General features: G+C 71.9%; 52 protein-coding genes, 1 rRNA gene and 1 pseudogene (1 of these 54 cut by a window edge). 37 read left to right on the forward strand and 17 right to left on the reverse strand.

Annotation, left to right across the window (positions count from 1 at the left end; all coding sequences use genetic code 11):
• Nucleotides 1-130 precede the first annotated feature (130 nt).
• The 3 genes from rrf (at nt 131) to B072_RS48755 (ending at nt 2,587) form a co-directional block, all read left to right on the forward strand.
• Nucleotides 131-247: ribosomal RNA gene (gene rrf / locus B072_RS0122935) — 5S ribosomal RNA — on the forward strand.
• Nucleotides 248-443: 196 nt separating this feature from the next.
• Entirely contained in the window at nt 444-1,901 is a 1,458-nt protein-coding gene (locus B072_RS48750; protein WP_018532322.1) for a hypothetical protein, read from the forward strand.
• Nucleotides 1,793-2,587 carry a hypothetical protein gene (locus B072_RS48755; RefSeq protein WP_199791085.1) on the forward strand — a complete coding sequence of 265 codons (795 nt, stop codon included), beginning with the start codon at nt 1,793-1,795 and terminating at the stop codon, nt 2,585-2,587. Before B072_RS48750 ends, B072_RS48755 begins: the two co-directional genes overlap by 109 nt.
• A 47-nt stretch (nt 2,588-2,634) precedes the next feature.
• Here B072_RS48755 and B072_RS0122950 read toward each other — a convergent pair whose 3' ends face one another.
• A complete protein-coding gene (locus B072_RS0122950) occupies nt 2,635-3,942 on the reverse strand; it encodes a DUF1015 family protein (RefSeq protein WP_018532324.1) in 1,308 nt (435 codons plus the stop codon).
• A gap of 72 nt (nt 3,943-4,014) precedes the next feature.
• On the opposite strand from B072_RS0122950, the gene B072_RS0122955 reads away from it, so the two are divergent.
• On the forward strand, nt 4,015-5,067 hold the full coding sequence (locus B072_RS0122955; RefSeq protein WP_018532325.1) for an HAD-IIA family hydrolase: 1,053 nt from the start codon (nt 4,015-4,017) through the stop codon (nt 5,065-5,067).
• Nucleotides 5,068-5,158: 91 nt separating this feature from the next.
• Here B072_RS0122955 and B072_RS0122960 read toward each other — a convergent pair whose 3' ends face one another.
• Complete coding sequence (locus B072_RS0122960; RefSeq protein WP_018532326.1) at nt 5,159-5,992, reverse strand: siderophore-interacting protein; 834 nt, start codon at nt 5,990-5,992, stop codon at nt 5,159-5,161.
• Complete coding sequence (locus B072_RS48310; protein ID WP_018532327.1) at nt 5,989-6,150, reverse strand: hypothetical protein; 162 nt, start codon at nt 6,148-6,150, stop codon at nt 5,989-5,991. The genes B072_RS0122960 and B072_RS48310 overlap by 4 nt, the downstream gene beginning before the upstream one ends.
• Nucleotides 6,151-6,213: 63 nt before the next feature.
• Between B072_RS48310 and B072_RS0122970 the strand changes: the two genes are divergently transcribed.
• The 3 genes from B072_RS0122970 to B072_RS0122980 are packed head-to-tail and all read left to right on the forward strand — an operon-like array spanning nt 6,214 to nt 9,169.
• Complete coding sequence (locus tag B072_RS0122970; protein WP_026246189.1) at nt 6,214-7,260, forward strand: FecCD family ABC transporter permease; 1,047 nt, start codon at nt 6,214-6,216, stop codon at nt 7,258-7,260.
• Nucleotides 7,257-8,294 (forward strand): FecCD family ABC transporter permease, encoded by a 1,038-nt coding sequence (locus tag B072_RS0122975; protein ID WP_018532329.1) that lies wholly within the window; start codon nt 7,257-7,259, stop codon nt 8,292-8,294. Before B072_RS0122970 ends, B072_RS0122975 begins: the two co-directional genes overlap by 4 nt.
• Nucleotides 8,291-9,169, forward strand: coding sequence for an ABC transporter ATP-binding protein (locus tag B072_RS0122980; RefSeq protein WP_078506550.1), 879 nt, complete (start codon nt 8,291-8,293; stop codon nt 9,167-9,169). The genes B072_RS0122975 and B072_RS0122980 overlap by 4 nt, the downstream gene beginning before the upstream one ends.
• Here B072_RS0122980 and B072_RS0122985 read toward each other — a convergent pair.
• On the reverse strand, nt 9,153-9,500 hold the full coding sequence (locus B072_RS0122985) for an SCP2 sterol-binding domain-containing protein (RefSeq protein WP_026246190.1): 348 nt from the start codon (nt 9,498-9,500) through the stop codon (nt 9,153-9,155). The genes B072_RS0122980 and B072_RS0122985 overlap by 17 nt on opposite strands.
• 42 nt (nt 9,501-9,542) lie before the next feature.
• Here B072_RS0122985 and B072_RS0122990 point away from each other — a divergent pair, with 42 nt between their 5' ends.
• Genes B072_RS0122990 through B072_RS0123005 form a run of 4 tightly spaced genes read left to right on the forward strand, consistent with a single transcriptional unit; the run spans nt 9,543 to nt 12,515 of the window.
• Nucleotides 9,543-9,815 carry a hypothetical protein gene (locus B072_RS0122990; RefSeq protein ID WP_018532332.1) on the forward strand — a complete coding sequence of 91 codons (273 nt, stop codon included), beginning with the start codon at nt 9,543-9,545 and terminating at the stop codon, nt 9,813-9,815.
• Between the two features lie 7 nt (nt 9,816-9,822).
• Nucleotides 9,823-10,638 (forward strand): TlyA family RNA methyltransferase, encoded by an 816-nt coding sequence (locus B072_RS0122995; protein WP_026246191.1) that lies wholly within the window; start codon nt 9,823-9,825, stop codon nt 10,636-10,638.
• Nucleotides 10,635-11,540, forward strand: coding sequence for an NAD kinase (locus tag B072_RS0123000; protein WP_018532334.1), 906 nt, complete (start codon nt 10,635-10,637; stop codon nt 11,538-11,540). The genes B072_RS0122995 and B072_RS0123000 overlap by 4 nt, the downstream gene beginning before the upstream one ends.
• A gap of 57 nt (nt 11,541-11,597) precedes the next feature.
• Nucleotides 11,598-12,515: a DUF6891 domain-containing protein gene (locus tag B072_RS0123005; RefSeq protein WP_018532335.1), complete on the forward strand. Its 918-nt coding sequence runs from the start codon at nt 11,598-11,600 to the stop codon at nt 12,513-12,515.
• Between the two features lie 36 nt (nt 12,516-12,551).
• Here the strand turns inward: B072_RS0123005 and B072_RS0123010 are convergent, their stop codons facing one another.
• A complete protein-coding gene (locus B072_RS0123010; RefSeq protein WP_063746466.1) occupies nt 12,552-13,901 on the reverse strand; it encodes an FtsX-like permease family protein in 1,350 nt (449 codons plus the stop codon).
• A gap of 192 nt (nt 13,902-14,093) precedes the next feature.
• Here B072_RS0123010 and recN point away from each other — a divergent pair, with 192 nt between their 5' ends.
• The 3 genes from recN (at nt 14,094) to B072_RS0123025 (ending at nt 18,031) form a co-directional block, all read left to right on the forward strand.
• Entirely contained in the window at nt 14,094-15,818 is a 1,725-nt protein-coding gene (recN, locus tag B072_RS0123015; RefSeq protein WP_018532337.1) for a DNA repair protein RecN, read from the forward strand.
• Nucleotides 15,819-15,893: 75 nt separating this feature from the next.
• Complete coding sequence (locus tag B072_RS0123020; RefSeq protein ID WP_018532338.1) at nt 15,894-16,673, forward strand: hypothetical protein; 780 nt, start codon at nt 15,894-15,896, stop codon at nt 16,671-16,673.
• Nucleotides 16,674-16,900: 227 nt separating this feature from the next.
• Complete coding sequence (locus tag B072_RS0123025; RefSeq protein WP_018532339.1) at nt 16,901-18,031, forward strand: glycosyltransferase family 4 protein; 1,131 nt, start codon at nt 16,901-16,903, stop codon at nt 18,029-18,031.
• 12 nt (nt 18,032-18,043) lie between these two features.
• Here B072_RS0123025 and B072_RS0123030 read toward each other — a convergent pair whose 3' ends face one another.
• Nucleotides 18,044-19,711, reverse strand: a complete 1,668-nt coding sequence (locus B072_RS0123030) for a PucR family transcriptional regulator (RefSeq protein WP_018532340.1) — start codon at nt 19,709-19,711, stop codon at nt 18,044-18,046.
• Between the two features lie 223 nt (nt 19,712-19,934).
• Between B072_RS0123030 and B072_RS43885 the strand changes: the two genes are divergently transcribed.
• Nucleotides 19,935-21,461, forward strand: coding sequence for an APC family permease (locus tag B072_RS43885; protein WP_051127274.1), 1,527 nt, complete (start codon nt 19,935-19,937; stop codon nt 21,459-21,461).
• Here the strand turns inward: B072_RS43885 and B072_RS0123040 are convergent.
• Both B072_RS0123040 and B072_RS0123045 read right to left on the reverse strand, forming a co-directional pair.
• Nucleotides 21,385-22,167, reverse strand: a complete 783-nt coding sequence (locus B072_RS0123040; protein WP_018532342.1) for a hypothetical protein — start codon at nt 22,165-22,167, stop codon at nt 21,385-21,387. The genes B072_RS43885 and B072_RS0123040 overlap by 77 nt on opposite strands.
• Entirely contained in the window at nt 22,167-23,969 is a 1,803-nt protein-coding gene (locus B072_RS0123045) for a glycoside hydrolase family 15 protein (protein ID WP_026246192.1), read from the reverse strand. Before B072_RS0123045 ends, B072_RS0123040 begins: the two co-directional genes overlap by 1 nt.
• Before the next feature lie 588 nt (nt 23,970-24,557).
• On the opposite strand from B072_RS0123045, the gene B072_RS0123050 reads away from it, so the two are divergent.
• The 11 genes from B072_RS0123050 (at nt 24,558) to B072_RS0123100 (ending at nt 37,655) form a co-directional block, all read left to right on the forward strand.
• The gene (locus B072_RS0123050) at nt 24,558-26,240 is read left to right on the forward strand and encodes a CTP synthase (RefSeq protein WP_018532344.1); all 1,683 of its coding nucleotides are present in this window, start codon (nt 24,558-24,560) and stop codon (nt 26,238-26,240) included.
• 103 nt (nt 26,241-26,343) lie between these two features.
• Nucleotides 26,344-26,973, forward strand: coding sequence for an NUDIX domain-containing protein (locus B072_RS0123055; RefSeq protein WP_018532345.1), 630 nt, complete (start codon nt 26,344-26,346; stop codon nt 26,971-26,973).
• A gap of 262 nt (nt 26,974-27,235) precedes the next feature.
• A complete protein-coding gene (locus B072_RS0123060) occupies nt 27,236-29,335 on the forward strand; it encodes a tetratricopeptide repeat protein (RefSeq protein ID WP_078506551.1) in 2,100 nt (699 codons plus the stop codon).
• Nucleotides 29,336-29,480: 145 nt separating this feature from the next.
• A complete protein-coding gene (gene ald / locus B072_RS0123065) occupies nt 29,481-30,596 on the forward strand; it encodes an alanine dehydrogenase (RefSeq protein WP_018532347.1) in 1,116 nt (371 codons plus the stop codon).
• A 351-nt stretch (nt 30,597-30,947) separates the two neighbouring features.
• Nucleotides 30,948-32,138 (forward strand): ParA family protein, encoded by a 1,191-nt coding sequence (locus B072_RS0123070; protein WP_078506552.1) that lies wholly within the window; start codon nt 30,948-30,950, stop codon nt 32,136-32,138.
• Entirely contained in the window at nt 32,123-32,716 is a 594-nt protein-coding gene (locus tag B072_RS0123075; RefSeq protein WP_078506553.1) for a hypothetical protein, read from the forward strand. The genes B072_RS0123070 and B072_RS0123075 overlap by 16 nt, the downstream gene beginning before the upstream one ends.
• 254 nt (nt 32,717-32,970) lie before the next feature.
• Nucleotides 32,971-33,945: a segregation/condensation protein A gene (locus B072_RS0123080; RefSeq protein ID WP_018532350.1), complete on the forward strand. Its 975-nt coding sequence runs from the start codon at nt 32,971-32,973 to the stop codon at nt 33,943-33,945.
• Complete coding sequence (gene scpB, locus B072_RS0123085; protein ID WP_018532351.1) at nt 33,942-34,583, forward strand: SMC-Scp complex subunit ScpB; 642 nt, start codon at nt 33,942-33,944, stop codon at nt 34,581-34,583. The genes B072_RS0123080 and scpB overlap by 4 nt, the downstream gene beginning before the upstream one ends.
• Before the next feature lie 10 nt (nt 34,584-34,593).
• Nucleotides 34,594-35,784 carry a pseudouridine synthase gene (locus B072_RS0123090; RefSeq protein ID WP_018532352.1) on the forward strand — a complete coding sequence of 397 codons (1,191 nt, stop codon included), beginning with the start codon at nt 34,594-34,596 and terminating at the stop codon, nt 35,782-35,784.
• A 114-nt stretch (nt 35,785-35,898) separates the two neighbouring features.
• Nucleotides 35,899-36,660 (forward strand): NUDIX hydrolase, encoded by a 762-nt coding sequence (locus B072_RS0123095; protein ID WP_018532353.1) that lies wholly within the window; start codon nt 35,899-35,901, stop codon nt 36,658-36,660.
• A complete protein-coding gene (locus B072_RS0123100) occupies nt 36,657-37,655 on the forward strand; it encodes an ADP-ribosylglycohydrolase family protein (RefSeq protein ID WP_018532354.1) in 999 nt (332 codons plus the stop codon). The genes B072_RS0123095 and B072_RS0123100 overlap by 4 nt, the downstream gene beginning before the upstream one ends.
• Nucleotides 37,656-37,761: 106 nt before the next feature.
• Here B072_RS0123100 and B072_RS0123105 read toward each other — a convergent pair whose 3' ends face one another.
• The 4 genes from B072_RS0123105 to B072_RS0123120 are packed head-to-tail and all read right to left on the reverse strand — an operon-like array spanning nt 37,762 to nt 40,273.
• Complete coding sequence (locus B072_RS0123105) at nt 37,762-38,451, reverse strand: DNA polymerase beta superfamily protein (RefSeq protein WP_018532355.1); 690 nt, start codon at nt 38,449-38,451, stop codon at nt 37,762-37,764.
• Between the two features lie 21 nt (nt 38,452-38,472).
• Entirely contained in the window at nt 38,473-38,979 is a 507-nt protein-coding gene (locus tag B072_RS0123110; protein ID WP_018532356.1) for a Rieske (2Fe-2S) protein, read from the reverse strand.
• Nucleotides 38,976-39,554 carry a DUF6529 family protein gene (locus B072_RS0123115; protein WP_018532357.1) on the reverse strand — a complete coding sequence of 193 codons (579 nt, stop codon included), beginning with the start codon at nt 39,552-39,554 and terminating at the stop codon, nt 38,976-38,978. Before B072_RS0123115 ends, B072_RS0123110 begins: the two co-directional genes overlap by 4 nt.
• Nucleotides 39,555-39,583: 29 nt before the next feature.
• A complete protein-coding gene (locus B072_RS0123120) occupies nt 39,584-40,273 on the reverse strand; it encodes a hypothetical protein (protein WP_018532358.1) in 690 nt (229 codons plus the stop codon).
• 219 nt (nt 40,274-40,492) lie between these two features.
• On the opposite strand from B072_RS0123120, the gene B072_RS0123125 reads away from it, so the two are divergent.
• The 6 genes from B072_RS0123125 to der all read left to right on the forward strand — a co-directional run bounded on the left by B072_RS0123125 (nt 40,493) and on the right by der (nt 45,511).
• Nucleotides 40,493-40,933, forward strand: coding sequence for a YidB family protein (locus B072_RS0123125; RefSeq protein ID WP_106432927.1), 441 nt, complete (start codon nt 40,493-40,495; stop codon nt 40,931-40,933).
• A 133-nt stretch (nt 40,934-41,066) separates the two neighbouring features.
• Nucleotides 41,067-41,438, forward strand: coding sequence for a chorismate mutase (aroH, locus tag B072_RS0123130; protein WP_018532360.1), 372 nt, complete (start codon nt 41,067-41,069; stop codon nt 41,436-41,438).
• Entirely contained in the window at nt 41,435-42,520 is a 1,086-nt protein-coding gene (locus B072_RS0123135; RefSeq protein ID WP_018532361.1) for a prephenate dehydrogenase, read from the forward strand. Before aroH ends, B072_RS0123135 begins: the two co-directional genes overlap by 4 nt.
• 113 nt (nt 42,521-42,633) lie before the next feature.
• Nucleotides 42,634-43,314 (forward strand): (d)CMP kinase, encoded by a 681-nt coding sequence (gene cmk / locus B072_RS0123140; protein WP_018532362.1) that lies wholly within the window; start codon nt 42,634-42,636, stop codon nt 43,312-43,314.
• Complete coding sequence (locus B072_RS0123145; RefSeq protein ID WP_018532363.1) at nt 43,311-43,958, forward strand: lysophospholipid acyltransferase family protein; 648 nt, start codon at nt 43,311-43,313, stop codon at nt 43,956-43,958. Before cmk ends, B072_RS0123145 begins: the two co-directional genes overlap by 4 nt.
• Before the next feature lie 80 nt (nt 43,959-44,038).
• Entirely contained in the window at nt 44,039-45,511 is a 1,473-nt protein-coding gene (gene der / locus B072_RS0123150) for a ribosome biogenesis GTPase Der (protein WP_018532364.1), read from the forward strand.
• A gap of 51 nt (nt 45,512-45,562) precedes the next feature.
• On the opposite strand, the gene B072_RS0123155 is transcribed toward der, so the two are convergent.
• Together B072_RS0123155 and B072_RS0123160 are read right to left on the reverse strand one after the other, a co-directional pair.
• Entirely contained in the window at nt 45,563-45,868 is a 306-nt protein-coding gene (locus B072_RS0123155; protein WP_086020391.1) for a hypothetical protein, read from the reverse strand.
• Between the two features lie 188 nt (nt 45,869-46,056).
• Nucleotides 46,057-46,857, reverse strand: coding sequence for a hypothetical protein (locus tag B072_RS0123160; protein ID WP_018532366.1), 801 nt, complete (start codon nt 46,855-46,857; stop codon nt 46,057-46,059).
• Between the two features lie 430 nt (nt 46,858-47,287).
• Here B072_RS0123160 and B072_RS0123165 point away from each other — a divergent pair, with 430 nt between their 5' ends.
• Together B072_RS0123165 and B072_RS49835 are read left to right on the forward strand one after the other, a co-directional pair.
• Nucleotides 47,288-47,860 (forward strand): transglycosylase family protein, encoded by a 573-nt coding sequence (locus B072_RS0123165; RefSeq protein ID WP_018532367.1) that lies wholly within the window; start codon nt 47,288-47,290, stop codon nt 47,858-47,860.
• Nucleotides 47,861-47,982: 122 nt separating this feature from the next.
• A complete protein-coding gene (locus B072_RS49835) occupies nt 47,983-48,825 on the forward strand; it encodes a transglycosylase family protein (RefSeq protein WP_018532368.1) in 843 nt (280 codons plus the stop codon).
• On the opposite strand, the pseudogene B072_RS46735 reads toward B072_RS49835, so the two are convergent.
• The 3 genes and pseudogenes from B072_RS46735 to B072_RS0123180 form a co-directional block, all read right to left on the reverse strand.
• A pseudogene (locus B072_RS46735) lies at nt 48,800-49,459 on the reverse strand (ATP-binding cassette domain-containing protein); the annotation flags it as partial. The gene B072_RS49835 and the pseudogene B072_RS46735 overlap by 26 nt on opposite strands.
• On the reverse strand, nt 49,456-52,596 hold the full coding sequence (locus B072_RS46740) for an ABC transporter permease subunit (RefSeq protein ID WP_018532369.1): 3,141 nt from the start codon (nt 52,594-52,596) through the stop codon (nt 49,456-49,458). The pseudogene B072_RS46735 and the gene B072_RS46740, both read right to left, overlap by 4 nt.
• A 3-nt stretch (nt 52,597-52,599) precedes the next feature.
• On the reverse strand, nt 52,600-53,067 hold the full coding sequence (locus B072_RS0123180) for a hypothetical protein (protein ID WP_018532370.1): 468 nt from the start codon (nt 53,065-53,067) through the stop codon (nt 52,600-52,602).
• Nucleotides 53,068-53,224: 157 nt separating this feature from the next.
• Here B072_RS0123180 and B072_RS0123185 point away from each other — a divergent pair, with 157 nt between their 5' ends.
• The 3 genes from B072_RS0123185 to B072_RS0123195 all read left to right on the forward strand — a co-directional run.
• On the forward strand, nt 53,225-53,776 hold the full coding sequence (locus tag B072_RS0123185) for a hypothetical protein (RefSeq protein WP_018532371.1): 552 nt from the start codon (nt 53,225-53,227) through the stop codon (nt 53,774-53,776).
• On the forward strand, nt 53,751-55,046 hold the full coding sequence (locus tag B072_RS0123190; protein WP_018532372.1) for an ABC transporter substrate-binding protein: 1,296 nt from the start codon (nt 53,751-53,753) through the stop codon (nt 55,044-55,046). Before B072_RS0123185 ends, B072_RS0123190 begins: the two co-directional genes overlap by 26 nt.
• Before the next feature lie 204 nt (nt 55,047-55,250).
• Nucleotides 55,251-56,488, forward strand: partial view of a glycosyltransferase family 4 protein gene (locus B072_RS0123195; protein ID WP_018532373.1) — the 5' portion only. The gene runs 22 nt beyond the window's last position; the window shows 1,238 of its 1,260 coding nt (coding positions 1-1,238); its start codon is at nt 55,251-55,253; its stop codon lies off the right edge, out of view.

Genomic DNA, 56,488 nt, shown 5'->3' on the forward strand with positions numbered 1-56,488 from the left:
TCGCGTCCACTGTGTTGTTCCCAGACAACGAACAGGTTGTGCTGGCAGAACAGTTTCACTTATCAATTGAAGAGTGTGCTAGTTCGCCGCCCTGTTCATACGTCTCTCTTTGAGAGATGTCTGAAAGGGTTTCGGTGGTCATAGCGTGAGGGAAACGCCCGGTTACATTCCGAACCCGGAAGCTAAGCCTTACAGCGCCGATGGTACTGCAGGGGGGACCCTGTGGGAGAGTAGGACGCCGCCGAACTATTATTGAGAGGACCCTTGGTCCCGGCACACATGCTGGGACCAAGGGTCCTTTTTGTATTTCCAGAGCTCTTCTCGGAGCGCGCCGGCACCCCGGCTGCGCGAGAATGACTGCGGTACCGAAGACAGGAGTCACCCGATGCCCACCAACTCTCCCGACGAGCGACCCGAGCGCGACCAGCGCCGCCGGGACAGTGGTGACCGCGGCGGATACCGCGGCAGTGACGGTCCGCGCCGCGACCGGCGCGATGATCGTCCGTCCTACGGCGACCGTGACCGGGACCGTGGACCGCGTCGTGACGGTGACCGTCCCCCCTTCCGCCGCGACGACCGCCGCGACGACCGGCGTGACGACCGCCGTGACGACAACCGTGGCGGTGGCGGTGGCTTCCGCCGTGACGACAACCGTGGTGGCAACAGTGGCTTCCGTCGTGACGACAACCGTGGTGGTGGCGGGTATCGCGGTGATCGTCGTGATGACAACCGTGGTGGCGGTGGTGGTTTCCGTGGGCGTGATGATCGTCCGTCCTACGGCGACCGTGACCGGGACCGTGGACCGCGTCGCGATGGTGACCGTCCCCCCTTCCGCCGCGACGACCGCCGCGACGACCGCCGTGATGACAATCGCGGTGGCGGCGGTGGCTTCCGCCGTGACGACAACCGTGGTGGCGGCGGTGGCTTCCGTCGCGATGACAACCGTGGTGGCAACAGTGGTTTCCGTGGGCGTGATGATCGTCCGTCCTACGGCGACCGTGACCGGGACCGTGGACCGCGTCGCGATGGAGACCGTCCCCCCTTCCGCCGCGACGACCGCCGCGACGACCGCCGTGATGACAATCGCGGTGGCGGCGGTGGCTTCCGCCGTGACGACAACCGTGGTGGCGGCGGTGGCTTCCGTCGCGATGACAACCGTGGTGGCAACAGTGGTTTCCGTGGGCGTGATGATCGTCCGTCCTACGGCGACCGTGACCGGGACCGTGGACCGCGTCGCGATGGAGACCGTCCCCCCTTCCGCCGCGACGACCGCCGCGACGACCGCCGTGATGACAATCGCGGTGGCGGCGGTGGCTTCCGCCGTGACGACAACCGTGGTGGCGGCGGTGGCTTCCGTCGCGATGACAACCGTGGTGGCAACAGTGGCATCCGTCGCGATGACAATCGCGGTGGTGGCGGTGGTGGTTTCCGTGGGCGTGATGATCGTCCGTCCTACGGCGACCGTGACCGGGACCGTGGACCGCGTCGTGACGGTGACCGTCCCCCCTTCCGCCGCGACGACCGCCGGGACGACCGCCGCGACGACCGCCGTGATGACAACCGCGGTGGCGGCGGTGGCTTCCGCCGTGACGACAACCGTGGTGGTGGCGGGTACCGCGGTGATCGTCGTGATGACAACCGTGGCGGTGGCGGCGGTGGCTACCGCGGGCGTGATGACCGTGGTGGGCGGCCCGGGGGTTTCCGTGGGCGTGATGACCGACGTGGTGACGACCGGCGCGGTGGTGGCCGGTTCCGCGACGAGCGGGATCGGGACCGTGAGCCGATCAAGCGGCTGCCGATTCCCGAGGACGTTTCCGGGTTCGAGATCGACAAGGACGTACAGCAGGAGCTGCAGTCCCTGCCGAAGGGGCTTGCTGAGGACGTCGCCAAGAACCTGGTGATGGTCGCCCGGCTGATCGACGAGGACCCCGAGGGTGCCTACGGGTACTCGAGGGTCGCTCTGCGGCTGGCCTCGCGCGTCGCTGCCGTGCGGGAGGCCGCAGGCTTTGCCGCGTACGCGAATCAGAAGTACAGCGAGGCGCTGGCCGAGTTCCGGGCCGCGCGGCGCATGACCGGCAACGTCGAGCTGTGGCCCGTGATGGCCGACTGCGAGCGTGGGCTCGGGCGGCCGGAGAAGGCGCTCGACATGGCCGGGGCGCCCGAGGTGCAGAAGCTGGACAAGGCCGGGCAGGTCGAGATGCGGCTCGTCGCGGCCGGGGCGCGGCGGGACATGGGGCAGCTGGACGCCGCCATCGTCACGCTGCAGAGCCCTGAGCTCGCCTCGAACTCCGTACAGCCGTGGACCGCTCGACTGCGGTACGCGTACGCCGACGCCCTGCTCGCCGCCGAGCGCGAGGGCGAGGCGCGGGAGTGGTTCGCCAAGGCCGTCGAGTCCGACAAGGACGGCAGCACGGACGCGTCGGACCGGCTGGCCGAGCTGGACGGTGTCGAGTTCGTGGACGCCTTCGACGAGGACGAGGACGAGACCGCGGAGGACGCTGCCGCGCCGGTCGCCGAGGCCGCCCCCGAGGCCGCCCCCGAGGCCGAGGCTGAGGCCGCGGACGAGGTGCAGCGCGACGAGCAGTAGTCGAGCCGGTGAGTAGTGGCGGGCGGGTTCCCTCGGGGGCCCGCCCGTCAGTCGTCGGTGAGCGTGCGCAGGACCAGGCCCGTCGCCGGCTTCGGGCCGAACGAGGTCGACTTGCGGGGCATCGTCACGCCCTGTTGCGCCAGCTCGCGGACGACGTCCTCGCGCACCGGGTGCATCAGGACCGCCGTGCCGTCGTCGCGGCGCGCTTTGTCGACCGTGGCCTCCGTGTCGTGGATGTACGCGACGTCGGCCGGGGAGTCCTCCGGAATCCGCCAGACGTGACCGAGCAGCGTCGCGTGCAGGACCGTCGCGTCCAGGGTGCGCCAGGGCTCGGGGCGGTCGGTGCGGATCGTGCGGGCGAGAAGGGCCGGATCCGGGCGGTCCAGCAGGTGGTACGTGTCGCTGGAGCCGGCACCGGCCAGCAGGAAGGCGTTGCCCCGGGCCGCCGCCTCCGCGAGGGCGTCCATGGCGTGCGGGAGGGGTCCTGCGATCTCCCGTACCCGGAAGGAGCCGTCGATCATCGCCAGGGCCCGATCGAGCGGGAGGCGGTTGAGGAGGCGGTGGATGGCACGGACCCGGAGGGGATAGCGGGCCGTGTCGACCAGGAGGACCAGGCCGTAGTCCCAGGGGGAAGGCGTGGGTGCGGTGTGTTCCGTGCGCAGGCGCAGGTAGGTCGCCCAGCGGTGGTGGCCGTCGGCGATCAGGGCCTGGCGTGCGGCCAGGTCGTCATGGATCCGGCCGACGTCCGACGGGTCCGTGAGGGCCCACAGACGGTGGCTGTAGCCGTCCTCCGTGGTCGTGGAGAGGAGCGGCGGGCTCTGCACGGTGCGTTCGATGACGGCCGTGGCGCCGGTCGCCTCGCCGTTGCCCCGGTAGGTGAGCAGGAGCGGTTCGAGGTTCGCTTCCGTGGCGCGCATGACGCCGGCGCGGTCCTCGACGACGTGCGGCATGACGCCCTCGTGGGGGAGGACGATTCCCTCGGCGGCCTCGGAGAGGTGGAGGGCGCCGATGATGCCGCGCTGCAGCATGTCGCCGTTGCGCTGCTCGTAGACGTAGAGCGCCGGTTCCGGGTCCGGGGCGAGGACGCCCTCGGTCAGCCAGCGGTGGAGCGTCGAGGCCGCCTGGGCGTTGCGGGCGTCCGGCTCGGTCGCCTGCGGAAGGATCAGCCGGACGATGTTGTACGGGTCCGCGCTCTCCAGGTGGAGCAGGCCGTCGGGGCGGACGACGACGTCGTACGGGGGTGACGTCACGGCGGCGAGGCTGCCGATCCGCTCGGGGACGTAGCGCACGCCCCTGAAGGGGATCAGGTCCAGGCCGTGGTTTCCCGTCTGCGCCGTGCGACCTGCAGTGTTCATTCGTGCATCGTACGAGTGTCGGTGGCGTGGGGGATGATCGGGGGAGTCGGATCGAACGAGGAGCGATACGTAATGAGCCAGAGTGAGCACGGGGTGCCCGACGGCGGGCTTCGGGTGCGGCCCGCGGGCAGTGCGCGAGCGTTGAGCGAGGCGTATGACACCGCTCTGCTCGATCTGGACGGGGTCGTGTACGCGGGCGGGCGGGCCATCGATCACGCGGTGGAGTCGCTGGCCGTCGCGCGGGACGGGGGGATGGGGCTCGCGTACGTCACCAACAACGCGTTGCGGACGCCCGACGCGGTCGCCGCGCACCTGAGCGAGCTGGGGATTCCGACGGTGGCCGACGACGTCATCACCTCCGCCCAGGCCGTCGCCCGGCTCATCAGTGAGCAAGTGCCCGCAGGGGCGCGGGTGTTGGTGATCGGGGGCGAAGGGCTGCGGGTCGCGCTGCGGGAGCGGGGGCTCGAGCCGGTGGAGTCCGCCGATGACGACCCCGCCGCCGTGGTGCAGGGGTTCGGCGGGCCCGATCTGCCGTGGGGACGGTTCGCCGAGGCGAGTTACGCGGTGGCCCGGGGCGTGCCGTGGTTCGCGTCCAACACGGACCTGACCATTCCGAGCGGACGGGGCATCGCGCCGGGGAACGGCGCGGCGGTCGAGGTCGTCCGGATCGCGACGGGGGCCGAGCCGCAGGTCGCGGGGAAGCCGCTGCCGCCGATGCACCGGGAGACCATTCTGCGGACCGGGGCCGAGACGCCGCTGGTGGTCGGCGACCGGCTCGACACGGACATCGAGGGGGCGTTCAACGGGGGAGTGGATTCGCTGCTCGTCCTGACCGGGGTGACCGACGGCGCGCAGCTGCTGGCCGCGCCGCCGCAGCACCGGCCGACCTATGTGGACCGGGACCTCCGGGGGATGTTGCGGGAGCAGCCGGAGGTCGTGGAGGCGGACGGGGGCGTTCGCTGCGGTGAGTGGGTCGCGTCGGTGAAGGACGGGCGGTTGGAGCTTTCGGGGGACGGGGACGTCATCGACGGGCTGCGGGCGTTGTGCGGGGCCGCGTGGGGCTCCGCCGGGGACGGGGTCTGTGAGCTGGACTCGGGGAAGGCGCTGGACCGGCTGGGGCTGTAGGCGCGGGTGAGGACTGTGTGGGGTGGGGGGCTGGGGTTTGTAGGAGCGCCCCTCCTCCTCGTCCCGTTCCTGGGGCTTCGCCGCGCCTCCTTCAGGCCGCTTCCTCTGTCTGCATGAGGTGGTCCTCCGATGTGCCGTTGCGCCAGTAGCCCGAGAACTGGACCCGGGTGCGCGGGATGCCCCGGTCCCGGACCAGATGGCGGCGGACCGACTTCACCGTCGAGGATTCACCGGCCACCCAGGCGTAGGGGACGCCCGCGGGGAGCGCGGCGGCCCGGATCGCCTCGGTGGTGGTGGCCGGCGTCGTGAGCCAGGTGATGGCCGAGTCCAGGCCGGCGGGGAGCGGCTGGTGGTCGGCCGGGGTGGGGACCTCGATCCAGGCGCGCACCGGCATCGTCGGGGGCAGGTGGCCCAGGATGCCCGCCACGGCCGGGAGCGCCGACGCGTCGGCGGTGAGCAGCACCCAGTCGGTGTCGACGGGCGGGCGGAACTCGTACGCCACGTTGTCCTCGACCACCGGGGCCAGGACGCCCACCCGGTCGCCGACGGTCGCGCGCAGGGCCCAGCGGGAGGCGGGGCCCTCGTCGCCGTGCACCGCGAAGTCGACGGTCAACTCGGCCGGAGAGGTGCGCAGTTCACGGATCGTGTAGGTGCGCATCACACCGCGGGTCGACGGGTCCAGGGACCGCCAGGCCGTGTACCGGTCGGGGTCGGCGACGTCGCGCGGGACGGCCGGCGCGTCGTGGCCCGGCGACGGCAGGAACAGCTTGATGCGCTGGTCGCGGCCGGCCGAAGCCATCCGGGACACGTCGTCGCCGCCGAAGACCACCCGGATCATGGAGGGCGTGAGCGCGGTGGCACGTACGACGTGGAGGTCGAAGAAGCGGAACGGGGAGGTGGCGGGGGAGGCGGCAGGGGTGGTCATGGGGCCTTCTTCGTGTCGCTGCCGTCCCCGGATGTGGACACCGTGGGTTTGTCGCCGCCGCAGGTGGTCAGCAGTGTGGTGAGGCCGGGTGCTCCGCCGGTCGCGAGCAGGGTGCGGCGGGTCGGGGCGGGGGCCGTGGGAAGGGCTGGGGAAGGCATACGAGATCCTTCTCTCGGCACAGCGGGATGTGGCTGAATTGGAGGGTAGGCTAACCTAACCTCGTGTTGGTCGACAGTCCCCCAGAAACAAGCGCGGAGACCGCTCCCGCGCCCCCCGGCCGTCGTGCGGCGATACGCACCGCCGGGCTGCTCGCGTCGCTCCTCGTGCTGGTGGTCGTCGTCGTGGCGAGCATCGCGGTGGGAGCCAAGTCGCTCTCGCTCGACCAGGTCTGGCACGGGCTGTTCCACGACACCGGGACCTACGCGGACGTGGTCGTCGGGGAGCGAATATCGCGCACCGTCCTCGGTCTTCTCGCCGGGCTCGCGCTCGGCCTCGCCGGCGCCGTCCTCCAGGCGCTGACCCGCAATCCGCTGGCCGACCCCGGAATCCTCGGCATCAACATGGGCGCGTCGGCCGCCGTCGTCACCGGCATCAGCTTCTTCGGGGTGACCTCGCTCAGCGGGTACGTGTGGTTCGCCTTCGTGGGCGCGGCCGTCGTGGGCGTGCTCGTGTACGTGCTCGGGGGGACCCGGAACGCGACGCCGGTGCGGCTCGCCCTCGCCGGGACGGCCATCAGCGCCGCCCTCTCCGGCTATCTCTACGCGGTGATGATCACCGACGACATGGCGCTCAACCGGATGCGGTTCTGGCAGGTCGGCTCGCTGGCCACCGCCACCATGCACACCGTTCAGCAGGTGTGGCCGTTCATCGCCGTCGGCGCCGTGCTCGCGCTCGGGCTCGCCCGGCCGCTCAACGCCATGGCCATGGGCGACGACACCGCCCGCGCGCTCGGCGCCCACCTCGGGCGGACCCGCGCGCTCGGCATGCTCTCCGCCACCCTGCTGTGCGGCGCGGCCACCGCGGCCTGCGGGCCCATCGCCTTCGTCGGCCTGATGGTGCCGCACATGGTGCGCTCCTTCACCGGGCCCGACCAGCGCTGGATCCTGCCGTACTCGGCGGTCCTGTCGCCGGTGCTGCTGCTCGGCGCCGACGTGATAGGCCGCGTCGTGGCCCGGCCCTCCGAACTTCAGGTCGGCATCGTCACCGCCGTCATCGGTGCGCCCGTCTTCATTGTTCTCGTACGACGCCGGAGGATGGCCCAGCTGTGAAGACGACCAAGGCGGTCCGCACTCCGGGCGGACTCTCCGTACGGCTCGACATACGAGCGGCCGTCGTCGTGGCGGTCCTCGTCGTCGTCGTGCTCGCCGCGAGCGTCGTGCTCATCGGCACCGGCGACTTCCCGATCCCGGCCATGGACGTCCTGCGCACCCTCGCGGGCAACGGGAACGCCGGGCAGGAGTTCATCATCAACGACCTGCGGCTTCCGCGGGTTCTCGTCGGACTGCTCGTGGGCGGCGCGCTCGGCCTCTCCGGCGCGCTGTTCCAGTCCATCTCGCGCAACCCGCTGGGCAGCCCGGACGTGCTCGGTCTCGGCCAGGGAGCGACCGCCGGCGCCCTCGTGATGATCGTGATCTTCGGCGGCAGCGCGGCGCAGGTCGCCTTCGGTGCGCTGGTGGGCGGCCTCGTCACCGGTCTCGCCATCTACGTACTGGCCTGGAAACGGGGTGTGCACGGCTACCGGCTCGTGCTGGTCGGCATCGGCGTCTCCGCGTTCGTCACCGCCATCAACGGCTATCTGCTCACCAAGGCCGACTTCGTCGACGCCGCCCGCGCCACCGTCTGGATGACCGGCTCGCTCAACGGCCGCGACTGGACCCAGGTCTGGCCGCTGCTGCTCCTGTTCGTCGTCGTCGTGCCGCTCGTCGCCTGGTACGGCCGGGCGCTGCGGATGCTGGAGATGGGCGACGACGCGGCCGGTGCCCTGGGCGTGCCGGTCGAGCGGACGCGGCTGCTGCTGCTCGCCGCCTCCGTGGTCCTGACCGCGGCCGCGACCGCCGCCGCGGGCCCCGTGACCTTCGTGGCGCTCACCGCCCCGCAGATCGCGCGCCGCCTGACCAGGTCCCCCGGGCCCAACCTGCTGGCGTCCACGGTCCTCGGCGCGACCCTGCTGATCGTCGCCGACCTGGTCTCGCAGCGGGCGTTCGGCGCCGACCAACTGCCCGTGGGCGTGGTCACGGGCACCGTCGGCGGCGCCTATCTGCTGTGGCTGCTCGTCACCGAGCGCAAGGCGGGGCGGATATGAACCCCGGTATTCGTACGAACCAAAGGAGCACCGCCGTGAACAGGCTGATGGCCGACGACGTGACCCTCGGATACGACCAGCGTGTCATCGCCGAGAAGCTGTCCGTCGAGATCCCCGACAACTCGTTCACGGTGATCGTCGGCCCCAACGCCTGCGGCAAGTCCACGCTCCTGCGCGCCCTGTCCCGCATGCTCAAGCCGAGTACCGGCCGGGTCCTGCTCGACGGCAGCGTCATCCAGTCGATGCCCGCGAAGAAGGTCGCCAGGACGCTCGGCCTGCTGCCGCAGTCGTCCGTCGCGCCCGACGGCATCACCGTCGGCGACCTCGTCGCCCGCGGCCGCTACCCGCACCAGGGCCTGCTGCGCCAGTGGTCGCCGGAGGACGAGAAGGTCGTCCGGGAGTCGATGGAGTCCACCGGCGTCGCCGAGCTCGCCGACCGGTACGTGGACGAGCTCTCCGGCGGTCAGCGCCAGCGCGTGTGGATCGCCATGGCGCTCGCCCAGCAGACGCCGCTGCTGCTGCTCGACGAGCCGACGACGTACCTGGACATCCAGCACCAGATCGACGTGCTCGACCTCTGTGCCGAGCTGCACGAGGAGCAGGGGCGCACGCTCGTCGCCGTGCTCCACGACCTCAACCACGCCGCCCGGTACGCGACCCACCTCATCGCGCTGCGCGACGGCGAGGTGATCGCGGAGGGTGCGCCCGGCGACATCGTCACCGCCGAGCTCGTCGAGCGGCTCTTCGGGATGAAGTGCCAGGTCATCGACGACCCGGAGACGGGGACGCCGCTGGTGGTGCCCGCGGCCCGGCAGTCCCGGCGCAAGGCACCGACGCTCCCGCCCGCGCCGGAAGTGGCTAAAGCAGCGTCCTGAGGCGCAGCAGATCGCGGAACGAGGCCTCCAGCTTCACACGGCCGGCGGCCCAGGCCTTCGCGAAGTTCAGCTGCCCGTTCACCATCGCCACCAGGTCGTCCCCGGTCATCGCGAGGCGGATCTGCGCCTTCTGCCCGGGTGGCCCGGGGCGGGTGTCGAGCACCGTGATCCGGCCGTCCTCGAGACGGCCGGAAAACGTCACGTCCAGATCCCTGATGTGGCAGCTCAGCGAGCGGTCGAGCGCCATCGCCGCGCGGGCGTCGCCGTCGGCGCCCGCCATGTTGTCCGAGAGTTTCTCGAGCGCCGCCCGGCACTCCTCCATCGTCGCCATCGTGATCGACGGTACACCGGCGCTTCGAGGTAGCGTCTGGGCATGAGCGACTCTTTCCCCGAAGTGGAACCGGAGCCCGAGGCTCCGCAGGAGCCCTCGTACGACCCCGCCGCCCCGGCCCCGCTCGGCATCGAGCGCACCCCCACCGGCAACGCAGAGGTGGACGCGCAGCTCGGGCGTCTCGCCGATGTGGACCACCTCGCGGCGGACGGGCACGTCGAGGTGTACGAGGATGTACACCAGGGGCTGCGAGCGGCGCTGACGGCGCTGGACGCGCGGCCCCAGCCCTCGTCCCCGTATGAGCACAGGAGCTGAACCGACCGTGGCAGGTGTGGCACGTCGCCGCCTCGACGCCGAACTCGTCCGCCGCAAGCTGGCCCGCTCGCGCGAGCACGCCAGCCAGCTGATCGCCGCGGGGCGGGTCACCGTCGGCAAGACCGTCGCGACCAAGCCCGCGACGCAGGTGGAGACGGCCGCGGCCATCGTCGTCCAGCAGGACGACGGCGATCCCGACTACGTCTCGCGCGGCGGGCACAAGCTCGCGGGCGCGCTGGAGGCGTTCGTTCCGCAGGGGCTCGTGGTGGAGGGACGCCGGGCGCTGGACGCCGGCGCCTCCACCGGAGGCTTCACCGATGTGCTGCTGCGGGCCGGGGTCGCGCACGTGGTCGCCGTCGACGTCGGGTACGGGCAACTCGCCTGGTCGCTGCAGAGCGATGAACGCGTCACCGTCAAGGACCGTACGAACGTACGCGAGTTGACGCTGGAGGCGATCGATGAGGTGCCCGTGGACATCGTGGTCGGTGACCTGTCCTTCATCCCGCTCGGGCTCGTGCTGCCCGCCCTGGCGCGGTGTGCGGCGCCGGACGCCGACCTCGTGCTGATGGTCAAGCCGCAGTTCGAGATCGGCAAGGAGCGCCTCGGCAGCGGCGGCGTCGTGCGCAGCCCCGAACTGCGGGCCGAGACCGTGCGCGGGGTCGCCGCGCAGGCCTGGAAGCTCGGCCTCGGGGTGCGTGGCGTGACCGCGAGTCCGTTGCCCGGCCCTTCCGGGAATGTCGAGTACTTTCTGTGGCTGCGAGCCGGGGCGCCCGAACTGGACCCGGCCGACGTTGACCGTGCAGTGGCGGAGGGGCCGCGTTGACACAGACCCGAGCTCGTACTGTTTTCCTGCTCGCGCACACCGGGCGGCCCGCGGCCATCCGCAGTGCCGAACGCGTCGTCGAGGGCCTGCTGCGCAGCGGCATCGGGGTGCGGGTCCTCGAGTCCGAGGCGTCCGATCTGCCGTTGCCGGACTCCGTCGAGCTGGTGAAGGAGGCCACGCCCGCCTGTCTCGACGGGTGTGAGCTGCTGATCGTGCTCGGCGGCGACGGGACGCTGCTGCGCGGCGCCGAGTTCGCCCGGGCCTCCGGAGTGCCGATGCTCGGGGTGAACCTGGGGCGGGTCGGCTTCCTCGCGGAGGCCGAGCGCGACGACCTCGACAAGGTCGTCGACCGGGTCGTCACCAAGGAGTACGACGTCGAGGAGCGCATGACGATCGACGTCGTCGTGCACCGCAACGGCGACATCGTGCACGAGGACTGGGCGCTGAACGAGGCGGCGGTCCAGAAGGTCGAGCCCGAGCGGATGCTGGAGGTCGTCCTGGAGATCGACGGGCGGCCGGTCACCGGGTTCGGCTGCGACGGCATCGTGTGCGCCACCCCGACCGGGTCGACCGCGTACGCCTTCTCGGCGGGCGGGCCCGTGGTGTGGCCCGAGGTCGAGGCGCTGCTGATGGTGCCGATCAGCGCGCACGCGCTGTTCGCCAAGCCGCTGGTGACGTCGCCGAACTCGGTGCTCGCCGTCGAGGTGCAGCAGCACACGCCGCACGGGGTGCTCTGGTGCGACGGGCGGCGCACCGTCGAACTGCCCGCGGGCGCGCGTGTGGAGGTGCGGCGCGGCGCCGTGCCGGTGCGGCTCGCCCGGCTGCACCACGCGGTCTTCACGGACCGGCTCGTGGCCAAGTTCGCGCTGCCGGTGGCGGGCTGGCGCGGGGCGCCGCACTGACCGCACCGAGCTGAGGCGTCAGGGGCCGTTGTCAGTGCCGTGTGCCAGAGTCTGAGCATGCTTGAGATCGTGGTGCGGACGGAGAACTGGGAGCGGCATGTGACCGTCTCCCCCGAGGAGTTGGGCGCGCTCGTCCGGCGGATCGGGGACGAGGGCGACCGGTTCCTCGTGCTCCAGCGGATACCGGACCTGCCCGACGTGTTCGCGCAGGTCTGGCACAAGACCGGCGGTGACTACACCCTTGAGCACCGTGCGGGCGGCGCCGACCGCCACTTCGGGACCGAGGTCGCTGAGCCCGAGGCGGTCATCGCGGCGCTGACCGGCTGGGCCCGCCAGGAGCCCGGCTGGGACGCGGGGCACGACTGGTCGCTCCTCGACATGGGGACCGCACCGGACGTCCCGCCGCTGGACCTCGCCGACGACGAGCGCGCGGAGCTGGAACGGCAGGTCCGCGAAACGCTGCACGGGGGCTACGCGACCCGCGCCGAGCTGGCCGAGATCGCCGAGGAGCACCTGGTCACCGAGGACCGGCGACCCGTCTCACCGGCGCAGGCACGGGCGCTCGCCGACCGGTTGTGGCTGGAGCGCGTCGCCGAACAGGCCGGATGGCGGGGCGAGACCGACCCCGAGCGACTCACCCGCGCCTTCGCCGCCCTGGGGGCCGCCGGCATCGTCGCCCGGGAGAACTTCGCGTGCTGCCGCAACTGCGGGGACGCGGAGATCGGCGCCGAGACGGCCCCCGGCACCCGTGGCTTCGTCTACTTCCACACCCAGTGCACCGATTCCGCCGCGGCCGGGCAGGGCCTGATGCTCCTGTACGGCGGCTTCGACGACTCGGCCGCGACCACCGCGGCGGTCGGCCGTGAGGTGGTCGCCGCGCTGGACGCCGTCGGTCTGCCCACGGTCTGGGACGGTGACCCGGGCAGCGCCGTGCACCTCACCCCGCTGGACTGGCGGCGCCGCCTGGTCGGCTGAGGAGGGGCGGGGCGACCGGCCTGGTCTCCGGCGCCTTCACGTCCGTACGACGTCGATCGGGCGCCCTCGCAGCCCCGCCTGTACCGGCACCCCCGTCGACGTCACCGTCAGCACCACCGTGCCCAGCGCGATCGCCGCCGCCACCGCCCACGGGACGTACGGCAGCGGGGAGCCGAACGTGGTGCTCAGGATCGGGGCCAGGGTCGCCAGCGCGATGATCGTGCCCAGGAGCAGAGCCGTGCCGGCCACCACCAGGGCCTCCCAGCACGCCATCGCCCTGATCTGCCCGCGCTGCGAGCCGACCACACGGAGCAGGGCCAGGTCGCGGCGGCGTTCCAGGGAGATCATGGCGAGGGTGTTGGCCGAGGCGATCGCCGCGAAGCCCACGTACAGCGAAGTGCCCAGGTAGTCGAGCCAGATCTCGCCCCGGCTGCCCGCCGACCCCGTCACGTGCGCGGCCGTCGTGCGCAGGGCGATCTTCGTGAGGCCGAAACCCACGACGAGGACCAGCGGGATCACCGCGGCGCCGAACCGGCGGGGCTCCGAGCGGACATTGCGCATCGCCAGGCGCGCGCTCGGGCCGCAGCGGCCGAGCAGGGCCGAGACCAGCCGGGCCGCCGGCCCGATGAGCCGCGGCCCGAGCAGACCCACCCCCGCACAGAAGAGAAGCAGGACCAGGAAGGCCCCCGCGTTCGCCTCCTGCGGGGACTGCCTCGACAGGAGTACGGAGAGGAAGGCCGCGGCCGCGATCGCCACAGCGCCCAGGGGAGCACGGAGCGCACCGAGACGGCGCCGGCCCGCCGCGGCCTCCGCCAGGGCGTGGGCGGGCCGGAGAACGGAGAAGCGGAGCGAGGCCAGCAGCGCGGCGAGCGCGGACGTCACCGTCGCCACCGCCAGGCAGACCGGGAGCGCGAGCCAGGAGAAGCGGTACGGGACGGAGGCGGGGACCAGGCCGTGCGTCACCATGCCGTGGAACCACATGGGGGCCAGGACCGTGCCGCCCAGCACGAAACCGAGCAGGGCGGCCGGCACGGAGGCGGCGAGGGCCTGCAGCACGACCGCGCGGCGGACCTGGCGGGGACGGGCGCCGATGGCGCGGACGAGAGCGAGCTCGCGGTGCTGCTGGGCGACGGCCGTGCCCATCGTGGCGACCACGACGAAAATCGACATGTAGATCGAACCGATCAGGAGCACGGCCGCGATGTCGCCGACTCCGTTCGTCGTGATGCGGTGACGGGCCGATGGAGAGACGGCGTGCGTGTTCGTCGAGGTGAGGACCATGGTGGACGCGCTCACCACCGTGGCCGCGAAGAGCGCCGCCACCGCCGTCCCCACGAACGCCGGACGATGGGCCCTGAGGGCAGCGTGCGCCAGTACCGTACTCATGGGATCCAGCGTGCGCGGGACGGCGGCGGCCGGGCCATGAGGCGGCCCCGCGAGTCTGCCCTGGGGACAGCCCCACCCTCCACTCGCGCGGGTGATCCGAGCCCTGTGCCACCTGCTCGTTCGGCCCGGTGGACGAGGGCCCGTCGCACAGGCGGCCCCCGACCTCGTAAGGTCGTGTCCGTGTTGGAGGAGATGCGGATACGGTCGCTCGGAGTCATCGACGACGCGGCGGTCGAGCTGTCGCCCGGTTTCACCGCGGTGACCGGTGAGACCGGCGCGGGCAAGACCATGGTCGTCACCAGTCTCGGACTGCTGCTCGGTGGGCGGTCCGATCCTGCCCTGGTGCGGATCGGGGCGAAGAACGCGGTGGTCGAGGGGCGCATCAGCGTGCCCGCGAACTCCGCCGCGGCCGCGCGCGCGGAGGAGGCCGGTGCCGAGCTGGAGGACGGGGTGCTGCTCGTCAGCCGTACCGTTTCCGCCGAGGGGCGCTCGCGGGCCCATCTGGGCGGGCGTTCGGTGCCCGTGGGCGTGCTCGCCGAACTCGCCGACGAACTCGTCGCCGTGCACGGGCAGACCGATCAGCAGGGGCTGCTCAAGCTCGGGCGGCAGCGGCAGGCGCTCGACCGGTACGCCGGGGACGCCGTCGCGAAGCCGCTCGCCAAGTACACCTCCGTGTACCGGCGGCTGAAGGCCGTCAGCGCCGAACTCGAAGAGATCACCACACGGGCGCGCGAGCGGGCGCAGGAGGCGGATCTGCTGCGGTTCGGGCTCGACGAGATCGCCGCGGTGGAGCCCCGGGCCGGGGAGGACGTGGAGCTGGCCGAGGAGGCGTCGCGGCTCGGGCACGCGGAGGCGCTCGCGTCCGCCGCGGCCGTAGCGCACGCCGCGCTCGCCGGAAACCCCGAGGACCCGGAGGGAGTCGACGCGCAGACGCTGGTCGGTGGCGCCCACCGGGCCCTGGAGGCGGTGCGGTCGCACGATCCCGCCCTCGGCACCCTCGCCGAGCGGATCGGCGAGGTGCAGATCCTGCTCACCGACGTGGCCGCCGAACTCGCCGGGTATGCCGACGACTTGGACGCGGACCCGCTGCGGCTCGCGGCCGTGGAGGAGCGCAGGGCCGCGCTGACCGCGCTGACGCGCAAGTACGGCGAGGACGTCGCCGGTGTGCTCGCGTGGTCAGAGCAGAGTTCCGCCCGCCTCCTCGAACTCGACGGCGACGACGAGCGGATCGACGAACTGGCCGCGGAGCGCGCGTCGCTCGGCGGTGAACTCGGGCAGCTCGCCCAGGAGTTGACGCACGCCCGGGTCGAGGCGGCCGCGCGGTTCGCCGCCGCCGTCACCGAGGAGCTGGCCTCGCTCGCCATGCCGCACGCGCGGATCTCCTTCGACATCCGGCAGACCGAGACCGACACCGCCGACGGCGTCGAGGTCGACGGTCGCACCGTCGTGTGCGGGCCGAGCGGCGTCGACGAGGTCGAGCTGCTGCTCGCGCCGCATCCGGGCGCGCCGCCGCGGCCCATCGCCAAGGGCGCGTCCGGCGGTGAACTCTCCCGCGTGATGCTCGCGGTGGAGGTCGTCTTCGCCGGGACCGATCCCGTGCCGACCTACCTCTTCGACGAGGTCGACGCCGGAGTCGGCGGCAAGGCGGCCGTCGAGATCGGCCGGCGCCTCGCCAAGCTCGCCAAGTCGGCTCAGGTCGTGGTCGTCACGCACCTGCCGCAGGTCGCGGCGTTCGCCGACCGGCAACTGCTCGTGGAGAAGACGAACGACGGGTCCGTGACCCGGTCCGGCGTCACGGTGCTCGAAGGGGAGGACCGCGTACGGGAGTTGTCGCGGATGCTCGCCGGGCAGGAGGACTCGGAGACGGCGCGGGCGCACGCCGAGGAGCTTCTCGCGGCGGCCCGGGCCGATGGGTGAGCGCTGCGCCGGGTTCTCCACGCGGGGCTGCTGCCACAGCCCCGCGCCCCTGAAGGGCGTGTCTGGGCTGAACCCATGATCGATCCGACCCGCGCCGTTCGCTCCGCGGTCCTCGCCGCCGGAGTCACCGGTGCCGCCTGCGGTTTTCTCCGCCGTACGAAGCCGGGCGGCGCCGGGCTCTGGGACCGGAAGAACTACGCGGGACGGACCGTCGACCTGAGCCCGGGGCCCGCCGCCACGCTCGGCGCCGCGGCCGGCGCGCTGACCGCGGGGCCCGGCACGCGCGGGCCCGCGCTGATCGCCACGCTCGCCGCCGGTGCCTGCGGCGCGTACGACGACGTGGCGGGAAAGGGTGACCCGCGGCGAGGATTCCGGGCGCACCTGGGGGCGCTGCGGGACGGCGAACTCACCAGCGGCGCCGTGAAGTTGTTCGGTATCTCGGCCGCCGGGCTCGCCGCGAGCGCGCTGCTCAAGAAGCGCCCCGTCGACAAGCTGCTCGGGGGCGTCGTCGTCGCGGGCACGGCGCACTTCCTCAACCTCGTGGACGTACGCCCCGGACGCGCGGCCCAGGTCGCCCTCGCCCTCGGCGCTCCCGGCCTGCTGCGCGGTGCGCTCGCCGCCGCGCCGATGGGCGCCGCGGCCGCCGTGCTCCCCGACGACCTCGGGGAACACGGCATGCTCGGCGACAGCGGGGCGCACGCCCTGGGGGCCGCGATCGGCGTCGCGATCGTCGCGGGGAACGGGCGCGCGGGCCTGGTCGCGCACGCCGCGGGGCTCGTCGCCGCGGCCGCGTACGGGGACCGGGTCAGCGCCCTCGCCGCGGCAACACGGACGCCGGTCACGTCACCCGTGTGAGTGATCCGGTGCGTCGTGTTGCCCGTGGCCGCGCGGTGGGGGACGGTGACCGGTGCCGGAACGTCCGTGCGGGCTGGCATCCTTGGCCCCGACGGCATACGTACCCCAGACCCGCACCCTCCGTATACCTGTTACCTACGAGACACGAGATACCTGTACCCACGGGCCCACCGCGCCCGTCGCACGGACCGAACCCCGCACGACCTATCGACCAGGAGCCCGGCCACGTGAGCCACGTGAGCAGCCACACCGCGCACGGACAGTCGCCGCTGCGCACCGTGCAAGTGCTGGGCGGCGGCAGTGCGGGCAGCAGCGCCCATGTCCGTTCCCTGACCGCCGGCTTGGTGGCCCGCGGGGTGCGCGTCACGGTCTGCGCACCGTCCGAGGCCGAGCGCGCGTACGGGTTCAGCGAGGTCGGCGCCCACCATCTGCCGGTGCCGCGCAGCAGCGACCCGGCGTCCGTCGCCGCGCTCCGCGTGGCCTGCGCCGACGCCGACCTGGTGCACGCGCACGGACTGCACGCCGCGCTACGCGCCTCCCTCGCGCTCAGCGGCCGCCGCGTCCCGCTCGTCGTCACCTGGCACACCCGGTCGTACGCGGAAGGGGCCCGTGCCCATCTGCTGCGGATCCTGGAGCGCCGGGTGGCCCGGGCCGCGTCCGTCGTCCTCGGCACGTCCTCCGACCTGGTCGACCGGGCCCGCTCCCGCGGGGCCAGGGACGCCCGGCTGGCCGCCGTCTCCTTCCCGCCGCCGCGCCGCGTGGACGTCGGCGAGGAGGACGCCGACCGGGCCCGCAACAAGACGCGGGCCGAACTCGGCGCCGTGGGGCGGCCGTTGCTGATGGCCGTCGGCACCCTGGAGCGGCACCGCGGCTACGACGTACTGCTCGACGCCGCGCACGCCTGGCTGGACCTGGACCCCGTGCCGCTGCTCGTCGTCGCGGGGGAGGGGCCGCAGCGGGCCGCGCTGCAGCGCCGCATCGAGAACGAGGGGCTGCCGGTCCGCCTCGCGGGCCGCCGCGACGACGTCGCCGACCTGCTGCACGCCGCCGACATCGCGGTCCTGCCCAGTAGTTGGGAGTCCCGCTCCCTGCTCGCCCAGGAGGCGCTGCACGCCCGCGTACCGCTCGTGGCGACGGACGTCGGCGGCATCCCCGAACTCGTGGGCGAAGCGGCCGAGTTGGTGCCGTACGGGGACGCGCCCGCGCTGGCCCACGCGATCGAGCGGCTCCTCGACGACCCGGCGCGGCGAAGCGAACTCGCCGAGGCGGGCGCCGCGCAGGCCGCGTCCTGGCCGACCGAGGACGCGACCGTGGCTCAAGTCCTCAGTGTGTACGACGAGTTGACGGGCACGTTCTGAACCTCTGAACCGTCACGGCACGTGCCGCCGTGCCCGCAGGGCCAGGCTGAGCGCCAGGACCGTCTGCGGGTCGTCCAGATCGGTGCCCAGCAACTCCCCTATCCGGGCGAGGCGGTTGTAGAGCGTCTGCCGGTTCAGGTGCAGCTCGCGGGCCGTCTCCGCCTTGCGGCCCGCGTGCGCCAGGTACGTCTGGAGCGTGGGCAGCAGCGGCGGCTTGGAGCGCTTGTCGTGGTCCTGGAGCGGGCCGATCGCCCGCTCCACGAACGCCGCCAGGTCCGGATGCTCGCGCAGCCGCCACAGCAGCAGGTCGATGTCGAGGCGCCGCGCGTCGAACCACGGGCGGTCGTCCAGGCCCTGCGCTGCCGTCGCCGTCTCCGCGGCGTGCCGCAGCCCCGCGGCGGCCGCCGCCCAGCCGCCCGCGCCGCCGACCACGACCACCGGCGGCCGCGCGCCCGCGCGCTGCATCCCGGCCCGCTCCACGCCCGCCCGCAGCGCCGCCGCGACCCGGTCCGCGACCGCCGTGCGCTCCGGCTCCGAGCGCAGGCCGAGCAGAAGGGGAACCCGGCCCTCGACCGGGCGCACGCCCAGCAGCACGGGCACGCCGACCGACGCCAGCTCCTCCGACACGGCCCGCGCGAGTACCGCCCAGCCGCCGCCCGGCGACAGGCTCATGGAGGTCTCCGGCAGCCGCATCACCACGGGCAGCAGCGGCCCCTGCCCGGCCGGTCTGAAGCCCAGGACGCGGGCCTGCGCCGGGGCGTCGTCCGGCGCGATCCGCCCCTCGGCGAGATCCGTGAGGAAGTCGCCGCGCCCGCGCGCCGCCAGCTCCTCCTCCTGCCGCGCCTGCATGAGGACGACGGCGAGCGACCCGGCGGCCCGCTCGGCGGCGATCCGGTGCACGGGGGCGAGCGCCGAGGACACCGGCAGGATCACCAGGCGGGCCCGCACGGACCCCGCCCCGGGCCCGCCGCCCGGCACGTCCACCAGCACGGCGCCGCCCGGCGGCTCGTCCTTGTGCGTGCCGCGCATGCCCTCCCACACCTGGAGCGGATCGGTGATGTCGGCTTCGGCCCCGGCCGCGTACAACAGCTGTCCGTCGACGGTCTCCAGGAACACCGGGTTGCCGCTGAACTCGGCCAGGATGCGCAGGACCTGGGGGACTCCGCCGCCGCCGAGCAGTGCGTTCGTGCAGCGTCTGTGGACCTCCTCGGCGCGCTGCAGCAAGGCGTAGTGCCCGTTGACGATCTCGGTGTGGATCTCCTCGGTCACGGTCACGAAGGGGACCTCGCGGTGCAGCTGCACCAGGGGCAGGCCCGCCGCCCGCGCCGTCTCCACCAGCGCCGCGGGCAGCCGCGCGAACCGCTGCCCCAGCTCGATCACCAGCGCCGCGATGCCCCGCTCGGCCAGCTTGCGCACGAACGCCCGCTGTTCGGCGGGGCGTGTGCCGAGCCCGAACCCGGTGGTCAGCAGCAGCTCGCCGCCCTTGAGCAGCGACGCGATGTTCGGCACCTCGCCCGCGTGCACCCAGCGCACCGTCCGCTGCAGCCGGTCCCCGCCCGCGATCACCTCGGGCAGCCCGCTGCGCAGCCCGGGCAGCTCCAGCGCGCGCTGCACGGTGATGCCGCTGGGCGAGGAAGGAGAGGAGTACGGGGAGGGGGACTCGGGGGAGGTGCTGTCCATGATGCGGACGGTACCGGCGTGCGGGTTCCGGGAACATCTCCGGCCGGTTACGGGAGGGACCACCGGCCCCGATGCCCCGACAACTCGTCGCGCCGGGCCCGCAATTGCACGACCGCGTGTCTGTTGTGGCGTACGTCACCATCCGGCCAGACTGACGCTTTCGCACGCACCACCCCTACTGATCTACGGATTTCGTAGCGACGGCCCCCAGAGAGGCACGGAAATGTCAGAGAAAGTGGAGCAGGGCACGGCGGGTGCACCTCAGGTGCAGCGCCTCAAAGCGAACTCGGTCGGGCTCGTCGGCGTGGTCTTCATGGCCGTCGCCACGGCCGCCCCGATCACCGCCATGACCGGCAACCTGCCCATCGCGGTCGGCTTCGGCAACGGCACCGGCGCGCCCGCCGGCTACCTCTTCGCGACGCTCGTCCTGACCGTCTTCTCCGTCGGCTACGTCGCGATGGCCAAGCGCATCACGGCGGCCGGCGCCTTCTACGGCTACATCTCGCACGGCCTCGGCCGCATCGCGGGACTCGCCTCCGGCCTGCTCGCCGTCCTCGCCTACGTCGTCTTCGAGGCGTCCATCGTCGGCGTCTTCTCCTACTTCGCGCAGACCACGGTCCACGACCAGCTCGGCCGGGACATCCCCTGGGTCGTCTACGCGGCGCTGATGCTCACCGTCACCGCGGTCCTCTCCTACTTCGACATCAACCTCACCGCGAAGGCGCTCGGCGTCATGCTGATCGCCGAGATAGCGGTGCTGTTCGCGGTGGCGACGGCGGTCCTGATCCACGGCGGCGGCCCGGACGGCATCCCCGTGGAACCCATCAACCCGAAGAACGCCTTCACGGGCACGTCCGCCGGCCTCGGCCTCTTCTTCGCGTTCTGGTCCTGGGTCGGATTCGAGTCGACGGCCATGTACGGGGAGGAGTCCCGCGACCCCAAGCGCGTCATCCCGCGCGCCACACTGATCTCGGTGGTCGGCGTCGGCCTCTTCTACATCTACGTCTCCTGGATGACGATCGCGGGCAACGGCCTCGCCGGCTCGGTGAAGGTCTCCTCCGGCACCAGCCCGCTGGACCTCTTCTTCGACCCGGCGCACACGTTCATCGGCGCCTGGGCGGTCGACGCCTTCCAATGGCTGCTGATCACGGGGTCGTTCGCGTGCGGCATGGCCTTCCACCAGTGCGCGTCCCGCTACCTCTACGCGATCGGCCGCGAGGGCTTCCTCTCCCCGGCGCTCGGCCGCACGCACCCGCGGCACGGCTCCCCGTACATCGCGTCCTTCGCCCAGTCGGCGATCGCGGTCGCCATCGTGGCCGCGTTCTGGCTCACCGGCCAGGACCCGTACATCCACCTGTACACGCTGCTCGCGATCCTCGGCACGATGGCGATCCTCATCGTCCAGACCCTGTGCTCGTTCGCGGTCATCGGCTACTTCCGCCACCACCACCCCGAGGACCGGCACTGGTTCAGGACCCTGGTCGCCCCGCTCCTCGGCGGCATCGGCATGATCGCCGTGGTCGTCCTGCTGGTCCTGAACATGGACACGGCCGCGGGCACGGCCGCCGACTCCCTCTTCTTCAAGGCGATCCCGTGGACCGTGGGCCTCGTCTTCTTCGGCGGCCTGGCCCTCGGCCTGTACGTCAAACGCCGCCACCCGCACCGCTACGAGGTCATCGGCCGGATCGTGCTGGAGGACTCGGCGGAGCGCACGGAGGCCCAGCAGGAGGTCGTCGCCCGGGCGGGGTGAGTGCCGGACGGAGCCGAGCCGCCGGCCCGGGATCTCCACGTTCCAACTCGGCCAGGAACAGCCCGCGGGCCACCGCGAGGGCCCGCCGCAACTCGTCCTCGGTCAGCGACCGTACGAGCGTCGCCTCCAGCGGGCCGGTGATCGCGTCGGGCAGCAGATGCGCGCCCTTGGTGTACGCGGTGGGCAGGCCGAGCCGGAGGCAGGCCAGCGTGATCAGGTGCTCGCGCAGGGCGCCGATCCAGTGCTCGGCCTGCCACCACCGCCCGCGCTCGACACAGACCCGGGCGTGCAGGGCATGGTGCCAGCCGAGCCCGGCCAGTACGTTCGGATCGGGCTCCGCGAACGGCGGCAGGTCGGCGGCCGTGCCGAAGACGGTGCGCCACTGCGGCCCGCGCGGACCGAACTGAGACTCCGGGGCGAAGGTGAGGTCCACCTCCAGCGGTCCGGGCAGCAGGAAGACCCGGACGGTGGCGCCCAGATCCCAGTGGTGCAGGGCGCCGAACTCCTCGTACAGCCACAGAGTCCAGCGCTCCCTGACGTCCGGGAGAGCCGCTTCCCGTACCCCGAGCACCAGGTCGATGTCGGACCAGCGGTCGTCCGCGCCCGTGGCCCCCGACCCCGTGAGCGCGGCCCCGGTGACCGCGCCGTCGGATTCGGCGCGGTCGAGCAGGAGCCGCAGGACGGCACCGCGGCGGGCAGCCTCCATCAGCCCCCGTACGCCCCCGAAGAGGTCAGCCGCAGGGCCGTGTCGATCAAGGGGACGTGGCTGAACGCCTGCGGGAAGTTGCCCACCTGGCGCTGCAACCGCGGGTCCCACTCCTCGGCGAGCAGCCCGAGGTCGTTGCGCAGCGCCAGCAGCTTCTCGAAGAGCTTGCGGGCCTCGTCGACCCGGCCGATCATCGCGAGGTCGTCCGCCATCCAGAACGAGCAGGCGAGGAACGCCCCTTCGTCACCGGGGAGGCCGTCCACGCCGGCGTTGTCGCCGTCGGTCGGGTAGCGCAGGATGAAGCCGTCCGAGGTCGACAGTTCCCGCTGGATCGCCTCGATGGTCCCGATGACGCGCTTGTCGTCCGGCGGCAGGAACCCCATCTGGGGGATCAGCAGCAGCGAGGCGTCCAGCTCCTTGCTGCCGTACGACTGCGTGAAGGTGTTGCGTTCCTTGTCGTATCCCCGCTCGCACACGTCCCGGTGGATGTCGTCGCGCAGCTCGCGCCACTTCTCCAACGGACCGTCCGCGTCGCCCGACTCGATGAGCTTGATGGTCCGGTCGACCGCGACCCACGCCATGACCTTCGAGTGCACGAAGTGCCGGCGCGGACCGCGCACCTCCCAGATGCCCTCGTCCGGCTCGTCCCAGTGGCCCTCGAGGTAGCGGATGAGCTTGAGCTGGAGCAGCGACGCGTAGTCGTTCCGCGCGAGGCCGGTCATGTGCGCCAGGTGCAGGGCCTCCGTCACCTCGCCGTACACGTCGAGCTGAAGCTGGTGCGCCGCGCCGTTCCCTACCCGGACCGGGGCCGAATTCTCGTACCCCGGAAGCCAGTCGAGCTCGGCCTCGCCCAACTCCCGCTCACCCGCGATGCCGTACATGATCTGCAGGTTCTCCGGGTCTCCCGCCACGGCCCGCAGCAGCCACTCGCGCCAGGCCCGCGCCTCTTCCCGGTACCCGGTGCGCAGCAGCGACGACAGGGTGATGGCCGCGTCCCGCAGCCAGGTGTAGCGGTAGTCCCAGTTCCGTACGCCGCCGATCTCCTCCGGCAGCGAGGTGGTGGGCGCCGCCACGATGCCGCCGGTCGGCGCGTACGTCAGCGCCTTCAGCGTGATCAGGGAGCGGACCACGGCCTCCCGGTAGGGCCCGTGGTACGTACAGTGCTCCACCCACTCCCGCCAGAACTGCTCCGTCGCCACCAGGGACCCCTCGGGATCCGGCAGGGGCGGCTGCTCCTTGTGCGAGGGCTGCCACTGGATGGTGAAGGCGATGCGGTCACCGGGGGCCACGGTGAAGTCCGAGTACGTCGTCAGGTTCTTGCCGTACGTCTCGGCGTCGGAATCCAGCCAGACCGAGTCCGGCCCGGCCACCGCGACGGTACGTCCGTCCACCTTGTGGACCCACGGGGTGATCCGCCCGTACGAGAAGCGCATCCGCAGCACCGAGCGCATCGGGACGCGCCCGCTGACGCCCTCCACGATCCGGGTCAGCTGGGGTGCGCCGTCGCGCGGCGGCATGAAGTCCGTGACCCGGACCGTGCCGCGCGGCGTCTCCCACTCCGACTCGAGGATGAGCGAGTCACCGCGGTACGTGCGCCGCGTCGCCGCCGGTGGTTCGGCGTCGGCCGCATGCGCGGGCCCCAGGCGCCAGAACCCATGGTCCTCGGTGCCGAGCAGCCCGGCGAAAATGGCATGCGAGTCGAAGCGGGGCAGGCACAGCCAGTCCACTGTGCCGTCCCGGCAGACCAGTGCGGCGGTCTGCATGTCCCCGATGAGTGCGTAATCCTCGATGCGCCCGGCCACGTGCATCTCCAGTCGAACGGCCACGTACACCCCTGCGGTGCGACAGTGCTGCGAGGGGCATGCGCTCTGCGGTCTTCACGGTCAACTAACAATCGTCAACAACGTCAAGCGATGGTCAACGAAACGCCTTGATACGTCGTCCTGATACGTCGTTGTCAAACGAACTGACGAGCCGGTTGTTCCGGTGGAGGCACCGGCGAACGGACTTCGTGTTCCGGTGAACGGTCGCGAACGGACGGGGGTGTTGCCGTTGTGGTGCCGTTTTCCTGGGTGACTCGCCAGCCGAGTGTCCGAGCAGGATACGACGCGCTCAAGTGATCTGCGTGCCGCTCACGACAACGCGTCTGGGCCGAACGGGTGAGCAGGGGGTGATGGCGGAATGCTTCCGTCCACCCCTGTGGCGACGCGTGTGCGGAGCGTGGCCGGAAGCAGCCTCCCCGATGCGCTGATACCCTGGTAGCCCGTGAGCCGGTGGTCCTAGAACCCCCGAACCGCAGCGACGGCGCCTCCCCGGAAAGACCCGCAAGGACTCTGGAGAGCACGCCGGTACGCACCCCAGACCGCGACCACGGGAGCCCCCTCTTGGCCATGACGCCCAAATCCACGACGACCAAGCACATCTTCGTCACCGGGGGTGTCGCCTCCTCCCTCGGCAAGGGCCTCACCGCCTCCAGCCTCGGGATGCTGCTCAAGGCACGGGGCCTCCGGGTCGTCATGCAGAAGCTCGACCCGTACCTGAACGTCGACCCCGGCACGATGAACCCCTTCCAGCACGGTGAGGTGTTCGTCACGAACGACGGCGCCGAGACCGACCTGGACATCGGCCACTACGAGCGTTTCCTCGACGTCGACCTCGACGGCTCGGCCAACGTCACGACCGGCCAGGTCTACTCGCAGGTCATCGCCAAGGAGCGGCGCGGCGAGTACCTCGGCGACACCGTCCAGGTCATCCCGCACATCACGAACGAGATCAAGCACCGCATCCGCCGTATGGCGACGGACGAGGTGGACGTTGTCATCACCGAGGTCGGCGGCACCGTCGGCGACATCGAGTCCCTGCCGTTCCTGGAGACCGTCCGCCAGGTCCGCCACGAGGTCGGCCGCGACAACGTGTTCGTGGTCCACATCTCTCTGCTGCCCTACATCGGCCCCTCCGGCGAGCTGAAGACCAAGCCCACCCAGCACTCCGTTGCCGCCCTGCGCAACATCGGCATTCAGCCGGACGCCATCGTGCTGCGCTGCGACCGCGAGGTCCCGACCGCCATCAAGCGCAAGATCAGCCTGATGTGCGACGTGGACGAGGACGCCGTCGTGGCCTGCCCCGACGCGCGCTCGATCTACGACATCCCGAAGGTCGTGCACAGCGAGGGCCTGGACGCGTATGTCGTCCGCAAGCTGGACCTGCCGTTCCGCGACGTGGACTGGACGACCTGGGACGACCTGCTCGACCGCGTCCACAACCCCGACCACGAGATCGTCATGGCCCTGGTCGGCAAGTACATCGACCTGCCCGACGCCTACCTGTCGGTGACCGAGGCGCTGCGCGCCGGCGGCTTCGCCAACAAGGCCCGCGTCAAGATCAAGTGGGTCACGTCGGACGACTGCAAGACGCCGGCCGGCGCCAAGAAGCAGCTCGGCGACGCCGACGCGATCTGCATCCCCGGCGGCTTCGGCGACCGCGGTGTGTCCGGCAAGGTCGGCGCGATCCAGTTCGCCCGTGAGAACAAGATCCCGCTGCTCGGCCTCTGCCTGGGCCTGCAGTGCACGGTGATCGAGGCCGCGCGGAACCTGGCCGGCATCCCGGACGCCAACTCCACCGAGTTCGACGCCGGCACCGCCCACCCGGTCATCTCCACCATGGCCGAGCAGCTCGACATCGTCGCCGGTGAGGGCGACATGGGCGGCACCATGCGCCTGGGCATGTACCCGGCCAAGCTCGGCGAGGGCTCCATCGTGCGCGAGGTGTACGACGGCAAGGAGTACGTCGAGGAGCGCCACCGTCACCGCTACGAGGTGAACAACGCGTACCGCGCCGAGCTCGAGAAGAAGGCCGGTCTGCAGTTCTCCGGCCTCTCCCCGGACGGCAAGCTCGTCGAGTACGTCGAGTACCCGCGCGAGATCCACCCGTACCTGGTCGCCACCCAGGCCCACCCGGAGCTGCGCTCGCGCCCGACGCGTCCGCACCCGCTCTTCGCCGGTCTGGTGAAGGCCGCCGTCGAGCGCAAGGTCGCCGCAGCCGCGGCCCCTGCCGAGGGCAAGAAGGCCAAGTAAGGCTTGTAACACAAGCGATGTACGGTTACCGGGGTGCGTGCCAAATGCGGCACGTGCCCCGGTTTCTTTTGTGCTCAGCGCGCGCGTGGGAGGACGTCTCGACATGACGACGATCAAGGACACTGCCGAGGAGTGGGAGGTCCGGGCGACCGAGACCCCGTTCGTCGGGAACAAGACCTCGGTGCGTACGGACGACGTCGTCATGCCGGACGGTACGGTCGTGCGGCGCGACTACCAGGTGCACCCCGGTTCCGTGGCCGTGGTCGCCCTCGACGACCAGGGGCGGGTGCTGCTCCTGAAGCAGTACCGGCACCCCGTCGGCATGAAGCTCTGGGAGATCCCGGCCGGGCTCCTCGATATCCCCGGCGAGAACCCGCTGCACGCGGCGCAGCGGGAGCTGTACGAGGAGGCGCACGTCAAGGCCGAGGACTGGCGCGTGCTGACCGATGTGTACACGACGCCGGGCGGCTGCTCCGAGGCCGTGCGGATCTTTTTGGCCCGTGATCTGTCCGAGGCCGACGGTGAGCGGTTCGAGGTGGAGGACGAAGAGGCGGACATGGAGTTCGCGCGGGTGCCTCTCGCGGAGCTGGTGCGGGGTGTGCTCGCCGGTGAGCTGCACAACAACTGCCTCGTGGTCGGTGTGCTGTCGCTGAGCGCGGCGCTTGCCTCCGGCGGGGTCGAGGCGCTGCGTCCTGCCGAGGCGCCGTGGCCGGCTCGGCCGTTCGAGGCCTAGGCGCCGTTGCTGGTTGCCCTTTCGTTCGCGGGTGCGGCCCGGTGGGGCTTCTCGCGCGGTTCCCCGCGCCCCTGAAGCACGCGCTGCGCGCAGCTTCAGGGGCGCGACCGCGACACACGAATGCGGCCCCGGTCAGACCATCCGCTGATCCGATCGGGGGACCTGGCCGCGCTGCTCGCCCAGGGGGGACGTACCCCCTGAACTAGGCTCGGGATCGCCCCTGCCGACCCCCGGAGGGGATCGGTGAGACGGAGCGTGGCCCGTGACGAATCAGGCGGTCGAGGAGTCCTCGGGGCGGACCCGCAAGCGGCGCCGCACCCGCCGTGGCCAGGAAATGACAGCCACTCAGTTTCTCGGGCGCAGGCGCGAGTTGAAGGACCTGCGCGCCGACATCGAGCGCGCGGGACTCGACACCCTGTCGGGGAAGAAGGCGCCCAGGGCCAGAGTGCTGCTCATCGCGGGCCGCCCCGGCACCGGCCGCACCGCACTCGCCGAGGAACTGCTCGACCAGGTCGCCGACCAGTACCCGGACGGGGTGCTGCGGGCCCGACTCACCGCGCCCGACCGGACCCCGGTGCCGACCGAACGCGTCGCCCGTGACCTGCTGAACGACCTCGAACTGCCCGCACCGCCGGGCGAGTCGGCCGACGATCTCGCGGAGCGGCTGCGCGAAGGGCTCTCCGTGCGCCGGGTCGTGCTGCTGCTCGACGACGCCAAGAGCGCCGAGCAGGTGGACGAGCTGCTGCCGCAGACCCCGGACTGCCTGGTCGTCGCCGTCGCCGAGGGCCCGCTGACCGGCATCCCGGACGTACGGCCCTGCACGCTCGGCGGGCTCGACACCAAGTCCGCGGTCGAGCTGCTGACCCGGCACACCGGGTCGGTCCGCATCACCTGCGATCCACGTTCCGCCGAGTCGCTGGTGGAGGAGTGCGGCGCCGAACCCGCCGCACTGGAGATCGCGGGCGGCTGGCTCGCCGTACGGCCCAAGGAGTCGGTGGCCGATCTGGCCAAGCAGCTGCACGCCCTGGAGCGGGAGGGGCCCGCCCTCGCCCGGGTCTTCCAGCACGCCTACGCGTCCTTGCCGGCACCGGCCGCCCGGATACTGCGATACCTGAGCCTCGCCCCCGAGGGGTACGTCGACCCGCACACCGCCTCCGCGCTCGCGGGCTGCTCCGTCTCCGCCGCCCGCACCACCCTCGACGACTTCGTGACGCTCGGGCTCGTGCGGGGCGTCGACTCGGAGCTGCCGCAGTACGAGGTGCCGGGCTGTCTGACGCCGCTGCTGCGCGGGCTCACCGAGACCCTGGACCGGCCCGCCGAGGTGCAGCTGGCCCGCGCCCGCATGCTGGAGCGGACCGTGCGGCTGCTCACGTCCTGCCGCGCGGTCACCGAGCCGGACGGCTCCCCGGCCCGCAAGAAGCTCGCGGGGCTGCCCAGCGCCCTGCGGTTCGCGGACCCGGAGGCGGCCGCGGAGTGGCTGGGCGTACGGCAGCCCGCGCTGCTCGCCGCGGCCCGGCTGGCCGTGGCGGACGGGGAGTTGGACACCCTGGCGCGGCGGTTGATGGCCGCTCTGGTGCGCGCGCTCGTCGCTCATCGCGGGCCCGAGGACGCCGCCGCCGAGCTCTACGGCATCCACCGGCTCGTCCTCGACGTCGCCGAGCGGCGCGACCTGCCGCGCGAGAAGGCCGCCGCGCTGCTCAATCTCGCCGATCTGGACGCGCGTACCGGACGGACGCACGACGCTCTCGCCCGCTACCGGGCCGCGCTGGACGCCGGACGGGCGGCCGGTGACCCGTATGCGACCGGTCGCGCGATGGAATCCGTAGGCGGCGCCTACCAGGAGCTGGGGGACTGGCAGCGGGCCGTCGACTGGTACGGCCGCGCCCTCGCCCAGCGGCTCACCCGGGGCGAGCGGGCGGACGTCGCGCGCCTCCATGGACGTATCGCCACGGCGCACACGTACGCGGGCCGCTACGGCGACGCGCTGCGCGGCTGGCGCTCCGCCGTCGCCGGGTACCGCAAGGAGGGCGATGTCCCGGCGCAGGCAAGGGCGTTGAGTGAGCTGGCACGGGTGCAGGAGTACGCCGGACGGCCCGAGGACTCGCTGTACACCTGTCAGGAGGCCGTCGAGTGGGCGCGTCAGGCCAAGGACGTACGGCTGCAGGCGGCGCTCCAGCTGCGGCTCGCGGACACCCTGGAGCGGCTCGGCGACCCCGCCGCGGCCAAGCTGCACAGGGGTGCCGCCGAGCGCATGCTGGGAGAGGAGATGCCTGGTGGCGGCTCTGGCGGGCCCGCGGAAGCAAAACCTTCGGAACAAGCCGCTAACACCTGCGAAATCCGTAGTGCATCCGCAGAAGATTGATGCATCGAAAGGCTAGACAGCAAGAAAACCTTCATTAGACTGGCTCCGCCGCGTCCTTCCGTGGCGTCTCCCGGTGCGCCTGTCTGCGCACTGGTATGTAGTGCATTGCCCGAGATATCCCCTGAGCCAAGGACCGTGATCGACGATGAAGGTCGGCATCCCCCGCGAGGTCAAGAACAACGAGTTCCGGGTGGCCATCACCCCCGCCGGTGTGCACGAGCTCGTGCGCCACGGCCACCAGGTCTTCGTCGAGCAGAACGCCGGCGTGGGTTCGTCGATCACGGACGCCGAGTACGTCTCCGCCGGTGCGCAGATCCTCGGCACCGCCGACGAGGTCTGGGCCACCGCCGACCTGCTCCTGAAGGTCAAGGAGCCGATCGCCGAGGAGTACCACCGCCTCCGCAAGGACCAGACGCTCTTCACCTACCTGCACCTCGCGGCCTCCAAGGAGTGCACCGACGCGCTCCTGGAGTCGGGCACGACCGCCATCGCGTACGAGACGGTCGAGACCGCGAACCGCGCGCTGCCGCTGCTCGCCCCGATGTCCGAGGTCGCGGGCCGGCTCGCCCCGCAGGTCGGCGCCTACCAGCTGATGGCCGCCAACGGCGGCCGCGGCGTGCTGCCGGGCGGTGTCCCGGGCGTGGCCGCCGGCAAGGCCGTCGTCATCGGCGGCGGCGTCTCCGGCTGGAACGCCGCGCAGATCGCCATCGGCATGGGCTTCCACGTGACCCTGCTCGACAAGGACATCAACAAGCTCAAGGAAGCCGACAAGATCTTCGGCACGAAGATCCAGACCGTCGTCTCCAACGCCTTCGAGCTCGAGAAGGCGTGCCTCGACGCCGACCTCGTCATCGGTGCCGTCCTGATCCCCGGCGCCAAGGCTCCGAAGCTGGTCACCAACGAGCTCGTGTCGCGCATGAAGCCCGGAAGTGTCCTTGTCGACATCGCGATCGACCAGGGCGGCTGCTTCGAGGACTCGCACCCGACCACGCACGCCGAGCCGACCTTCCCGGTCCACAACTCGGTCTTCTACTGCGTCGCCAACATGCCCGGCGCCGTGCCCAACACGTCGACGTACGCGCTGACCAACGCGACGCTGCCGTACATCGTCGAACTCGCCAACCGCGGCTGGGTCGAGGCCCTGCGCCGCGACCCGGCGCTCGCCCTGGGTCTCAACACCCATGACGGCAAGGTCGTTTACAAGGAAGTCGCCGAGGCGCACGGCCTGGAGCACCTCGAGCTGGAGACCCTGCTCGGCTGACGCCAAGTCGACTTCGTCAACGAAAGTCGTCAATCTCACGCCTGCGGCCGGACCTTGTGAGGGGTCCGGCCGTACGTGTATTCGCGTGGCATGGGTCCGGACATGGTCAACTCGCCTTGAACGTAACCCTTTAACCGATTCGCGCCCCCGCGAAACCAGCCGAAGAACCGCCGCACGCCCTTGACATGAGGGTGTTCCTTTGTCGCTGAAGTGCCGACACAACGTGCCGGGTCCGGCGGATTGTGTTGCTGCGGAGTGGTGACACGCCATAGAGTCGCCAACCGTCGGCATGGTGCCACGCTGACCTATCGATAAATGTTCCTGGTCACATCCAAGGAGGTAAGACGACTTGTGAATGAGTCGACATTTACTCCCGGAGGTGGCCAGCCAGGCGGACAAGGACCCGCGGGGCTTCAAGCTGTCGGCTCCGTCGCTGTACGTACCTTCGCGGCCCGCCAGAGCGGCTACCAGGGCACCTCCCGGAGCCCCCAGCAGACGCCGACGCAGACAGCACACCAGAGCATGGATGGCCATCACGTGAACGCCATGGCCGGCGACCGAAGCGGCGACACACACAGCCACTTCGCCGACTACGACGAACTGTCCCCCGAGGGACACTTCTACGACCCAGACGCCGAGTACGAGCCCGACCCCGAGTACGCGGCCACGCTCGCCCCCGACGCTGCACGGCAGCGCCGCGAGCGCGTCGGTCCGACCGGACGTCCGCTCCCGTACTTCCCGATCCCAGGACCGCTGACCGACCACGGTCCGGCGAAGATCATCGCGATGTGCAACCAGAAGGGCGGCGTCGGCAAGACGACGTCGACCATCAACCTGGGTGCCGCGCTCGCCGAATACGGTCGCCGGGTCCTGCTCGTCGACTTCGACCCGCAGGGTGCCCTGTCGGTCGGACTCGGCGTGAACCCCATGGAACTCGACCTCACGGTCTACAACCTGCTCATGGAGCGGGGGATGTCCGCGGACGAGGTGCTGCTGAAGACGGCTGTTCCGAACATGGACCTGCTGCCCAGCAACATCGACCTCTCCGCTGCCGAAGTGCAGTTGGTGAGCGAGGTCGCGCGCGAGTCCACGCTGCAGCGGGCGCTCAAGCCGCTGATGGACGACTACGACTACATCGTCATCGACTGTCAGCCCTCGCTCGGTCTGCTGACCGTGAACGCCCTGACGGCCGCTCACAAGGTCATCGTCCCGCTGGAGTGCGAGTTCTTCGCGCTGCGTGGTGTGGCCCTGCTGACCGAGACCATCGAGAAGGTCCAGGAGCGGCTCAACCCGGAGCTGGAGCTCGACGGCATCCTCGCCACGATGTACGACTCGCGCACGGTGCACAGCCGTGAGGTGCTCGCGCGCGTGGTCGAGGCGTTCGACGATCACGTCTACCACACGGTGATCGGCCGGACCGTCCGCTTCCCGGAGACCACGGTCGCGGGCGAGCCGATCACCACGTACGCGTCCAACTCCGTGGGTGCCGCCGCCTATCGCCAGCTCGCCAGGGAGGTGCTCGCCCGGTGTCACGCCGAGTGAGTCTGCCGGGGGCCGACGAACTGTTCCGCACGACCGGGGGAATGGCACTGCAGGCGTCGTCGCCCAGGCGCGCGGCGAACGGTGAGGCACGGGTCCCCGGGCCCGCGGGTGAGAGCGACGAGGCGGCCGCCGTGTCGTCCGCCGCCGTCACGACCGAGGAGGGCGAGGGCGAGGCCCCGTCGGCCGAACACGCCGCCGCGGACGCGGAGTCGGACTCCGGGTCGCGCGGCCGGGCCGCCGCCACGGAGGCGGCCGAGAAGACCGCGCGGCGCTCTTCGAGTGGTGCGCAGGAAGGTTCTGGCAGCGGTGGTGGCCGTGGCACGGCTCCCGCGCGCCGGCGTGCCCGCGCCGCCAACCGGCGGCCCAGCGGGCGTGAGCGGCACGACGAGAAGATCACCGTGTACGTCTCCGCCGAGGAGCTGATGGACCTGGAGCACGCGCGTCTGGTGCTCCGCGGGGAGCACGGGCTCGCCGTGGACCGGGGGCGGATCGTGCGGGAGGCCGTCGCCGTGGTCCTGGCCGACCTGGAGTCGCGCGGCGACGCGAGCATTCTCGTTCGCAGGCTGCGCGGGCGGTAGCCTCCGGCATTGTGCCTGTGAACGATGCCTCCTCCCTTTCGCCTGACCGGGGCGGTCGTCGGCGTGTGCTGGGTCGCGGGGCGCTTGCCGCTCCGCCGGAGCCGGAGTCTTCCCCCGACCCCGATGAGCAGGCGCCCGGCGACGGGGGCCGCCTTGCCCACCCTGCCGCCCCAGGCGGCGGATTGCCCCAGGCGGTGGGGTCCGATGGCGACGCAGGCGGTGTTGGAGCCGGTGGTGGCGGATCGTTCGAAGCGGTGGGGTCCGATGGCGACGGGGCCGGTGACGGTGGACTGCCTGAGGCGGAGGCCGGGGGCGGTGAGCCCGTCGAGGAAGCCGATGACGGCAGGTTCAGGGTTCGGCTGGCCAACTTCGAAGGGCCCTTCGATCTGCTGCTGCAGCTGATCTCGAAGCACAAGCTCGATGTCACCGAGGTCGCGCTGTCCAAGGTCACCGATGAGTTCATGGCGTACATCCGCGCCATGGGGCCCGACTGGGACCTGGACCAGACGACCGAGTTCCTCGTCGTCGCCGCCACCCTGCTCGATCTGAAGGCCGCCCGGCTGTTGCCCGCCGCCGAGGTGGAGGACGAGGCCGATCTCGCGCTCCTGGAGGCGCGGGACCTGCTGTTCGCGCGGCTGCTGCAGTATCGCGCGTACAAGCAGATCGCCGACATCTTCAGCCGGCGGCTCGAGGACGAGGCGCGGCGGTATCCGCGGACCGTGGGACTCGAACCGCACTACGCCGAGCTGCTGCCCGACGTCGTCATCAGCATCGGCGCGGAGGGGTTCGCCAAGCTCGCGGTGAAGGCGATGCAGCCCAGGCCCAAGCCGCAGGTGTACATCGAGCACATCCACGCGCCGCTGGTCAGCGTGCAGGAACAGGCGGGTGTGGTCGTCGCGCGGCTGCGCGAGGTGGGCGAGGCCAGTTTCCGGGAGCTGATCGCCGACACGGAGGACACGCTCACCGTCGTCGCGCGGTTCCTCGCGCTGCTTGAGCTGTACCGCGAGAAGGCCGTCGCGCTGGATCAGGAGACCGCGCTGGGGGAGCTGCTCGTGCGGTGGACCGGCGGCGAGGGCGGGGGCGAGCCCGTGGTGACCGATGAGTTCGACCGGGCCCCCGAGCCCGTGACCGACGAGCCCGTCGCCGACCGATCCTTGGCCGACATACCCGTGGCCGATGGATCCGTGAGCACCGACGCCGACGCCGACGACAAGGAGAGAGCGCGATGAGCGTGCAGACCGAGAGCGAGGTCGCGGCGCTGGACCTCAAGCCCGCCCTCGAAGCCGTGCTCATGGTCGTCGACGAGCCGGCCACCGAGGAGCACCTCGCCAAGATCCTGCAGCGCCCCCGGCGGGCCGTCGCCGACGCTCTGCGCGAGCTGGCCGACGAGTACGCGGTGCAGGGGCGCGGCTTCGAGCTGCGGCTCGTGGCCGGCGGGTGGCGGTTCTACACGCGGCCCGAGTACGCCGCCGCCGTGGAGGGCTTCGTGCTCGACGGGCAGGTCGCCCGGTTGACGCAGGCCGCTCTGGAGACGCTCGCCGTGGTCGCGTACCGCCAGCCGGTCAGCCGTTCCCGGGTCTCCGCCGTGCGCGGAGTGAACTGTGACGGGGTCATGCGGACCCTGTTGCAGCGGGGGCTGGTGGAGGAGGCGGGCGCGGAACCCGAAACAGGTGCGATCCTGTACAGGACGACGAACTACTTTCTGGAGCGGATGGGCCTGCGCGGCCTGGACGAGCTGCCGGAACTCGCGCCCTTCCTCCCCGAGGCGGACGCGATCGAGGCGGACACGTTGGAAGGGGTTCCGTCGTTCGACCCGGACGCGCCCGATGCGCCGGGTGCCGAGTACACCGAGCACACAGCCGACTAACGGAAATTTGATGCGAAGCAGCAGCGGCAGGAACAGCAGCGGAAACAACGGCGGGAGCCGTGGTGGCAACAGCGGCGGCCGCGGCGGGAGTGGCGGCGGCCGCGGTAACTACCGCGGCGCCGGCAACAACCGCGATGACAGGCGTGACGACCGGCGTGACGACCGGCGTGACGACCGGCGTGACGACCGGCGTGACGACAAGCCGGCCGGCAGCCGCCCGAAGAAGCCGCGTCCGGAGGAGCGGCGTTACGACGTGGGCCCCGGCGGCACGCAGGACGGCCCCAAGTCGGGCCGTGGCGCCTCGGCGCGTGGCGGTGCCAAGGGCGGCCCCAAGCGCGGGCAGCAGTCCGCGCCTGGCCGTGGGCGCTGGGTCCCGGCGACCTCGCGCGAGTACGAGGCGCGGGCCGAGGAGCGCAACCGCGAGCGGTATGCGGGCAAGCCGAAGGTGAACCTCCCCAAGACCTTCCCCGGCGCCGAGCAGGAGGGCGAGCGGCTGCAGAAGGTGCTGGCCCGGGCCGGTTACGGCTCGCGCCGTGCGTGCGAGGAGCTGGTCGACGAGGCCCGTGTCGAGGTCAACGGCGAGATCGTGCTCGAGCAGGGCCTGCGCGTCGACACGGAGAAGGACGTCATCAAGGTCGACGGTCTGACCGTGGCCACGCAGTCGTACCAGTTCTTCGTCCTGAACAAGCCGGCCGGTGTCGTCTCCACCATGGAGGACAACGAGGGCCGGCAGTGCCTCGGGGACTACACGAACAACCGTGAGACGCGGCTGTTCCACGTGGGCCGGCTCGACACCGAGACCGAGGGCGTCATCCTGCTCACCAACCACGGCGAGCTGGCGCACCGCCTCACGCACCCCAAGTACGGCGTGAAGAAGGTCTACCTCGCGCACATCGTGGGTCCGATCCCGCGTGACCTGGGCAAGCAGCTCAAGGACGGCATCCAGTTGGAGGACGGGTACGCGAAGGCGGACCACTTCCGCGTCGTCGAGCAGACCGGCAAGAACTACCTGGTCGAGGTGACCCTGCACGAGGGCCGCAAGCACATCGTGCGGCGGATGCTGGCCGAGGCCGGGTTCCCGGTCGACAAGCTGGTGCGGGTGGCCTTCGGGCCGATCACGCTCGGCGACCAGAAGTCCGGCTGGCTGCGACGCCTGTCGAACACCGAGGTCGGCATGCTGATGAAGGAAGTCGACCTCTAGGCCGGTAGCTCAGGAGATCCCGGGCCGGTGGGCCCGGAGATCCGCTGAATCGCTTGTCGTGTGCGGCCCCCTCCCTTTAGAGTCGGTGAGACCAATAAGGGAGGGGGCTGTCGCATGTCCGTGCAGGGCTACGACAAGTACGCCTACGAACCGTTCGCCGTCACCGTCGATCTCGCCGTCTTCACGCTGAGGTCCGGACGGCTGCACATCCTGCTCGTCGAGCGCGGCCAGGAGCCGTACGCGGGGCGCTGGGCGCTGCCCGGCGGGTTCCTGGAGCCCGACGAGGCCGCCGAGGACGCGGCGCGGCGCGAGCTCGCCGAGGAGACCGGCCTGGACGACGTCGCCGGGCTGCACCTGGAGCAGCTGCGCACCTACAGCGAGCCGGACCGCGACCCCCGGATGCGGGTCGTCTCCGTCGCCTTCGCCGCGCTCGTGCCGGACGCGCCGCAGGCCCGGGGCGGGGGAGACGCGGCGCGCGCCGCCTGGCTGCCGTACGAGGAGGGGGCCGGCGGCGCGTACGGGCCGCTCGCCTTCGACCACGACCGGATCCTCGCCGACGCCCACGAGCGGATCGGCGGCAAGCTGGAGTACACCTGCCTGGCCACCGCGTTCTGCCCGCCCGAGTTCACGCTCGGCGAGCTGCGGCAGGTCTACGAGGTGGTGTGGGGGACCGAGCTCGACCCTGCGAACTTCCGGCGCAAGGTGCTCGCCACCCCCGGGTTCGTCGAGCAGATCCCCGGCGCCTCGCGCCTCACCGGCGGCCGCGGCAAGCCCGCAGCGCTCTACCGGGCCGGTGGCGCCGGAACGCTCCATCCGCCGTTGCTGCGGCCTTCGCCGGAGCCCGTGCCCGACGCGAAGAAGGGTGTCTCCTCATGATCAAGCGTGCCGCGACCGGATCCCTGCTCGGCCTCGCCCTCGGGGACGCGCTCGGGTTCCCGACCGAGTTCAACGACGTACCGGCGATCCTGGCGAAGTGCGGGCCGTGGCGGGAGATGGAGCTGCCCGGTCCCGTCGCCTGGATCACCGACGACACACAGATGGCGCTGGCCGTGGCGCGGGCCGGGACTCCCGGTTCCCCGGCGCGGTACGCCGACGAGCTGCGGCGCGAGTTCATCGCCTGGAACCGGTCGCCCGACAACAACCGCGCGCCCGGCAACACCTGCCTGCGCGCCTGCGAGCTTCTGGAGGACCCGCGCCGCGACTGGCGCGACGCCAGCCAGATCCACTCCAAGGGGTGCGGCGCCAACATGCGGGTCTCGCCGCTCGGGCTCCTGCCGGGGCTCGACGACGAGCAGCGGGCCGGGGCCGCCCAGCTGCAGGCCGCGCTGACGCACGGGCATCCGACCGGTCTCGCCGCGAGCGACCTGACCGCGCGCGCCGTGCACCTGCTCGCACAGGGGGTCGAGCCCACCGGGCTCGTGGGGCGGCTGCGGTCGTACGCGCTCGAGAACCGCACCCGGTACCACGAGCGCTGGCTCGGGGATCTGTGGCGGCGCTCGCAGGATCCGGGGCCCGAACACTTCATCGCGCGCGGGTGGGACGACTGCCTCGGCGTGCTGGAGCGGCTGGAGGCGGCGCTGCGCGACGCCAACCCCGAGGTCGATCCGTGCCTCGCCACCGGGGCGGGGTGGGTCGCCGAGGAAGCGTTCGCCACCGGGCTGTCGTGCTTCCTGATGTTCGTCGACGAGCCGGTGCTCGCGCTGCGGCGGGCCGCCTGCACGTCGGGGGACTCGGACTCGATCGCGGCGTTGGCCGGGGCGTTCGCCGGGGCTCATCTGGGCGGCGATGCCTGGCCCGAGGCGTGGGTCGAGCGGGTCGAGCACCGGGACGCGTTGGTCGGCCTCGGGGGCGGGTGGGACGCGGGGGTGTGACGGCGGACGGGGCGGGGGCCGGTTGAGCGCTCGCCCCGCGCCGGGATGCCACCTCGCGCGCCCACCCTGCCGCCCCCGGCGGCAGATGGCCCGAGGCGGGGGACACTCAACAGGCAGTCAGGGCCGACGTGCGGCGGGCGGTGATCAGGAAGGACTCGATCCGGTCCCGGTCCGGTTCCGCCGGGAGCGGGGTGTGGAGGAGCGCCTTCTCCGCCTCCTCCGCCAGCAGCGTCATCCGGCGGTCCACCTCCGGCCACGGCACCTCGCCGCGCTTCACCGCCAGCAGCGAGTCGCGGGCCTCGCCCACGTCGATCGTCAGCTCGCCCGTGCGGAGCAGGTCGCGGCAGGACATCAGCAGGCGCAGCAGGTGCATCGCGTGCTTCCAGCGCGGGGCGCCGTGGACACGGACGTCGGCCTCCAGCTTCTTGTGCTGGCCCGCCGCGTACCGGGTGAACGTCTCGTGCGCCTGCCGCGAGAGGAACGCCCCGCGCAGGGAGCGGAGTTCCTCGCCGAGCGGGGTGACGTGCTCGACCAGCGGGGAGTGGAGGCACTCCAGGATGTTGGGGTTGGCCCGCAGAGCCAGTGCGCAGAAGCGTTCCAGTTCCCACGAGAACTGTTCGTCGGCCGGGCCCTCGACGTGCGTCGGCGGCTTGGTGAAGCCCCAGAACAGCGGGGTCGGCGCCAGGTACACGCCGCGGCGGTCCGTGTCGCTCGTCTCCGTGGCCAGGCCGAAGGCGCGCGAGCCCATGACGCAGGCGTAGATCGTGTGGTCGCGCACCAGGGTTTCGGGCTGCATGCCCCGAGCGTAGGTGCCGGGTCAGGCGAGCGTGATCGAATTTCCGGTGACCTCGATCTGGCGCGGCTCCAGCGGGCGCGGCGCCGGACCGCCCACCACCGAGGCGTCCTCGATCTTGTACTTCGAGCCGTGGCAGGGACAGTTGATGGTGCCGCCCGCGACGGCGTTCACCGTGCAGCCCTGGTGGGTGCAGACCGCCGAGAACGCCTTGAAGTCGCCCTGCTTGGGCTGCGTGACCACGACCTTCTCGTCGGCGAAGATCTTGCCGCCGCCGACCGGGATGTCCGAGGTCTTCGCCAACTCGTCCGCCGCGGGCGGCGGGGGAGACGCCGCGCCCGATCCTGTGCCCGATGCCGTGCCCGCCGTCGACGGCGGGGCCCCGGACGACGCCGGCCGACTGGTGTCGTCGCCGCCCCCGCCCTCGTCGCCGTACTTGCTGCATCCGGCCGCGAGCGCCGCCGCGCCCGCGACGAGGACACTCCTGCGGGAGGCGGCGGCCCCACGGTTCCTGTCGTCGCTCCGGCTCATGCCGTCACCCCCACCGTCCGGAAGAACCACAGCGCCGACGTCAGCCACAGCAGCGTGAGGACGGCGAAGGCGAGGCCGCCGACCACCGGGAGCAGCCAGCCCGGCAGCCGTTCCGCCCTGAGCAGCAGCATCTTGGCGCTGAACGCCCCGAAGAAGAAGCAGCCCAGGAACGAGTGCCACATCACCCGGGTCGAGTACGACTGATAGCCGAGCGCGTAGAGGCAGTGCACCGCCACGGGGACGGCCACCAGGAACGCGATCCGGCCCGACCAGCGGTGCAGGGCCGGCGCCCAGGAAGGGCCGCGCAGCTTCCCGTAGACCATGAAGGCGGAGACGACCTGGACGAGCGCGAAGCCGAACGCCACCGTCGCCAGCCACGACTTCACCGCGCTCGTGCTGGAGAACCCGGCCAGGTTGAACGCCGTGCCCTCCGGGTCGTGGACCTTCCCGTACGCGCCGAGGGCCACGGCCACCGCGGCCGCCACGACCGCGGGCACCAGGTAGCGGGCCGGGCCGGGTCGGCGGTGGTCGGGGCTCGGGAAGCTCTGGGTGGGGGCGTTCGGGTCGGCGGTCATGCTGCGCCTCCAGCGGGGGTCAGCAGGGGTCAGGGGACGACGGGGCGCGCGGTCAGCTGCTCGCCGTCGACCGTGACGGCGCCGGACTCCGGGTCGATGGGCGGCGCCGTCGAGGGCTTGTCGTCGCGCTTGACGATGCCGACCTGGCGGCCGTCGGGCAGCACGATCCAGCCGCCGTCGACCTTCGCGCCGCGCACCTCGGTGGTGGCCCGGTACAGGCCGGACGGCTTCACGGCCTTCTTCGCCGTGAAGGCGGAGGGCCGGTCGCCGACCTCGACGGTGCCGCGGATCCGCTCGTCCTTGAGCGTGCCCTCCAGCTTCGCGCCGTGGCTGCCGCTGAGCTTCATGGAGCCGTCGTCCTCGACGTTCCCCTTCAGCCAGGACTCCTGGGTGCGGCCGTCGCAGTAGTACGCGATGGCCTTGTCGCCGTTCACGGAGACCGAGACGGCGGCCGCGTCGTCGGTGGTGCGGCCCGCGTAACTGGTCTTGCCGCGGGCCGACTGGGAGGGACTCGGGCTCGGCTGCTGCGACGGGCTCGCGCCGGTACCGGGACTGGTACTGGTACTGGCGCCGGTACTGGGGCTCACGGTGGACGGGGACGCGACGGGCGCGCCCTTGTACGGTGCGCCGGCCTCGCCCGTCGTCGCGTTCAGCGACAGCATGAACAGGCCGAGAACCAGACCGGCGAAAAGCGTGTAGAGGGGTCCTGAGCGCTTCATCTGCGAGCCTCCCCCGAGGCGCGGCGTGCGGCCGACTCTTCATGAGAGCGGATGCGTGGCGCCGCGTCCAGAGGACGACCGGCCCTCCTCCGGCCGAGTGGCGCCCTGGTGCGCTTCGGGTGACATTGAGGTGGTTCGCGTTTCCGAGCTTCGCGTACGCCCTGAGCGGCCCGAACGGCCTCGAACGTGCGGGGTGTGCGCACCGAAAGGCGTATGACCATGGCGGGCAACGATCTCGGCAGTCTGCTCGGCGGTCTCCTCGGTGGAGGCGGCCAGGGCGGTTCGTCCGGCGGCAACAACATCCTCGGCCAGCTCCTGAACACCGTCCTGAGCAACAAGTCGGGCGGTGGCGGAGCCGGCGGTGGGTCCAACCCGCTCGGCGGCCTGATGGACATGATCACGAAGTCCGGCCTGGTCAACCAGGAACAGCTGGACTCGTGGGTCGGCAAGGGCAGCAACCAGCCGCTCAGCCCCGACCAGGTCAAGGAGGCCATCCCCGACGCGGACCTCGACAAGGTCGCCGCGGACACGGGGCTGAGCCGGGACCAGGTCGCGGACCAGGTGGCCGAGCAGCTGCCGCAGTTCGTCGACAGGATCACCCCCGACGGACAGGTGCCGACCACGTCCCTGGAGGACCTGGCCAAGGAGCAGAACCTCTGACCTGTACGTCTTCGTGCGTTTCCGGGTGCGCGGCCCCCTGTCTCGGCAGACGGGCGCCGCGCACCCGCCTGTGTGGGCCCCTCTAGGCTGGAGGGTGCACGAAGACGTACGTACAGGAGTGAGGAGCACCGTCGTGGCGGTACGAGCGGTCCGGGGCGCCGTCCAGCTGGAGCGGGACGAGGCCGGGCACATGGACGAGCAGGTCGGCGAGCTGCTCACCACGGTGCTGGAGCGGAACGGACTGACCGCCGACGACCTGATCTCCCTCTGGTTCACGGCCACGCCCGACCTGCACGCCGACTTCCCGGCGGCCGCCGCCCGCAAGACCGGCATCGGCGGCCTGGCCGACGTGCCGCTGCTCTGCGCCCAGGAACTCGACATCGAGGGCGCCATGCCGCGCGTCGTCCGGCTCCTCGCGCACATAGAGACCGACCTGCCCAAGTCCGAGATCGCGCACGTGTACCTCGGTGCCGCGGCCGCCCTCCGCAAGGACATCACCCAGTGAGAACCGCACTCGTCATCGGCACCGGCCTGATCGGCACGTCCGCCGCCCTCGCCCTGGCCTCGCGCGGGGTCACCGTGCACCTCGCCGACCACGACCAGGCGCAGGCCCGCACCGCCGCCGCGCTCGGCGCCGGCACGGACGAGGTGCCCGAGGGCGTGGTCGACCTGTGCGTGGTCGCCGTGCCGCCCGCGCACGTCGCCGCGTCGCTGGCCGACGCCATGGGCCGGGGGATCGCCCGCGCCTACATCGACGTCGCCAGCGTGAAGGGCGGCCCGCGCCGCGAGCTGGAGGCGCTGGGGCTCGACCTCACCCCCTACATCGGTACGCACCCCATGAGCGGCCGGGAGCGCAGCGGCCCGCTCGCCGCGACCGCCGACCTCTTCGAGGGGCGGCCCTGGGTCCTCACCCCGACCCGGGACACCGACACCGAGGTGCTCAACCTCGCCCTGGAGCTGGTGGCCCTGTGCCGGGCCGTGCCGGTCGTCATGGACGCCGACGCCCACGACCGGGCCGTCGCGCTCGTCTCGCACATGCCGCACCTGGTCTCCAGCATGGTCGCGGCCCGCCTGGAGAGCGCCGAGGAGAGTGCCGTACGCCTCTGTGGCCAGGGCATCCGCGACGTGACCCGGATCGCGGCCTCCGACCCGCAGATGTGGATCGACATCCTCTCCGCGAACCCGGGCCCGGTCGCCGACCTGCTCTCGGCGGTCGCCGGTGACCTGGAGGAGACCGTGCAGTCCCTGCGCTCCCTCCAGTCCGCCGACGACGCCAAGCGCCGCGCGGGCGCCCAGGGCGTCGAGACGATGCTGCGGCGCGGGAACGCCGGGCAGTCCCGGGTCCCCGGCAAGCACGGCGCGGCCCCGGCGGCGTACGAGATCGTGGCCGTCCTCATCTCCGACCAGCCCGGCGAGCTGGCCCGCATCTTCGCCGACGCGGGCGCCGCCGGCGTCAACGTCGAGGACGTGCGGATCGAGCACGCGACCGGGCAGCAGGCCGGTTTCGTGCAGCTGATGGTGCAGCCCGCGGCGGCGCCCAAGCTGGCCGCCGCCCTGCGCGAGCGGGGCTGGGCCATGCGCCAGTAGGCAGCCGGACCGGGCACCAGTAAAACGTGCCTGCCAGAGCCAGTAACCTTGTGCGGGGCGTGTCCGCGCCCCGTACGCATGCCCCCGTGCACTGAGAAAGGTGTCCGTCACCCATGGAAACCCCGGCAGCTGTCATCGTCGCCATCGACGGACCCTCCGGCACGGGCAAGTCCAGCACGTCGAAGGCCGTCGCCGCGCAGCTCGGCCTGAGCTACCTGGACACCGGCGCCCAGTACCGGGCGATCACCTGGTGGATGGTGCACCACGGCATCGACCTGACCGACCCGTCCGCCATCGCCGCGGTCGCCGGCAAGGCCGACATCGTCTCCGGCACCGACCCGGCCGCGCCCACCATCACGGTGGACGGCACGGACGTCGCGGGCCCGATCCGCACCACCGAGGTCACCTCGAAGGTCAGCGCCGTGAGCGCCGTCCCCGAGGTGCGCGCCCGGATCACCGAGCTGCAGCGCACCATCGCCAAGGGCGCCGAGCTCGGCATCGTCGTCGAGGGCCGTGACATCGGTACGACCGTGCTGCCCGACGCCGACCTCAAGATCTTCCTCACCGCCTCGCCCGAGGCCCGCGCCGCCCGTCGCTCCGGCGAGCTGAAGGGCGCCGACGTCAAGGCGACCCAGGAGGCGCTGGTCGCCCGCGACAAGGCGGACTCCAGCCGCAAGACGTCGCCGCTGGCCAAGGCCGGCGACGCCGTCGAGGTGGACACCACCGAGCTCACGCTCCAGCAGGTCATCGAGTGTGTCGTGACGCTGGTCGAGGAGAAGCGGGCCGCCAAGTGACCGATGCGCCCTCCGTGCGAGGCGCCGAGGTGGGGCGGCGCATCGGCGTCGGCCTGATGTACGGGCTGTGGAAGCCGCGCGTGCTCGGGTCGTGGCGGGTGCCCGCCACCGGCCCGGTGATCCTCGCCGTCAACCACTCCCACAACGTCGACGGCCCCATGGTCATGGGTGTCGCCCCGCGCCCGACCCACTTCCTGATCAAGCAGGAGGCGTTCATCGGGCCGCTCGGCACCTTCCTCGAAGGCATCGGGCAGCTGAAGGTCGACCGGACCACCGCGGACCGCAAGGCCATCACCCGGGCCCTCGACGTCCTCACCGAGGGCGGCGTGCTCGGCATCTTCCCCGAGGGCACCCGGGGCGACGGCGACTTCGCGTCGCTGCGCGCCGGACTCTCGTACTTCGCGGTGCGCAGCGGGGCGCCGATCGTCCCGGTCGCCGTCCTGGGAAGCACGGAGAAGCGCGGACGGTTGATAAAGGGGCTGCCGCCGCTGCGCAGCCGGGTCGACGTCGTCTTCGGCGACCCGTTCGACGCGGGCGACGGCAGCGGACGGCGGACGCGCAAGGCGCTGGACGAGGCGACCGTGCGCATCCAGGAGCGGCTCACCGCCCATCTGGAGAACGCCAGGCGCCTGACCGGGCGCTGAGCGAGACTTTCAGTAGTGCGCGCATCCTTGGAGGGGTACGTGCACCGATCACCACGAATGAACGACGAGGTACGGACTTCATGAACGACCAGATCCAGCCGGAGGGCTCGGCCGAGTACGAGCACGGGGCGCTTGGCGATGCCGAGTACGCGGAGTTCATGGAGCTCGCCGCCGAAGAGGGCTTCGACGTCGAGGACGTCGAGGGCGCGATCGAGGAGGCGGGCCACGGTCCGCTGCCCGTCCTCGCCGTCGTCGGCCGCCCGAACGTCGGCAAGTCGACGCTCGTGAACCGCATCATCGGCCGCCGCGAGGCCGTCGTCGAGGACAAGCCGGGCGTCACCCGCGACCGCGTCACCTACGAGGCCGAGTGGGCGGGCCGCCGCTTCAAGGTCGTCGACACCGGCGGCTGGGAGCAGGACGTGCTCGGCATCGACGCGTCGGTGGCCGCGCAGGCCGAGTACGCGATCGAGACCGCCGACGCCGTCGTCTTCGTCGTCGACTCCACGGTCGGCGTCACCGACACGGACGAGGCCGTCGTGCGCCTGCTGCGCAAGGCCGGCAAGCCCGTCGTGCTCTGCGCCAACAAGGTCGACGGCCCGTCCGGCGAGGCCGACGCCACCGCCCTGTGGTCGCTCGGCATCGGCGAGCCGCACCCGGTCTCCTCGCTGCACGGCCGTGGCACCGGCGACATGCTGGACGCGGTCATCGAGGCGCTGCCCGAGGCGCCCCCGCAGACCTTCGGCACAGCCGTCGGCGGCCCGCGCCGCATCGCCCTGATCGGCCGCCCGAACGTCGGCAAGTCCTCGCTCCTGAACAAGGTGGCCAACGAGGACCGCGTCGTCGTCAACGAGCTGGCGGGCACCACCCGCGACCCGGTCGACGAGCTGATCGAGCTCGGCGGCGTCACCTGGAAGTTCGTCGACACGGCGGGCATCCGCAAGCGCGTCCACCTCCAGCAGGGCGCCGACTACTACGCCTCGCTGCGCACCGCCGCCGCCGTCGAGAAGGCGGAGGTCGCGGTCATCCTGATCGACGCCTCCGAGTCGATCTCGATCCAGGACCAGCGGATCGTGACGATGGCGGTCGAGGCCGGCCGCGCGATCGTCGTCGCCTTCAACAAGTGGGACACCCTCGACGAGGAGCGCCGCTACTACCTGGAGCGCGAGATCGAGACCGAGCTCGGTCAGATCGCGTGGGCGCCCCGGGTGAACGTGTCGGCGCGCACCGGCCGCCACATGGAGAAGCTGGTCCCCGCGATCGAGACGGCGCTGGAGGGCTGGGAGACCCGTGTTCCCACGGGCCGCCTGAACGCCTTCCTAGGCGAGCTCGTCGCCGCCCACCCGCACCCGATCCGCGGCGGCAAGCAGCCCCGCATCCTCTTCGGGACGCAGGCCGGTACCAAGCCGCCGCGGTTCGTGCTCTTCGCCTCCGGCTTCATCGAGCACGGCTACCGCCGCTTCGTGGAGCGCCGTCTGCGCGAGGAGTTCGGCTTCGAGGGGACCCCGATCCACATCTCCGTGCGGGTGCGGGAGAAGCGCGGCAAGAAGAAGTAGCCCGGCAAGAAGAAGTAGCCCGGCTGTTACGGCAGTCGGCGCGTCGCGGGCTCAGCGCTCGCGGCGCGGTGCGGGCGGCAGCGCGGCCGGGAGGTGACCTCCCTGGTGGCCGTGGTGCCGCCCGTTCTGCTGCGGCTGCCAGTGCTGGTGCTGGAGTGCCGACGAGTAGTGCGGGGTGTGGTGGCGTGCGCCGTAGGGACCCGTGCCGAAGGCGGTGAACCCGAGATCCTCCTCGCCGCTGCGATCGCCCGGAAGCGCCCGGAAGGACCGGCGGTACTCCGAGTACAGGGCGTCATAGATGGGCGTGGGCGAAGAGCCGCCCGAGTGGGCGCCCGAGTGGTCCTCCGCGGGGCGCATCGACGGGATGTGGTTCTGGTACGGCTGACGCCGCACTGACGAGGTGGGGTCGTATGGGTGCACGTATGTGCCAACGACCCGGACCCCCGACGGATGCGCCCTTGGCCTCGGCTTTTCCCTGCTGTCAGCAGTGTGACCGGCGCATTCGTGGGGGTCCGGGTTGCTGTCTCCACCCGGTGCGGGACGGCTCAGGTGCCCGCCAGCGGCATCGCCGCGGCCACCAGTCGGCCGTTCGCCGCGGCCTTGTCGAGGGCGTCGCGCAGCAGGTCCTCACGGGCCTGCCGGCCGATCGAGCCGGCCGGGGCGGCGAAGACGAGCACGGTGTGCGTCTTGTTGGCGGCGGCCCGCCAGCTCTCGGTGACGAGCAGCGGCTGGTGCGCCTGCCACCAGGCGACCTGTGAGGGCGCGCCGCCGGTGCCGGGCTGCAGCACGGCGTGCAGCTGGCCCATGGCGAGCAGCACCGACCAGCCGTCGAGGGCGCGGGGGGCCTCGTTCAGCCCGGTGACCGGCATGAAGCCCTGCTCGATCAGGAGCGGCAGGAAGTCGTCGCCGCCGGACTCGGTGCCGGGCCGGGAGATGGGCCCGGTCGGCTCCACGACGAGCGCGGGGTGCAGCTCGCCCGCGATCAGGACGAGGCCGCTGGTCACCCCGAGCACGGCCTGGGCCGGGGCGGCGCCGGGGATCTCGGCTGCCTCGGGGGCGGCGGGAGCGTCGGCACCGGTGAGGGAGCGGACGGCACCCTGCAGTTGGTCCTCGGCGACCTGGACGACCTGCGAGGGCAGGCAGGTGGCGTGGGCGAAGGCGAGTACGGCGGTCTCGTCGCCGACGAAGAGAACCGTGCTGGTGCGGTCCTGCCCGGAGTCCCCGGGGGTGCGGCAGGACGTGCAGTCGTAGCTGCCCGGGGCGTTGTCCCCGGCGAGCAGCCGGTCGGCTTCTTCGTCGCCGATCTCGGCGCGTACGTCGGTGCTGACGTCGAGCAAGCGCGGCACGGGTGGCTCCTCAGGATCGGTCTTGGGCTGATAAAGGGACAACGGACGATCTGTGGCCGGAGTCACGCCCGGAACCGAACGGAATCCACCCATCCGACGCAGACCGTGAGAGCCCACCCGGAATCTGTCACTCCATGCCAACTTGTAGGAATTCCAAGCAAGTTGAAGAGGTGAGGTGAGTCACAGATCGACGAGGCGCCAGGTCGACAAATCATGAAATAAGGGAATTAAGTGGGTGGCTTGAACTCGTCGCTACTTCTGGTAACGGTCAACTGGCCTGGCGTGACGGGGCGTTGGTTGATGTCGCCCCCTTGAGCTCCCTAGATTCCACCGCCGTCTGCAACGAGCAGTCCACAAGAGACCCACTAGAGGTCCACGAGAGGGATTACTCATGTCCGTGCCGATTCGTACGGCTCGAACGACAGCGGTTATGGCCGGGGCGGCCCTGCTCGCCCCGTTAGGTCTTCTGGCGACGGCCGGCTCCGCCCACGCGGCGGGCTCCGGCGTCTGGGACCGCATCGCCCGCTGCGAGAGCGGCGGCAACTGGCACATCAACACCGGCAACGGCTACTACGGAGGACTCCAGTTCTCCGCCGGAACCTGGCGCGCGTACGGCGGAGGGGCCTACGCGTCGACGGCCGACCGGGCCAGCAGGTCCCAGCAGATAGCCGTCGCCACCAAGGTGCAGCGCGCACAGGGCTGGGGCGCCTGGCCCACCTGTTCCGCGCGGGCCGGGGCCTACGGCAGCGCGCCGTCGGTGACCCCGCAGAAGGCGACGCCGAAGAAGGCGGCGCCCAAGTACGACAAGGTGAAGCGTGCTTCGGAGCATGCCACCCGCGGCACCACCCGGCGGGGCGGATACGTCGTCCGCGGCGGCGACACCCTCGGTGGCATCGCGGCGGCCCACGGCAGCACCTGGCAGCGCCTGTACACCGTCAACAAGGCGGTGGTCGGCGGCGATCCCGATCTGATCGTGCCGGGGCAGCGGCTGCTGATCCGGTAGCGCGGAGGCCGCGAGGGAGGGTGCGCCGTGGTCCCGTCCGCTCGGTCCGCCGACCGGGTGGGGCCGCGGCCGGTGCGGCGCGGCATCGGTGGCGGCCCGGGCCCGCTGCTTAGCGTGACGCGATGCGCCTCACGTCCAAGATCTCCGCGGCCTTCGTGGCCGCGCTGCTCGCCGCGGTCCTCGCGCCGGTCGCCGGGGCGGGTGCCGCGGCACCGCCGCCCGCCCCGGGAGGCCGCTCGGTCGTCGGCATCAAGCCCTACGACTGCGCCAGGACCCAGTGGCCGTGGGACTGTCTCGCCCAGTGCGAGAGCAGCGGCCGCTGGCACGCGAACACCGGCAACTCCTACTACGGCGGTCTCCAGTTCTGGCAGCCGACCTGGGAGGAGCACGGCGGCCTCGCCTACGCGCCGCGCGCCGACCTCGCCACCCGTGCCGAACAGATCAAGGTCGCCGAGGAGGTGCTGCGCAGGCAGGGCTGGAAGGCGTGGCCCTCCTGCTCGAAGGCCTTCCGGCTCGACGGGCGGATCCATGTGGTGCAGCGCGGGGAGACGCTGGGCTCGATCGCACGCCGGTTCAAGGTCAAGGGCGGCTGGCAGGCGCTGTACAAGGCGAACCGGGACATGATCGGGCCGCACCCGGACCGGTTGAACGTGGGCACGATGCTGCTCATTCCGGAGGCCGCGAAGAAGACTTCGAAGACGAAGGCGCCGAAGACGAAGACTCCGAAGACGAAGACTCCGAAGGTGAAGCCGGCTAAGGCGAAGGCCTCGAAGGCGGGGTCTGCGAAGGTGAAGGCCCCGAAGGCGAAACCTGCGACGACGCAGCCTCCGACGACACGGCCGCCGAAGACGAAGCCGCCGAAGACGAAGCCTCTGGTGACGCCGCCTCCGGAGGCGAAGACTCCCAAGGTGAAGGTTCCGAAGGGCGGGGCGTCGGAGGCGGCCGTTCGGTCGCCTCTCCGCTGAACACCACAGTTCCGCGCCCGAGTTCGTACACCATGACTGCCGCACCGTCGGTCGCCCCCGTGCGCAGACCGGGCGGCAGCCGCTGTTCGGCGACGACCACGCAGGCGTCGAGGGTGCGCAGCAACGCGTAGGTGCGGGCGGCGACTTGGGGTGACATGCCCTGGGCCGGTTCGTCGACCAGGACGACGCGGGCGCGGGAGAGCGGGGCGCGGCTCAGGGCCAGCATGCGCTGTTCGCCACCGGAGAGGGTGGCGGCGCGGCGGTCCAGGAGCGGGCGCAGCTCCGGGTACGTGTCGAGGGCCGGAGCGAAATCCCTGACAGGGGAGGCCAGTTGGAGGTTCTCGGCGACGGTGAGTCCGGCGAAGACGGCCTGTCGGTCGGGGATGAAGCACAGGCCCGCGGCGGCGCGGGCGTGGGCCGGGTGCCGGGTGACGTCGGCGCCGTCCCAGACGACGGAGCCGGAGGTGAGGGGGAGGGTGCCCGCAAGGGCGCGCAGGGCGGTGGTGCGGCCCGAGCCGTTGCGGCCGAGCAAAACGGTGACGGTGCGGGCGGGAGCGGCGACGGTGATGCCGTGCAGGGCTTCGAGGGGGCCGTAGTGGGCGTGGGCGGCGCGGAGTTGGATGCCGTGGGTCATGTGCGCCTCTCCGGGCAGTGGGGGCGGGGGACCGCCGGGGACGCCGCGCCTGGAGACGGACGGCCGAGATCCAGGTTCAGGGCCAGGGCCGCCGGACCTGAAGCGGTGATGCGGCCGGCTGTCATCAGGTGCACCGTGTCGGCCAGGCGCGCCACCAGGTCCAGGTCGTGCTCGACGACGAGCAGGGCCGTACCGTCCGCCGCCAGTGCCCTCAACAGGACGGCCAGGTCGGCGACCTCGGAGTCGTCCAGTCCCGCGGCGGGCTCGTCGAGCAGCAGTACGTGCGGGCGTCCCGCGAGGGCGCGGCCCAGTTCGACGTGGCGCAGTGTGCCGGTCGGCAGGTCGGCCGTGCCTCGGTCGCCCCGCAGGCCGAACAGCGCGAGCATCCGCCGGGTGGCGTCCGGGTCGCGTACGCGGCCTTGCTCGGCGCCGATGCGCAGGTTCTCGGCCACGGTCAGCGAGGGGAAGACCACGAGCTGCTGGAAGGTCCGGGCGACGCCGAGCCGGGTGCGGGCGTGGGCCGGCAGCCGCGTGATGTCCCGCTCCCCGAACAGCACATGCCCCGAGCCGGGCCGCAGCGTCCCGGCCAGGCAGTGGAACAGGGTGCTCTTCCCCGCCCCGTTGGGCCCGACGACAGCGGTGATCTGCCCGGCCGGCACGGCCATGTCGACGCCGTCGAGCACCGGTCGCCCGTCGAAGGCGACGGTGAGATGCCGCGCGGAGAGAACGGGCACGGCCGGGACCACGGACGAGTCGCCGACTGCTGCGGCGGCGCGGGCCTCGGCTGTGGCGGCCCGCTGAGCTCCGGGTGGTCTGTCCGGGGCGGAATCCGGTGTCTGGGCCGGGGGCGGTCCGCCCGCGCCCGCATGGGCATCCGGCGAGGCCTTCGGACCCTGGGGCGGCCCGTCCGCGTCTGTCTCGGCCGTGGGGCCGTTGGGCGGCTCGTCCGCGTCGGTTTTCACCGCAGGGCCGCTGGGCCCGTCCGTGTCGGCTTCCTGGGTCGGGGCCTGCGGCAATGCGCGCGCGGATCCCTCGGGCGGCCGGACTGTGGCCCCTTTTGTCGTTCGGGCTCTGGGTGGGCCGCCCGCCTCCACCTCCGCACCCCGAGCCTCCGGCAGCCCACCCCGGTCCGTTGCCGCCTCCGTCCCCGCCGCCCCGGCGTTGGGCGAACTGCCTTCCCCGAGCTCCGTAGTCTCGCTCGGGCAAGGGAGGCTCCCCGTCGCGGGCATCGCCTCGTGCCGGCCGCCGCTCCGTCCCGGCCGACCCCCCGCGCCCGCCCTGGCCGCGCCCCCTCGCAGTCCCTCCCGCACCCGCGCCCCTCGCACCGTCAACCGGCGCCGCCCCCACCCTCGTACGACTGCTGCCCGGACCCGTGCCTGAGGGCCCGTGGGGAAGCGGCCGATCAGTACCGCCAGGGTTCCGATCACGAGCGCGGCCATCCCGCCCCGTGTCCCCGCGTCGAGGCCCACCAGGAGGGCTGCTCCGGCCAGTGCCCCGAGCGGGCTGTCCGCGCCGAGGACCACGACTGCCGCGAACCACAGCAGCCCGCGTACCGGGTCGAACGCGGCGGGGTCGAACGATCCCGTCCCCAACGCCAGCAGGCCGCCGCCGAGCGCCGCGATCCCCGCACCCGCCACGAACGCCGCCACTTTCAGCGCGGGCACCGGAACCCCGGCCGCCGATGCGCCCGCCTCATGGTCCCGCAGCGCGGCCAGGGCCCGTCCGGACCGGCCCCGGCGCAATGTCGTCACCAGGATCAACACGCCTGTCAGCAGGAGCAGTTCGAGGGTGTAGTACGCGCGGTCGGAGCCGAAGCCCGCGGGGCGTTCCGGGGTGAGCCCCGACGCCGCGTACGGCTGCGCGAACACGAACCTGCTCGCCCCCACGCCCACCGCGAACGTGGCGAGCGCCAGGGCCAGACCGTGGCGGCCGATCGCGGGCACGGCCGTGAGCAGGCCCAGTGGCGCGACCAGGATCACGGACAGCAACAGAGCGCCTGAGGGCGGGAGTTGCGGCAGGCCCGGGAAGCGGCCCATCGCGAGCAGCGACGCGAACAGTGCCCCGAGGCCCGCGAACGCGGCCTGCCCCAGGGCCAGTTGACCGGCACGGCCTGTCACTACCACCAGGGACAGCAGCACGATCGCCAGCGCCGGTACCTGGACCGACGTCTGCAGATCCGAGCCGGCGAAGCCCAGGGGCAGCAGGAACAGCACCGCCGCCACCAGCCACGCGGCCGGCGGCGTCGGCAGCGCACGCCGTGTCACCGCACGCGGCAGCTCGCCCTTCCCGCCGATCCCCGGCAGCGCGAGCGCCGCGACCAGCAGCGCCACCACGAACAGGTTCGCGCCGACCGCCTGGAGGAGCGGTTCGGCCCAGCCGCTCGGATGCACCCGCGTCAACTGGCTCTGGGCCACCCCGATTCCGAGCGCCGTCACCACCGCCACCGAGAGGAGCCGCAGGCGCGCCGCGACCGCGACCGCCATGACCTCCATCACCAGCAGCGGCAGTCCGTACGGGTCGAGGCGGACGTACGGGGCGAGCAGCGCACCCGTCAGGCCCGCCGTGAACGCGCCGAAGGCCCAGCCCGCCGCCGCGACCCGGTCCGCGTCGATGCCGCCGAGCACCGCCAGCGGACGGTTGTCGACGACCGCCCGCAGCTCCCCGCCGAACCGGGTCCAGCGCGTCACCGCCCACACCGTCGGCGCGATCGCCCCGGCCACGGCCAACTGCCCCCACGGATCAGCCGGGATGAGCGTCGGCGCGTCCTCCTGCGCGCCCGTGCCCCACAGCATCGCCGCCGCCCCGACCAGGAGGACGAAGACACCGATCGACGCCACCAGGGTCTGTGCCGGATCGTTGCCGGAGGTCGCGAGCGGCCGGAACACCCAGCGTTCCAGGGCCAGTCCGATCGCCGGGGCCACGCCGAGGAGCACCAGCACCGCCGCCGCCCACAGCGGCCAGTCCCACACCACCGCCAACTGCCGCAGCAGAAAGGCGCAGAGCATCGCGATCGCACCGTGCGCGAAGTTCAGCACGCCCGTCGCGCGGTGCGTCACGATCAGGCCGATCCCGGACAGCGCGGCCGCCGCGCCCACGGAGAGCCCGGCGAGCGTGAGGTCGTACGTCAGCGATGCCACGCCTCAACTCCCGGCGTGCGGCTCGCAGACGGGGCACGGACCGAGGCCGCCGACGGTGACGGCGCGGGCGTCGGCTGGCACGGCCTCCGGCTTGCCCTCGACGAGCGGGCAGTCGGCGCGGTGCCACAGCGTGCCGCCGGGCACCCGCAGCAGTTGCCCGCTGGAGGCGAGCGGGGCCGCGGTCCGTTCCGGCTGCACGGGCTCGACCGCGACGAGCAGCTCGTACAGCTCCTCCACGCGCGAGGTCGCCAGGGTGCTCCTGCCGTACGTGAGGAGGACCGCGCCCGTGATGATCAGGGCCGAGCCCGGCACCGTGCACGAGGCCAGATAGGGCAGCTGGCGCTCGGCGAAGCGCTCGCCGGACATCCCGTACCAGCCGACGACGCACAGCACGGCGCCGGCGGCGAGTGCGGCGAGACCCGCCCACAGGACGGGGTGCAGCGCAGATATCCGAGGCCGGGCGGTCCGCATGGGTGGCTCCCCACGTCGTGTGTTGGCCGGAGTCGATGCGGCCGCGCCGACCATGTATGGCTTTGTCGACCGATCGCTTGCACTATGCCTCCTGGAGGCCAACCCTGAAAGCTCCGGGCGCGGTTGGGGCCCGGACCGACATCCGGTGGTGAGCCAGATGGTGTGCGGGAACAGCATCACGGCGGGTCGACGCGGGCGGGGCGCGGCCCTCGCCCTCGCCGCGGCCCTCGCCCTCGGACCGGCCCTCGTGGCGTGCGGCGACGACAGCGGCGGCGAGGACAGCAACCCGCCGATGCCCAGCTCGCGGGAGCCGTCGCCGACCTCGGAGGAGCCGACCGCGACCGGGCCCGCGGACGAGGCCGCCGCCGAGAAGCAGATCCGGGCGAACTGGAAGAAGTTCTTCGACCCGGACGTGCCGCTGAAGGAGAAGGCGGAGCTCCTGCAGAACGGCTCGAAGATGCAGAAGGTCCTGGAGAGCTTCAACGGGGACAAGCGCGGCGGCCAGGTGCAGGCCGAGGTCGACAAGATCACCTTCACCTCGGCGACCGCGGCGAACGTGACGTACTCGCTCGCCCTCAAGGGCGCCACCGTGCTGCCCGACGCCAAAGGCACCTCGGTCGAGGAGGACGGCGTCTGGAAGGTGTCCGTCAAGACGCTGTGCGCGCTGGTGCAGCTGAGCGGCAATGCGTCGCCGGGCCCGGGCTGCTGAGGCCCTGGCCGCGATCCTGGCGCTGACGGCGGTCGCGGGCTGCGGCTCGCGGCTGCCGGAGAGCGACTTCGGGAGCGGGCGGTCGCCCCGTACACCGTCGGCGGCCGCCGCGGCGGACCCGATCCGCGTCGGCATCCTCACCAGCGCCACCAGCCCCGTCGGCGGGGCGACCTTCACCGACACCCGCGACGGCGCACAGGCGTACTTCCGGAACCTCAACGCGAAAGGCGGCATTCAAGGGCGCCGCGTGGAAGTGCACCTGTGCGACGACGGAGGCAGCGGCGTCGGCAACAACGAATGCGTGCACGAACTCGTCGACGAACAGAAGGTCGTCGCCCTGGTCGCGACCACGACCCTCGACTACGCGGGCGCGGCGCGCGTGTCCCGCGCGCGCGTGCCCGACATCGGCGGCCAGCCGATCGGCGCCGCCTACGACACCTACCCGCACCTGTACGGCATCTACGGGAGCCTCGCGCCCCGCGACGGCACCCCAGGCTGGGGCGGAGAGCTGTACGGCGGCACCGAGGTCTACCGCTACTTCAAGAAGGAGAAGGGCGCCCGCACCGCGGCCGTCGTCTCCTACAACCAGGCCGCCTCGGCCGGCTACGCCCGGCTCGTGACCCGCGGCCTGAAGGCCGAGGGCTATCAGGTGATCACCGAGCAGGTCGACTTCGCCCTGCCCAACTTCCGCGCCGCCGCGGCCGACCTGAAGGACCAGGGCGCCGACCTCGTCTTCGACGCCATCGACGCGCACGGCAACGCCCAGCTGTGCGAGGCCATGGACCAGGTCGGCGCCCGCGTCACCGCGAAGGTCACGAACGTGCAGAACTGGACGTCGTCCGTGGCCGCCGACTACCAGGACGCCCCGCACTGCCGCGACTCCCTGTGGGCCACCGGAGCGAGCCGCAACTACGAGGACACCGGGCACCCGGCCGTGCGGGCCTTTCGCGCCGCCACCAAGGGCCTCGAGACGCACTCGCAGTGGCAGTTGGAGGGCTGGGCCGCCGCGATGTGGTTCACGGACGCGGCCCGCTCCTGCGAGGGGGCCGTCACGCGCGTGTGCGTCGGCCGTTTCATGGAGCGCGGCGCACCGTATACGGCGGACGGGCTGCTGCTGCCCGTGACGTACCGCGCACTCGACGCCCCGCCCAAGCACCGTAGGACGTGTCTGTCGGTCGCGCGGTGGACGGACGGACGGGGCTGGGTCACCCAGAACGGTGACATGAAGGAGACGTGCTTTGACGTTCCCCAACTCGCCTACCAGCCATGACTCCTCTCTGATGTACAAAATGGCCAATCGGTTCCCCATATTGCCTACCAATACGGCAACCGTTCTGGAACAAGATGATGATGATGAACAACCCTCGCTCGGGCATCTCCGTCTAACCATCCGGTAGGCGGAGGACATGGGACCGATAGTGACCGAATCGATGGTTCCGGACTGACCGCGAGGAATGGTGGGATACGGGGACGCATGCAGATTTCTTTCCTGATTCACAATGCGTATGGGATCGGAGGGACGATCCGCACCACGTACAACCTCGCCAACACCCTGGCCGAGCAGCACGACGTGGAGGTCGTGTCGGTCTTCAGGCACCGCGACGAGCCCGTCTTCACGCCCGACCGCCGCGTCCGGGTGCGTCACCTCGTGGACATCCGCAAGGACTCGCGGGGTTACGACGGCGACGATCCCGCGTTCACGCAGGCGTCCGCGGTCTTCCCGCAGCAGGAGGGGCGCTACGACCAGTACAGCGCGCTCACCGACCGGCGCATCTCCGAGCACCTCGCGAGCGTCGAGGCGGACGTCGTCGTCGGCACCCGGCCGGGGCTCAACGTGCACCTGGCGAAGGAGACCCGGCGCGGCCCGCTGCGCGTCGGGCAGGAGCACCTCACGCTCGACACCCACACGCCGGGGCTGCGGCGCCGGCTGCGCAGCGTCTATCCGCGCCTGGACGCCCTCACCACGACCACCGAGGCGGACGCCCGCGCCTACCGCGACGGGATGCGGCTGCCCGGCGTCCGCGTCGAGGCCATGTCGAACCCGGTGCCCGCGCCGGGCATCACGCCCGCCGACGGCGACGCGAAGTGGGTCGTGGCCGCCGGGCGGCTCGCCCCGGTGAAGCGTTACGACCTGCTGATCAGGGCCTTCGACAAGGTGCGCGCCGAGCGGCCCGACTGGCGCCTGCGCATCTACGGAGCGGGCAAGCAGAAGGACAAGCTGCGCACCCTCATCGACGAACTCGGCCTCTACAACCACGTGTTCCTCATGGGCCCCGCCAACCCCATCGAACCGGAGTGGGCGAAAGGTTCCGTCGCCGCGGTCACCTCGACCTTCGAGTCGTTCGGCATGACGATCGTCGAGGCGATGCGCTGCGGGCTGCCCGTGGTCGCCACCGACTGCCCGCACGGCCCCGGCGAGATCATCGACGACGGAGTCGACGGACGCCTCGTCGAGGTCGGCAACGTCGACGCGATCGCCGGCGGCCTGCTCGAACTCATCAACGACGACCGGCGGCGCCAGGAGATGGCGGCGCGCGCCCTCACCAGCTCCGAGCGCTTCGACCCGGCCAGGATCGCCGAGCGCTACGAGGCGCTCTTCGGCTCGCTCACCGGGCGCGGCGGTTCCGTGAACCTGCTGCACCGGGCCCGCGGCTCCCTGCTCGGCGGCGCCTACGCCGTACGCGACGCGAGCCGCGCCATGTTCAGGTCACC

It is taken from the genome of Streptomyces sp. HmicA12 (assembly GCF_000373565.1).
Taxonomy (GTDB): Bacteria; Actinomycetota; Actinomycetes; order Streptomycetales; family Streptomycetaceae; genus Streptomyces.

Bases quoted from the DNA above. Each gene is read 5' to 3' on its own strand.
- B072_RS0122950 (WP_018532324.1), bottom strand. From the start codon at position 3,942: ATGAACACTGCAGGTCGCACGGCGCAGACGGGAAACCACGGCCTGGAC.
- B072_RS0122955 (WP_018532325.1), top strand. From the start codon at position 4,015: ATGAGCCAGAGTGAGCACGGGGTGCCCGACGGCGGGCTTCGGGTGCGG.
- B072_RS0122960 (WP_018532326.1), bottom strand. From the start codon at position 5,992: ATGACCACCCCTGCCGCCTCCCCCGCCACCTCCCCGTTCCGCTTCTTC.
- B072_RS48310 (WP_018532327.1), bottom strand. From the start codon at position 6,150: ATGCCTTCCCCAGCCCTTCCCACGGCCCCCGCCCCGACCCGCCGCACC.
- B072_RS0122980 (WP_078506550.1), top strand. From the start codon at position 8,291: ATGAACCCCGGTATTCGTACGAACCAAAGGAGCACCGCCGTGAACAGG.
- B072_RS0122985 (WP_026246190.1), bottom strand. From the start codon at position 9,500: ATGGCGACGATGGAGGAGTGCCGGGCGGCGCTCGAGAAACTCTCGGAC.
- B072_RS0122990 (WP_018532332.1), top strand. From the start codon at position 9,543: ATGAGCGACTCTTTCCCCGAAGTGGAACCGGAGCCCGAGGCTCCGCAG.
- B072_RS0123005 (WP_018532335.1), top strand. From the start codon at position 11,598: ATGCTTGAGATCGTGGTGCGGACGGAGAACTGGGAGCGGCATGTGACC.
- B072_RS0123010 (WP_063746466.1), bottom strand. From the start codon at position 13,901: ATGAGTACGGTACTGGCGCACGCTGCCCTCAGGGCCCATCGTCCGGCG.
- recN (WP_018532337.1), top strand. From the start codon at position 14,094: ATGCGGATACGGTCGCTCGGAGTCATCGACGACGCGGCGGTCGAGCTG.
- B072_RS0123020 (WP_018532338.1), top strand. From the start codon at position 15,894: ATGATCGATCCGACCCGCGCCGTTCGCTCCGCGGTCCTCGCCGCCGGA.
- B072_RS0123030 (WP_018532340.1), bottom strand. From the start codon at position 19,711: ATGGACAGCACCTCCCCCGAGTCCCCCTCCCCGTACTCCTCTCCTTCC.
- B072_RS43885 (WP_051127274.1), top strand. From the start codon at position 19,935: ATGTCAGAGAAAGTGGAGCAGGGCACGGCGGGTGCACCTCAGGTGCAG.
- B072_RS0123040 (WP_018532342.1), bottom strand. From the start codon at position 22,167: ATGGAGGCTGCCCGCCGCGGTGCCGTCCTGCGGCTCCTGCTCGACCGC.
- B072_RS0123050 (WP_018532344.1), top strand. From the start codon at position 24,558: ATGACGCCCAAATCCACGACGACCAAGCACATCTTCGTCACCGGGGGT.
- B072_RS0123055 (WP_018532345.1), top strand. From the start codon at position 26,344: ATGACGACGATCAAGGACACTGCCGAGGAGTGGGAGGTCCGGGCGACC.
- ald (WP_018532347.1), top strand. From the start codon at position 29,481: ATGAAGGTCGGCATCCCCCGCGAGGTCAAGAACAACGAGTTCCGGGTG.
- scpB (WP_018532351.1), top strand. From the start codon at position 33,942: ATGAGCGTGCAGACCGAGAGCGAGGTCGCGGCGCTGGACCTCAAGCCC.
- B072_RS0123090 (WP_018532352.1), top strand. From the start codon at position 34,594: ATGCGAAGCAGCAGCGGCAGGAACAGCAGCGGAAACAACGGCGGGAGC.
- B072_RS0123095 (WP_018532353.1), top strand. From the start codon at position 35,899: ATGTCCGTGCAGGGCTACGACAAGTACGCCTACGAACCGTTCGCCGTC.
- B072_RS0123100 (WP_018532354.1), top strand. From the start codon at position 36,657: ATGATCAAGCGTGCCGCGACCGGATCCCTGCTCGGCCTCGCCCTCGGG.
- B072_RS0123105 (WP_018532355.1), bottom strand. From the start codon at position 38,451: ATGCAGCCCGAAACCCTGGTGCGCGACCACACGATCTACGCCTGCGTC.
- B072_RS0123110 (WP_018532356.1), bottom strand. From the start codon at position 38,979: ATGAGCCGGAGCGACGACAGGAACCGTGGGGCCGCCGCCTCCCGCAGG.
- B072_RS0123115 (WP_018532357.1), bottom strand. From the start codon at position 39,554: ATGACCGCCGACCCGAACGCCCCCACCCAGAGCTTCCCGAGCCCCGAC.
- B072_RS0123120 (WP_018532358.1), bottom strand. From the start codon at position 40,273: ATGAAGCGCTCAGGACCCCTCTACACGCTTTTCGCCGGTCTGGTTCTC.
- B072_RS0123125 (WP_106432927.1), top strand. From the start codon at position 40,493: ATGGCGGGCAACGATCTCGGCAGTCTGCTCGGCGGTCTCCTCGGTGGA.
- cmk (WP_018532362.1), top strand. From the start codon at position 42,634: ATGGAAACCCCGGCAGCTGTCATCGTCGCCATCGACGGACCCTCCGGC.
- der (WP_018532364.1), top strand. From the start codon at position 44,039: ATGAACGACCAGATCCAGCCGGAGGGCTCGGCCGAGTACGAGCACGGG.
- B072_RS0123155 (WP_086020391.1), bottom strand. From the start codon at position 45,868: ATGCGCCCCGCGGAGGACCACTCGGGCGCCCACTCGGGCGGCTCTTCG.
- B072_RS0123165 (WP_018532367.1), top strand. From the start codon at position 47,288: ATGGCCGGGGCGGCCCTGCTCGCCCCGTTAGGTCTTCTGGCGACGGCC.
- B072_RS49835 (WP_018532368.1), top strand. From the start codon at position 47,983: ATGCGCCTCACGTCCAAGATCTCCGCGGCCTTCGTGGCCGCGCTGCTC.
- B072_RS0123180 (WP_018532370.1), bottom strand. From the start codon at position 53,067: ATGCGGACCGCCCGGCCTCGGATATCTGCGCTGCACCCCGTCCTGTGG.
- B072_RS0123185 (WP_018532371.1), top strand. From the start codon at position 53,225: ATGGTGTGCGGGAACAGCATCACGGCGGGTCGACGCGGGCGGGGCGCG.
- B072_RS0123190 (WP_018532372.1), top strand. From the start codon at position 53,751: ATGCGTCGCCGGGCCCGGGCTGCTGAGGCCCTGGCCGCGATCCTGGCG.